47 protein-coding genes and 1 pseudogene (1 of these 48 only partly in view) are annotated in these 53,476 nt (G+C 65.9%); 21 read left to right on the top strand and 27 right to left on the bottom strand.

Going from position 1 to position 53,476, the window contains the following annotated elements:
• The 11 genes and pseudogenes from U4Y88_RS08805 to U4Y88_RS08755 form a co-directional block, all read right to left on the bottom strand.
• Nucleotides 1-667 (bottom strand): annotated as a pseudogene (locus tag U4Y88_RS08805) (hypothetical protein); the annotation flags it as partial.
• A gap of 617 nt (nucleotides 668-1,284) precedes the next feature.
• Complete coding sequence (locus U4Y88_RS08800; RefSeq protein WP_321783394.1) at nucleotides 1,285-3,609, bottom strand: ABC transporter ATP-binding protein; 2,325 nt, start codon at nucleotides 3,607-3,609, stop codon at nucleotides 1,285-1,287.
• On the bottom strand, nucleotides 3,606-4,496 hold the full coding sequence (locus U4Y88_RS08795; protein WP_321783392.1) for an ABC transporter permease: 891 nt from the start codon (nucleotides 4,494-4,496) through the stop codon (nucleotides 3,606-3,608). Before U4Y88_RS08795 ends, U4Y88_RS08800 begins: the two co-directional genes overlap by 4 nt.
• The gene (locus tag U4Y88_RS08790) at nucleotides 4,493-5,521 is read right to left on the bottom strand and encodes an ABC transporter permease (protein ID WP_321783390.1); all 1,029 of its coding nucleotides are present in this window, start codon (nucleotides 5,519-5,521) and stop codon (nucleotides 4,493-4,495) included. The genes U4Y88_RS08795 and U4Y88_RS08790 overlap by 4 nt, the downstream gene beginning before the upstream one ends.
• Nucleotides 5,522-5,613: 92 nt before the next feature.
• Nucleotides 5,614-7,350, bottom strand: coding sequence for an ABC transporter substrate-binding protein (locus U4Y88_RS08785; protein ID WP_224004634.1), 1,737 nt, complete (start codon nucleotides 7,348-7,350; stop codon nucleotides 5,614-5,616).
• A 251-nt stretch (nucleotides 7,351-7,601) separates the two neighbouring features.
• Nucleotides 7,602-8,636, bottom strand: coding sequence for a HoxN/HupN/NixA family nickel/cobalt transporter (locus U4Y88_RS08780; protein WP_321783388.1), 1,035 nt, complete (start codon nucleotides 8,634-8,636; stop codon nucleotides 7,602-7,604).
• 31 nt (nucleotides 8,637-8,667) lie between these two features.
• Complete coding sequence (locus U4Y88_RS08775; RefSeq protein ID WP_321783386.1) at nucleotides 8,668-9,198, bottom strand: cupin domain-containing protein; 531 nt, start codon at nucleotides 9,196-9,198, stop codon at nucleotides 8,668-8,670.
• A gap of 197 nt (nucleotides 9,199-9,395) precedes the next feature.
• On the bottom strand, nucleotides 9,396-11,504 hold the full coding sequence (fusA, locus tag U4Y88_RS08770; protein WP_321783384.1) for an elongation factor G: 2,109 nt from the start codon (nucleotides 11,502-11,504) through the stop codon (nucleotides 9,396-9,398).
• A gap of 362 nt (nucleotides 11,505-11,866) precedes the next feature.
• Nucleotides 11,867-12,382, bottom strand: coding sequence for a DUF192 domain-containing protein (locus tag U4Y88_RS08765; protein WP_224004584.1), 516 nt, complete (start codon nucleotides 12,380-12,382; stop codon nucleotides 11,867-11,869).
• A 194-nt stretch (nucleotides 12,383-12,576) separates the two neighbouring features.
• Nucleotides 12,577-12,777: a hypothetical protein gene (locus U4Y88_RS08760; RefSeq protein WP_158951189.1), complete on the bottom strand. Its 201-nt coding sequence runs from the start codon at nucleotides 12,775-12,777 to the stop codon at nucleotides 12,577-12,579.
• A 383-nt stretch (nucleotides 12,778-13,160) separates the two neighbouring features.
• Nucleotides 13,161-13,748 carry a pseudouridine synthase gene (locus tag U4Y88_RS08755; RefSeq protein WP_321783382.1) on the bottom strand — a complete coding sequence of 196 codons (588 nt, stop codon included), beginning with the start codon at nucleotides 13,746-13,748 and terminating at the stop codon, nucleotides 13,161-13,163.
• 433 nt (nucleotides 13,749-14,181) lie between these two features.
• Between U4Y88_RS08755 and icd the strand changes: the two genes are divergently transcribed.
• The 3 genes from icd to U4Y88_RS08740 all read left to right on the top strand — a co-directional run bounded on the left by icd (nucleotide 14,182) and on the right by U4Y88_RS08740 (nucleotide 17,693).
• Nucleotides 14,182-15,438, top strand: coding sequence for an NADP-dependent isocitrate dehydrogenase (icd, locus tag U4Y88_RS08750; RefSeq protein WP_321783431.1), 1,257 nt, complete (start codon nucleotides 14,182-14,184; stop codon nucleotides 15,436-15,438).
• Between the two features lie 142 nt (nucleotides 15,439-15,580).
• A complete protein-coding gene (locus tag U4Y88_RS08745) occupies nucleotides 15,581-15,949 on the top strand; it encodes a hypothetical protein (protein WP_321783380.1) in 369 nt (122 codons plus the stop codon).
• A gap of 121 nt (nucleotides 15,950-16,070) precedes the next feature.
• Entirely contained in the window at nucleotides 16,071-17,693 is a 1,623-nt protein-coding gene (locus tag U4Y88_RS08740; RefSeq protein WP_321783378.1) for a multicopper oxidase family protein, read from the top strand.
• A 190-nt stretch (nucleotides 17,694-17,883) separates the two neighbouring features.
• Here the strand turns inward: U4Y88_RS08740 and cspD are convergent, their stop codons facing one another.
• Complete coding sequence (gene cspD / locus U4Y88_RS08735) at nucleotides 17,884-18,090, bottom strand: cold shock domain-containing protein CspD (RefSeq protein ID WP_017776809.1); 207 nt, start codon at nucleotides 18,088-18,090, stop codon at nucleotides 17,884-17,886.
• Nucleotides 18,091-18,153: 63 nt separating this feature from the next.
• On the opposite strand from cspD, the gene U4Y88_RS08730 reads away from it, so the two are divergent.
• The 4 genes from U4Y88_RS08730 (at nucleotide 18,154) to U4Y88_RS08715 (ending at nucleotide 23,027) form a co-directional block, all read left to right on the top strand.
• Complete coding sequence (locus U4Y88_RS08730) at nucleotides 18,154-18,456, top strand: hypothetical protein (RefSeq protein ID WP_321783376.1); 303 nt, start codon at nucleotides 18,154-18,156, stop codon at nucleotides 18,454-18,456.
• A gap of 422 nt (nucleotides 18,457-18,878) precedes the next feature.
• The gene (gene clpS / locus U4Y88_RS08725; RefSeq protein ID WP_027817520.1) at nucleotides 18,879-19,193 is read left to right on the top strand and encodes an ATP-dependent Clp protease adapter ClpS; all 315 of its coding nucleotides are present in this window, start codon (nucleotides 18,879-18,881) and stop codon (nucleotides 19,191-19,193) included.
• Complete coding sequence (clpA, locus tag U4Y88_RS08720) at nucleotides 19,190-21,481, top strand: ATP-dependent Clp protease ATP-binding subunit ClpA (RefSeq protein WP_224004534.1); 2,292 nt, start codon at nucleotides 19,190-19,192, stop codon at nucleotides 21,479-21,481. The genes clpS and clpA overlap by 4 nt, the downstream gene beginning before the upstream one ends.
• Before the next feature lie 139 nt (nucleotides 21,482-21,620).
• Nucleotides 21,621-23,027 carry an amino acid permease gene (locus U4Y88_RS08715; protein WP_321783374.1) on the top strand — a complete coding sequence of 469 codons (1,407 nt, stop codon included), beginning with the start codon at nucleotides 21,621-21,623 and terminating at the stop codon, nucleotides 23,025-23,027.
• 62 nt (nucleotides 23,028-23,089) lie between these two features.
• Here U4Y88_RS08715 and dut read toward each other — a convergent pair whose 3' ends face one another.
• From dut to U4Y88_RS08685, 6 genes are all read right to left on the bottom strand, one after another.
• Complete coding sequence (dut, locus tag U4Y88_RS08710; RefSeq protein ID WP_224004528.1) at nucleotides 23,090-23,536, bottom strand: dUTP diphosphatase; 447 nt, start codon at nucleotides 23,534-23,536, stop codon at nucleotides 23,090-23,092.
• Between the two features lie 16 nt (nucleotides 23,537-23,552).
• Entirely contained in the window at nucleotides 23,553-24,560 is a 1,008-nt protein-coding gene (locus U4Y88_RS08705) for an LLM class flavin-dependent oxidoreductase (protein ID WP_321783372.1), read from the bottom strand.
• Nucleotides 24,561-24,621: 61 nt separating this feature from the next.
• Nucleotides 24,622-25,851 (bottom strand): bifunctional phosphopantothenoylcysteine decarboxylase/phosphopantothenate--cysteine ligase CoaBC, encoded by a 1,230-nt coding sequence (gene coaBC, locus U4Y88_RS08700; protein ID WP_415774410.1) that lies wholly within the window; start codon nucleotides 25,849-25,851, stop codon nucleotides 24,622-24,624.
• Between the two features lie 69 nt (nucleotides 25,852-25,920).
• Entirely contained in the window at nucleotides 25,921-26,436 is a 516-nt protein-coding gene (lspA, locus tag U4Y88_RS08695; protein ID WP_321783370.1) for a signal peptidase II, read from the bottom strand.
• Nucleotides 26,436-29,285, bottom strand: a complete 2,850-nt coding sequence (gene ileS / locus U4Y88_RS08690) for an isoleucine--tRNA ligase (protein ID WP_224004516.1) — start codon at nucleotides 29,283-29,285, stop codon at nucleotides 26,436-26,438. Before ileS ends, lspA begins: the two co-directional genes overlap by 1 nt.
• A 158-nt stretch (nucleotides 29,286-29,443) precedes the next feature.
• The gene (locus U4Y88_RS08685) at nucleotides 29,444-30,478 is read right to left on the bottom strand and encodes a bifunctional riboflavin kinase/FAD synthetase (protein WP_224004513.1); all 1,035 of its coding nucleotides are present in this window, start codon (nucleotides 30,476-30,478) and stop codon (nucleotides 29,444-29,446) included.
• Nucleotides 30,479-30,600: 122 nt separating this feature from the next.
• On the opposite strand from U4Y88_RS08685, the gene purN reads away from it, so the two are divergent.
• The 6 genes from purN (at nucleotide 30,601) to nadC (ending at nucleotide 37,842) form a co-directional block, all read left to right on the top strand.
• Complete coding sequence (purN, locus tag U4Y88_RS08680) at nucleotides 30,601-31,275, top strand: phosphoribosylglycinamide formyltransferase (protein ID WP_224004510.1); 675 nt, start codon at nucleotides 30,601-30,603, stop codon at nucleotides 31,273-31,275.
• Nucleotides 31,272-32,663 (top strand): RsmB/NOP family class I SAM-dependent RNA methyltransferase, encoded by a 1,392-nt coding sequence (locus U4Y88_RS08675; RefSeq protein ID WP_224004507.1) that lies wholly within the window; start codon nucleotides 31,272-31,274, stop codon nucleotides 32,661-32,663. The genes purN and U4Y88_RS08675 overlap by 4 nt, the downstream gene beginning before the upstream one ends.
• A gap of 123 nt (nucleotides 32,664-32,786) precedes the next feature.
• Nucleotides 32,787-34,145 (top strand): mechanosensitive ion channel family protein, encoded by a 1,359-nt coding sequence (locus U4Y88_RS08670; RefSeq protein WP_321783368.1) that lies wholly within the window; start codon nucleotides 32,787-32,789, stop codon nucleotides 34,143-34,145.
• 217 nt (nucleotides 34,146-34,362) lie between these two features.
• Complete coding sequence (locus U4Y88_RS08665; RefSeq protein WP_224004504.1) at nucleotides 34,363-35,559, top strand: acyl-CoA desaturase; 1,197 nt, start codon at nucleotides 34,363-34,365, stop codon at nucleotides 35,557-35,559.
• A 253-nt stretch (nucleotides 35,560-35,812) separates the two neighbouring features.
• Nucleotides 35,813-36,943, top strand: a complete 1,131-nt coding sequence (gene nadA / locus U4Y88_RS08660) for a quinolinate synthase NadA (RefSeq protein WP_224004501.1) — start codon at nucleotides 35,813-35,815, stop codon at nucleotides 36,941-36,943.
• The gene (gene nadC / locus U4Y88_RS08655) at nucleotides 36,943-37,842 is read left to right on the top strand and encodes a carboxylating nicotinate-nucleotide diphosphorylase (protein ID WP_321783366.1); all 900 of its coding nucleotides are present in this window, start codon (nucleotides 36,943-36,945) and stop codon (nucleotides 37,840-37,842) included. The genes nadA and nadC overlap by 1 nt, the downstream gene beginning before the upstream one ends.
• Nucleotides 37,843-37,931: 89 nt before the next feature.
• On the opposite strand, the gene nadB is transcribed toward nadC, so the two are convergent.
• The 4 genes from nadB to radC all read right to left on the bottom strand — a co-directional run bounded on the left by nadB (nucleotide 37,932) and on the right by radC (nucleotide 41,127).
• Nucleotides 37,932-39,533 carry an L-aspartate oxidase gene (nadB, locus tag U4Y88_RS08650; RefSeq protein WP_321783364.1) on the bottom strand — a complete coding sequence of 534 codons (1,602 nt, stop codon included), beginning with the start codon at nucleotides 39,531-39,533 and terminating at the stop codon, nucleotides 37,932-37,934.
• Nucleotides 39,534-39,799: 266 nt separating this feature from the next.
• Complete coding sequence (rpmG, locus tag U4Y88_RS08645; RefSeq protein WP_027817504.1) at nucleotides 39,800-39,967, bottom strand: 50S ribosomal protein L33; 168 nt, start codon at nucleotides 39,965-39,967, stop codon at nucleotides 39,800-39,802.
• 10 nt (nucleotides 39,968-39,977) lie between these two features.
• The gene (gene rpmB / locus U4Y88_RS08640; protein ID WP_027794135.1) at nucleotides 39,978-40,211 is read right to left on the bottom strand and encodes a 50S ribosomal protein L28; all 234 of its coding nucleotides are present in this window, start codon (nucleotides 40,209-40,211) and stop codon (nucleotides 39,978-39,980) included.
• A gap of 271 nt (nucleotides 40,212-40,482) precedes the next feature.
• Complete coding sequence (gene radC, locus U4Y88_RS08635; protein ID WP_310630008.1) at nucleotides 40,483-41,127, bottom strand: RadC family protein; 645 nt, start codon at nucleotides 41,125-41,127, stop codon at nucleotides 40,483-40,485.
• 206 nt (nucleotides 41,128-41,333) lie between these two features.
• Between radC and U4Y88_RS08630 the strand changes: the two genes are divergently transcribed.
• From U4Y88_RS08630 to U4Y88_RS08605, 6 genes are all read left to right on the top strand, one after another.
• On the top strand, nucleotides 41,334-41,789 hold the full coding sequence (locus U4Y88_RS08630) for an FKBP-type peptidyl-prolyl cis-trans isomerase (protein WP_224004493.1): 456 nt from the start codon (nucleotides 41,334-41,336) through the stop codon (nucleotides 41,787-41,789).
• A gap of 5 nt (nucleotides 41,790-41,794) precedes the next feature.
• Nucleotides 41,795-42,775 carry a 4-hydroxy-3-methylbut-2-enyl diphosphate reductase gene (gene ispH / locus U4Y88_RS08625; protein WP_224004490.1) on the top strand — a complete coding sequence of 327 codons (981 nt, stop codon included), beginning with the start codon at nucleotides 41,795-41,797 and terminating at the stop codon, nucleotides 42,773-42,775.
• Nucleotides 42,776-43,930: 1,155 nt separating this feature from the next.
• A complete protein-coding gene (locus U4Y88_RS08620; RefSeq protein WP_224004487.1) occupies nucleotides 43,931-44,881 on the top strand; it encodes a branched-chain amino acid ABC transporter permease in 951 nt (316 codons plus the stop codon).
• A gap of 16 nt (nucleotides 44,882-44,897) precedes the next feature.
• Nucleotides 44,898-46,067 carry an ABC transporter permease subunit gene (locus U4Y88_RS08615; protein WP_224004484.1) on the top strand — a complete coding sequence of 390 codons (1,170 nt, stop codon included), beginning with the start codon at nucleotides 44,898-44,900 and terminating at the stop codon, nucleotides 46,065-46,067.
• 24 nt (nucleotides 46,068-46,091) lie between these two features.
• Nucleotides 46,092-46,868 carry an ABC transporter ATP-binding protein gene (locus U4Y88_RS08610; RefSeq protein ID WP_224004482.1) on the top strand — a complete coding sequence of 259 codons (777 nt, stop codon included), beginning with the start codon at nucleotides 46,092-46,094 and terminating at the stop codon, nucleotides 46,866-46,868.
• Nucleotides 46,868-47,584, top strand: a complete 717-nt coding sequence (locus U4Y88_RS08605) for an ABC transporter ATP-binding protein (RefSeq protein WP_321783362.1) — start codon at nucleotides 46,868-46,870, stop codon at nucleotides 47,582-47,584. The genes U4Y88_RS08610 and U4Y88_RS08605 overlap by 1 nt, the downstream gene beginning before the upstream one ends.
• A 116-nt stretch (nucleotides 47,585-47,700) precedes the next feature.
• Here U4Y88_RS08605 and U4Y88_RS08600 read toward each other — a convergent pair whose 3' ends face one another.
• From U4Y88_RS08600 to U4Y88_RS08590, 3 genes are all read right to left on the bottom strand, one after another.
• The gene (locus U4Y88_RS08600; protein WP_415774409.1) at nucleotides 47,701-48,171 is read right to left on the bottom strand and encodes a GNAT family acetyltransferase; all 471 of its coding nucleotides are present in this window, start codon (nucleotides 48,169-48,171) and stop codon (nucleotides 47,701-47,703) included.
• 29 nt (nucleotides 48,172-48,200) lie between these two features.
• Nucleotides 48,201-49,385: an acetylornithine transaminase gene (locus U4Y88_RS08595; RefSeq protein WP_224004475.1), complete on the bottom strand. Its 1,185-nt coding sequence runs from the start codon at nucleotides 49,383-49,385 to the stop codon at nucleotides 48,201-48,203.
• A 389-nt stretch (nucleotides 49,386-49,774) separates the two neighbouring features.
• Nucleotides 49,775-50,806, bottom strand: coding sequence for a CDP-6-deoxy-delta-3,4-glucoseen reductase (locus tag U4Y88_RS08590; RefSeq protein WP_310630002.1), 1,032 nt, complete (start codon nucleotides 50,804-50,806; stop codon nucleotides 49,775-49,777).
• Between the two features lie 91 nt (nucleotides 50,807-50,897).
• Between U4Y88_RS08590 and U4Y88_RS08585 the strand changes: the two genes are divergently transcribed.
• A complete protein-coding gene (locus U4Y88_RS08585) occupies nucleotides 50,898-51,887 on the top strand; it encodes an NAD-dependent epimerase/dehydratase family protein (protein ID WP_321783360.1) in 990 nt (329 codons plus the stop codon).
• 31 nt (nucleotides 51,888-51,918) lie between these two features.
• On the opposite strand, the gene U4Y88_RS08580 is transcribed toward U4Y88_RS08585, so the two are convergent.
• On the bottom strand, nucleotides 51,919-52,107 hold the full coding sequence (locus tag U4Y88_RS08580; protein WP_224004465.1) for a hypothetical protein: 189 nt from the start codon (nucleotides 52,105-52,107) through the stop codon (nucleotides 51,919-51,921).
• A gap of 155 nt (nucleotides 52,108-52,262) precedes the next feature.
• The gene (locus tag U4Y88_RS08575; protein WP_321783358.1) at nucleotides 52,263-52,970 is read right to left on the bottom strand and encodes a 16S rRNA pseudouridine(516) synthase; all 708 of its coding nucleotides are present in this window, start codon (nucleotides 52,968-52,970) and stop codon (nucleotides 52,263-52,265) included.
• A gap of 297 nt (nucleotides 52,971-53,267) precedes the next feature.
• Here U4Y88_RS08575 and poxB point away from each other — a divergent pair, with 297 nt between their 5' ends.
• On the top strand, nucleotides 53,268-53,476 hold the 5' end (the start) of the coding sequence (gene poxB / locus U4Y88_RS08570; protein ID WP_321783356.1) for a ubiquinone-dependent pyruvate dehydrogenase. It continues 1,510 nt past the right edge of the window; only the first 209 of its 1,719 coding nucleotides appear in the window; the start codon lies at nucleotides 53,268-53,270; its stop codon lies beyond the right edge, outside the window.

Here is a 53,476-nt window from a genome sequence, read left to right as displayed (position 1 = left end):
CACCGCCACCGCCACCGCCACCGCCGCCGCCACCGCCACCGCCACCGCCACCGCCGCCGCCACCGCCGCCGCCGCCGCCGCTATTGCCGCTGCCACCTTTGCCGCCGCCGGCGTTGCTCGATCCGCTGGTCGCGCCGCCGACGCCCGAGGTGCCGCCGCGCCCGGTCCCCGAGTTGCCGGAGCTCGTGCCGCCCGACACGCCCGCGCTCGCCGAAGCCGACGCGCTATTGCCGCCCCCGCGCCCGCCTTGCGAGCAGTTGCCGTTGTTGCCGTAGCAGTTCTTCGACGTGAAGACCGTCGCGGCGTCGTCGGCTGCGACGATCGCCTCGGCGCTCTGGCTCGCGCCGGGCGAGGGCGCGGCGCTGGTGCTGCTGGTACTGGTACTGGTGCTGCCGGTGTTGCCGCCGCTGCTTGCGCTCGTCGCGGCCGGCCCGCTGCCGAACGGGGCGACGCCGTCGGCGGGCATCCCCGAGTCGGTCACCGCGCCGCCGCTGGCGGGCAACGCGGCATCGGCGACGAGGATCCACGTCGGCGCGGTCACATTGCTGTCCTGCGCGTGCGCGCCGATCGCCGGCAGCAGTACGCCGATCCCCACCGCGCCGATCGCCAACACCGCGAGCCCACGACTTAACCCATCGCAGTACTGATGAATATTTCTGCTTCTCATGATGTCCTCCCGGAAGTGATAGCGCATTCGCGCCTCGCTTCTCACATAGCTTGTGTTCGACGTCGCGCCGCTTTTTTTGCTGCGTTAAAGACTGCGGCGCGCGCCATCCCCCGTCATGCCCACTCCGCTTCGCGCCGGTGTGCGTATCGTGCGGGTTGCCGATGTCGTCTCGCCGGTGCGTGCGGTACACGCGACGTCCAGATCGCTTCGTGCGAATGTCACGCGGATAGCCGATTTATGCAGGACTGCTTGTCGATCGCCGTAGCCCGCGAGCGGGACGGCGGATAACAGGCGCATCGTGCGTGCGGCCATCCGTTCGCCCGGTGCGGCGCGCCGCGATTCGCAGCGTGTCGCGCAGGTTGGAAGCGACCGGATGTCTGGTTCCGATATAGCGAGTTCTGTGCCATCGCGCGCAGAGGTCCGCGCCGCATGGACCTGCGGTTTTCCCTGCTGTGCGGACGGGGGCGAAATCGATGAAAACGTTTCGGCGATGAAACGCAGCGGCGCGGTCTGCGATCAGGGCATCGGCATCGCGACGGCGGCGCGTGGACGCGGATCAGGCCGTAGGCAGCGCAACGAATCGCACGCGCGACGCGTGGTGGCCGACGGCGTGCGCGTCAGGTCTCGCCGTTCGCCGGGGCGGCGTCGCGTTGCAGCGCGCGAAGTTCGTCGGCGGGAATGTGGCAGCGGATGCGATGGCCGTCACCGATATCGTCGAAGGGCGGGGCGGCTTCGTCGCAGATCGGGCCGATCCGGCGCGGGCAGCGTGCGCTGAAAATGCAGCCGTGGCCTGTGCCGCCGCCGACGTTGTGCGCGGCGGTCGATTCGCGCGCAACGTCGACCGCGCCGTCATCGGGCGTCGTGCGGGGCGAGCGGGTTGAGTGTGTCGAGCGCGCCGCGTCGAGCAGCGTCTCGGTGTACGGATGGCGCGGGCCGTCGAAGACCGAGGCGGCCGGGCCGCTTTCGAGCACGCGGCCCGCGTAGAGCACCATCAGGCGGTCGGCGAGATAGCGCACCACGCCGAGGTCATGCGAGATGAACAGATAGCTCACGCCGCGCTCGCGTTGCAGGCGCGCGAGCAGGTTGAGGATCGCGGCCTGCACGGACACGTCGAGCGCCGAGGTGGGCTCGTCGCAGATCACCACGCGCGGCTCGCCCGCGAAAGCCTGCGCGATCGCCACGCGCTGCTTGAGGCCGCCCGAGAGCTGACGCGCGCGGGCCGAGAGGTAGCGCAGCGGCACGCGCACGGCGTCGAGCAGGGTGTCGATGCGGGCGTCGGTGGCGTCCTGCGTGTCCTGCGTATCCTGTGCGGTGGCTTGAGGTTCGTGAGATTCGGCGCGCGCGAGTGCTCGACCGACCAGCGTGCGCACCGGCAGCGCGCGGTTCAGCGAGGCATCGGGATGCTGGAACACGATCCGCAGCGCGCGCCGCTGACGCGCATCGCGCCGCGCGACGTGGGCCGCGAGCGGCGCGCCGTCGAGTTCGATCGTGCCGCCCGGATCGGGCGCGTGCAGGCCGAGCAGCAGTTTCGCGAGCGTCGACTTGCCGCTGCCCGATTCGCCGACGAGCCCGAGCGTTTCCCCCGCGCGCAGGTCGAGCGAGACGTCGTCGAGCACGCGCAGCGCGCCCGCGCCGTGGCCGAAGGTGCGCGAGACGCCGCGTGCGCGCAGCACGACTTCGGCTTCGTGACCGCGCGTTTGCGCGCTTTCATCCGACGGTTCGTTCGTCTGCGCATTGGCCTGCGGAGGTTGCGCGGGCATCGGTGCGGCTTCATCCGCGACGATTGCGATGTTCGCCGCGTTCGCCGCGTTGGCCGGATCGCCCTCGGGCAGCTCGCTCGCGCGTTCGTGATAGTGGCAGCGCGACATCTGTTCGCCGTGCGCGGCCTGCACGCGATGCGGCGGCGGAGCCTGGTCGTGGCAACGGGCGTCGGCGAGTCCGCAGCGCGGCGCGTACACGCAGCCGCGCGCGAGCGTGCCGGGCGCGGGCAACTCGCCCGCGATGGTATCGAGCGCGCCATGGCGCTTGGTGCGCCCCGGCGCGGGCAGGCAGCGCAGCAGCCCGACCGTGTACGGATGGCGCGCGCGCTCGAACACGTCGCGCGTCGCGCCTTCCTCGACGAGACGGCCCGCGTAGAGCACGCCCACGCGCTCGCACATGCGGCCGATCACGCCCAGATCGTGGCTGATCAGCAGCACGGCCATGCCGAGCTCCGCGCGCAGTTGCGCGACCAGCGCGAGCACTTCGGCTTCGACGGTGGCGTCGAGGCCCGTGGTGGGTTCGTCGAGGATCAGTAGTGACGGATTCGAGGCGAGCGCCATCGCGATCACCACGCGCTGCTGCATGCCGCCCGAGAGCTGATGCGGCCAGCTTGCCATCACGCGCGCCGGGTCGGCGATGCGCACGCGTTCGAGCATGGCGTGCGAGCGCGCAAGCGCCTCGCCGCGATCGAGGGTGTCGTCGCCCGCCGCTTCGAAGGCCTCGCTCAACTGGCGCGCGATGGTCAGCGACGGATTGAGCGCGCTCGCCGGATCCTGATAGACCATCGAGACCTTGTGCGCACGCAACGCGCGCAGCCCTTCGCGGTCGAGCGCGAGCACGTCCTCGCCCGCGATGGCGATGCGGCCCGCCTTCACGCGGCCGTTCTGCGCGAGATAGCGCAGCGCCGCGAGCGCGACCGTCGACTTGCCGCAGCCCGATTCGCCGACGAGTCCATAGGCTTCGCCGCGCTTGATGCGCAGCGAGACGTCGGTGAGCACGTCGCGGTCCTTGCCGCGCACGCGGTACGCGACCGTGAGGCCGACGAGCGCGAGCGCGTCGTCGGCGCGTGGCGCGGAGAACGTGGCGAGCGCGGGGCCGCGCGCGGCGCCGGCCGGGCGCGCCGGAGCGGTTGGCGCAGTAGTGGACGATGTGGTGGACGTGGGCGTGCCGGGGCGGTTCACGATTCGAGCACCTCGCGCAGGCTGTCGGCGATCAGGTTCACGGCGACCACGAGCGATCCGATCGCGGCGGCGTCGAACGCCACGGTCCACCACGCGCCGCCCGCGAGCAGCGCGTAGGATTCCGCGAGCGCGAGCCCCCAGTCGGCGGACGGCGGCTGAATGCCGAAGCCGAGAAACGAGAGCGTCGCCACCGCGAAGATCGCGTAACCGAGCCGCACGGTCGCTTCCACGACGATCGGCGGCCAGACGTTCGGCAGGATTTCCGCGAACATCACGAAGGGCGCACGCTCGCCGCGCAGACGCGCGGCCGCCACGTAGTCGAGATGGCGTTCGGCGAGCACGGCGGCGCGCACGGTGCGCGCGATGAGCGGCGCGAAGGTCACGCCGATCACCAGCACGACCGCGAGATTGGACGCGCCCACGGCCGCGAGCACGAGCAGCGCGACGATCACGAGCGGCAGCGCGAGCACGGCGTCGAGCGCGCGCGCGACGAGCGTGCCGACCGCGCCTTCGAAGTAACCGGTCACGAGCCCGAGCGCCGCGCCCGCGAGCGTGCCCGTGAGCGTGGCCAGCGGCGCGATGGTGAGGATGTCGCGCGCGCCCACGATCACGCGCGAGCAGATGTCGCGGCCCAGCTGATCGGTGCCGCACCAGTGCGCGTGATCGGGCGGCATCAGCGAACTGAGCGGGTCGGACGCGTAGGCGTCGTAGGGCGCGAACCACTGGCCCGCGAGCGCGCAGACAATCCACGTGAGCAGGATCAGCGCGCCGATGACGAACGCGGGCGAACGCAGCAGCAGACGCAGGAGGGCGGCGGCGCGCGAAGGCGGCGCGGGCACGGGCGCGCGTGCATTTTCATCAAGTGATTCGGATGCCGAACGATTCATGCGCCTCCCTTCGTGCGCAGGCGCGGATCGAGCAGCACATGCAGGCTGTCGGCGAGCAGATTCGCGAGCGTATAGACGAGACCCACGGCGAGCACGCCCGCTTCGAGCAGCGGAAAATCCTTCGCCTTCGCGGCGTTGTAGATCAGCGAGCCGATGCCCGGATAGCGGAACAGCGACTCGACCACCACGAGCCCGCCGATCAGATAGCCGAGCTGCGTGGCGGCGACCGTCACGCTCGGCAGCAGCGCGTTGCGCAGCACGTGGCGCACGATCACGGTGTGACGCGGCAAGCCCTTGAGGATCGCGGTGCGCGTGTAATCGGCGTCGAGCGCGTCGAGCATGCCCGCGCGCGCGATGCGCGCGAGATAGCCGAAGAACACGAGCACGAGCGGCAGCACCGGCAGCACGAGATGGCGCAGCGTCTGCCACGCGCCCGCGTCGGGCGGTGCGACGGCCTCGATCGGCAGCCAGCGCAGCCACACGCCGAAGATGAGGATGAGCACGATCGACGAGACGAATTCGGGCACCGCGCTCGCGCACAGGCCGAGCGTGCTGATCAGGCGGTCGAGCCAGCGTCCGCCGTTGAGCGCCGCCCACACGCCGCCGCCGATGCCGAGCGGCACCACCACGAAGAACGCGAGCAGGCCGAGTTTCGCCGATTGCAGCAGCGCGTCGCCGACGAAGGGCGCGACCGCCTGCTTGTAGGTCCACGAGGTGCCGAAGTCGCCGCGCAGCGCGTGGCCGATCCACGTGCCGTATTGCTGGAGCAGCGGACGGTCGGCGCCGAGTTCGTGGTTGAGCGCGGCCACGGCGCGCGCGTCGGCGAGCGGGCCGAGCACGGCGCGGCCGATGTCGCCGGGCAGTAGCTGGCCGCCCGCGAACACCAGCACGGACAGCAGCCAGAGCGTGAACAGCGCCCACGCCGCGCGCGTCGCGAGAAAACGCAGCGCGCCTGCGGGCAGCGTTGCGTGCGTGCGCGGCGCGTGCGGATCGATGCGGGGCGGTCTCGTCAGCGGTGTGGCCATCGGACTCCTGAGGGACGCCTGAGGGGACGCCTGATTGCGATGCAGGCGCGGCGCGCGGCGTAAAAGGCGTCAGCCCGCGGCGCGCGCCGCCGTCATGCCGCGAGCACCGCGCGGTCGAAGTACAGCTGCGCGAGCGCCGTGAAATGCACGCCCGAGAGCGTGGCGCGCTGCGCGATCAGCTGGTCGTAGAAGTACGGAATGATCACCGGCGTTTCGTCGAGCAGCAGCGTCTGGATCTGCGCGGCGACCTGCTTTTGCGCGGCCACGTCGAGCGTCGCGGCGAATTGCGCGACCAGCTTGTCGTACTGCGCGTTGCGAAAGTGCGCTGCATTCCACGTGCCGCCGCTCGTGAGCGGCGCGTTCAGGAACACGTTCGGCACGCCGCGATGACCGTAGTCGGTGATGCCCATCGGTGCGTCGAGCCAGTCCGATTTGCCGTAGGTGCCCGCGCCGTAATACTGCGACTGGCTCTCCACCTTGAGCGCGATGCGCACGCCGATCGCCTTCGCGGCGTTCTGCACGACCACGGCGAGATCGGGAATCTCCATGTACTTCTCGGTCGTGAGCGTGATGTCGAAACCGTTGCCCACGCCCGCCTGGGCGAGCAACTGGCGTGCCTTCGCGAGATCGGGCTTGCGCTGCGGCACGCTGTTGCCCGTCGACGGAAAGACCGGCGCGAAGGGGCTGTCGTTGCCCACGACCGCGCGGCCCTTGAAGAGACCGCGCACCATCACGTCGCGGTCGAGCGCGAGGGCGAGCGCCTGGCGAACGCGCTTGTCCTTGAACGCGGGCACGTCGTTGCGCATGTGGATCTGGCGATGTGCGCTCGAACGCACGCCGATCACCTTGAAGTCGGGATTGTTGAGGATGCCGATGCCGCCCTGCACGGTGAAGGTGCCCATCACGTCGGCCTGACGGCCTTGCAGCGCGAGGATCTGCGCCTGCTCGTCGGCGTAGAAGGCGAACTGCACGCGCGCGGGCAGCGCCTTGTCGCCCCAGTAGTCGGGGTTGCGCACGAAGCTCGCGCCGCGCCGTGTTTCGTATTTTTCGAGCTTGAACGGGCCGGTGCCGATAAAGCTCTTTTCGTAATTGCCCGCATAGTTCGCGGGCAGCATCACCGCGTTGTAGTTGTCCGACGAAACGTAGTAGGGGAAGTTGCCGTTGGGCGCGTCGAGGTGGAACGCCACCGTGTGTTCGTCGACGACTTTCGTGCCGCCTTTCGAGAGCACGCCCTTGAGCACCGAGAGCGCCGCCGAGCCGCTCGCGGGGTCGGCGAGGCGATCGAAGGTGGCGACCACGTCCTTTGCGCCGAATGGCTGGCCGTCGTGGAATTTCACGTTCGGGCGCAGCTTGAAGGTCCAGACGTCGGCCTTCTCGTTGGCCTGCCACGAGAGCGCGAGGGCGGGTTGCAGGCGGCCGTCGGCGTCGTCGTTGGCGAGGAATTCGCCGGTCTGGTTCAGCAGACACAGCGCGCCCGCATCGGTCACGGTGAGCGGATCGACCGCGCCCGCGGGCATCAGATGCGCGACGCGGATCGTCTGGCTGGTCGGCGTGGCCGGTTTGGCGTTTTGTGCACGGACGTCGCGCGGCGCGAGCAGACCGCCCGCCGTCACCGCGAGCCCCGAAAGACCGAGCAGGCTCAGATGGCGCAGCAGTTCGCGGCGCGTGAGGCGTCCGGCCTGGAACTCGTCGATGGCGTGATTGCCGGGGGCGTCGGCGTGACGGCGCAGCGCGTCGAAGGCGGACGCGATGGACGAACCAGATGACGCGGACGAAGTGAACAGGCGGGACGGCGAAGCGCGCAGCAGGGACGGCGGACGACGTTTCATCGGTGCGGATTTCCGTGCGATTCCGTGAATGGGCGCGTTAGCGGAAGCGGCCAACGCGACGACGGCATGCGGTACGGCAGACGACGAAGCAGAATCGGTCCAGTTTACGCGTTTTCGGGCCTTTGATGGCGATGCGGACGATGCCAGGGTTCAGCGGGGTTGCGCGAGATCGCGGCGTCGTGCGGGGCGGCGCCGCGCGGCTTGAGGTGGATGCGCGTGGACGGGCGTCGATGAAGGCGGGCGTGACCCGCCTAACGCGCCGCGAGGGGCCGTCTCCAGCGATGAAACAGCACCGAGCCGATCCAGCACGCGATGAACAGCGCGACGATCGCATAGCCGAGTTCGCCGAAGCGCTCGTTCACGCTCGCGACCGCGTTCCACAGCCCGCCCGTCGCGCCGAGCTTATCGGCGATCAGGCCGAGCGCTTCCACGCCGCCGATCACGATCGCCACCAGCGCGGAGACGAAGGTGATGCTCGCGTTGTAGTAGAGCTTGCGCTTGGGGTCGTCCATGGCCCAGCCGTAGGCGTGGACCATCAGCACGTTGTCGGTGGAGTCGACGAGCGTCATGCCTGCCGTGAACAGCGCGGGGAAGACGAGGATCGAGTACATCGGCAGGCCCTTGCCCGCTTCGGCGGCGGCGATCGCGAGCAGGCCGATTTCGGTGGCCGTGTCGAAGCCGAGGCCGAACAGCACGCCCACCGGATACATGTGCCAGCTTTTCGTGACCAGCGCGAACAGCGGCCGCAGCGCGCGCGAGAACAGACCGGCGGGCGCGGGCGCTTGAGCCGCGAGCGCGGCGGCGTCCTCGCCTTGCTGCGCGCGGCGGTAACGGCGCCACACGTCGCGCAGGATCACGAGATTCACGCACGCGAGCACAAGCAGAAAGCCCGACGACACCAGCGTGCCGATGGTCGAACCGATTTCGTGAAAGCGCTCGAAGCGGCCGTGCAGCGTGAGCGCCGTGAGCGCGATGCCGACCGTCGCCGCGATCACGATGGTCGAGTGCCCGAGCGAGAAGGCGAGACCCACGCCGATGGGCCGCTGGCCGCGCTGCATGAGCTTGCGCGTGACGGCGTCGATGGCGGCGATGTGGTCCGCGTCCACCGCGTGGCGCAGGCCGAAACCGTAGGCGAGCAGCGCCGTGCCGAGCAGCAGCGGATAGTGGCGGAACGCGATCAGCGCCCACGCCCAGGCGGCGAGATTCGCGCCGATCAGCGCGGCGTAGAGGACGATCAGGCGCGGGCGCAGCGGTTTCGCGTGGGCGGGCGTGGCGGTGGCGGTCATGCGTGAATGATTCGGGTTGAGCGGTGGGGTATCAATGATCGTGAGGATTCCGATGGATCGGATCGACCCAATACACGGCTTCCGGTTGTTCGACCGCGTCGATGTCGAGATTCACGACGACGGCTTCGTTATCGCTACGCACGAGCACGCATTCGAGCGGATCGTCGGTGCTCGCGTTGATTTCCTGATGCGGCACGTAGGGCGGCACGAAGATGAAGTCGCCGGGACCGGCCTCGGCGGTGAACTCCAGATGTTCGCCCCAGCGCATGCGCGCGTGGCCGCGCACCACGTAAATCACGCTTTCGAGCGCGCCGTGATGATGCGCGCCCGTCTTTGCATTCGGATGGATCGTCACGGTGCCGGCCCAGATTTTCTGCGCGCCCACGCGGGCCGCGTTGATGGCGGCGGCGCGGTTCATGCCGGGCGTCTGCGCGGTGTTGGCGTCGAGCTGATCGCCGCGGATCACCTTGACGCCGTGTTCGCGCCAGTCGATCGGGGCGTCGTGATGGTCGTGCTCGTGTTCGTGGTCATGCGGGTGGTCATGATCGTGATCGTGGCTCATCGTCGTGTCTCCTCGTTCGTGCGTGGCGCTGACGTGCGTGGACGCGCATGGCTCGCGCCGTCCCATTGTGGCACGGACAAAAATGCGCCGGGCGCGTATCGGTCGCGTATCCGGCACAAGCGGTTTTCACTGCGTGTACGCGCATGAAAAAAGCCCGCCCCTTGCGGGACGGGCTTTTGTTTTACGCGGCTACGCGCTTACGACTTCTTCGCGTTGATCACCGCTTCGGCCACGTTCTGCGGCGTTTCCGAATAGTGCTTGAACTCCATCGTGTAGGTGGCGCGGCCCTGCGTGAGCGAGCGCAGCGACGTCGAGTAGCCGAACATTTCGGAGAGCGGCACTTCGGCGCGCACGATCTTGCCGCCGCCGCCCGCGATGTCCTCCATGCCCTGCACGATGCCGCGACGGCTCGACAGATCGCCCATCACGTTGCCCATGAAGTCCTCGGGCGTTTCCACTTCCACGGCCATCATCGGTTCGAGCAGGATCGGCTTCGCCTTGCGCATCGCTTCCTTGAAGGCCATCGAACCGGCCATGCGGAAGGCGTTTTCGTTCGAGTCCACGTCATGGTACGAACCGAACGTGAGCGTGACCTTCGTGTCGACGACCGGATAGCCCGCGAGCACGCCCGCCTTGAGCGTTTCCTGAATGCCCTTGTCGACGGCCGGAATGAATTCGCGCGGAATCACGCCGCCCTTGATCGCATCGACGAATTCGTAGCCCTTGCCCGGCGCCTGCGGTTCGAGCGTGATGACCGCGTGGCCGTACTGGCCGCGCCCGCCCGACTGCTTGACGAACTTGCCTTCGACATCCTCGACCTTGTTCTTCACGGTCTCGCGATACGCGACCTGCGGCTTGCCGACGGTCGCTTCCACGCCGAACTCGCGGCGCATGCGGTCGACCAGAATTTCGAGGTGCAGCTCGCCCATGCCCGAGATGATGGTCTGGCCGGATTCCTCGTCGGTCTGCACGCGGAACGACGGATCTTCCTGCGCGAGACGGTTGAGCGCGATGCCCATCTTTTCCTGGTCGGCCTTGGTCTTCGGCTCGACAGCCTGCGAGATCACCGGCTCGGGGAAGATCATGCGTTCGAGCACGATCGGGTTCGCCGGATCGCAGAGCGTGTCGCCGGTCGTCGCTTCCTTCAGGCCCACGGCGGCGGCGATGTCGCCCGCGCGCACTTCCTTGATTTCCTTGCGCTCGTTCGCGTGCATCTGCAGGATACGGCCGAGACGCTCGCGCTTTTCCTTGATCGCGTTGAGCACCGTGTCGCCCGATTCCACCACGCCCGAATAGACGCGGAAGAAGATCAGCTGGCCGACGAACGGGTCGGTCATGATCTTGAAGGCGAGCGCGGAGAACGGCTCCTCATCGCTCGGATGACGCTCGATTTCCTTGTCGTGCAAGTCGTGGCCGAGAATCGCGGGCACGTCGACGGGCGAGGGCAGATAGTCGATCACGGCGTCGAGCATCGCCTGCACGCCCTTGTTCTTGAACGCGCTGCCGCACAGCATCGGCACGATCTCGTTGGCGATCGTGCGCTTGCGCAGCGCGCCCTTGATTTCCTCTTCGGTCAGGCTCTCGTGATCGTCGAGGTATTTTTCGAGCAGCGCTTCGTCGGCTTCGGCGGCGGCCTCGACCATCTTCTCGCGCCACGCCTTCGCGGTTTCGAGCAGATTCGCGGGAATCTCGGCGTATTCGAACTTCACGCCCTGGCTCTCGTCGTCCCAGACGATCGCCTTCATCTTCACGAGATCGACCACGCCCTGGAAGTGATCTTCGGCGCCGACGGGAATCTGGATCGGCACCGCCACGCCCTTCAGGCGCTCGCCGATCTGCCGCTGCACGCGGAAAAAGTCCGCACCGACGCGGTCCATCTTGTTGACGAACGCAATGCGCGGCACCTTGTACTTGTTCGCCTGGCGCCACACGGTTTCGGACTGCGGCTGCACGCCGCCGACCGAGTCGTACACCATGCACGCGCCGTCGAGCACGCGCATCGAGCGCTCGACTTCGATCGTGAAGTCCACGTGTCCCGGCGTGTCGATGATGTTGATGCGATGCTCGGGATAATTGCCGGCCATGCCTTTCCAGAACGCAGTGGTCGCGGCGGAAGTGATCGTGATGCCGCGCTCCTGTTCCTGCTCCATCCAGTCCATGGTCGCCGCGCCGTCGTGCACTTCACCGAGCTTGTGATTCACCCCGGTGTAGAAAAGGATGCGTTCGGTCGTGGTGGTTTTGCCGGCATCGATGTGAGCGCTAATGCCGATATTGCGATAGCGCTCGATGGGAGTCTTGCGAGGCACGGTGATCTCCTAGGAATGACGCGCCATGGAAAGTGCCGGACGGCGCGCGGCGCGGGCAGCGCGCAATCCGGCGATTCGCGGGCAGGGCGGGCGATCCGGCGGGCCGGACGCCGGCAGCCGTGCCGCGCGGTGGATTAATAGGATAGCGCTTGCTCGCGGCTTTTGCAGAAACAGCGCCGGAGCACGGCGGCGCGGCCTGCGGGCGGGCTGGGGAGGGTGGGGCACGCCGCGGGCGGTCGTCGTCGAAGCAAAAAAAGCGGGCGCAAAAAAACCGGCTGCGCGCGAGGCGGGGCCGGTTCGGGGTGTCGCAGGCGGGCGCAGAGTGGGCGGGGCGCAAAGCGCCGCCGCTCACACGCCGCGCATCACGGCTGCGGCAGACCCTGGATCTTCATGCCGGGCTTGATGCCCTTCGACGAGAAGAAGCCCTTGCTCATTTCGAGCGCATACACGCCGTTGTTGCGCGGGCAGTGGTTGTTGGTGGTTTCTGCGTCCATCTCGTCGATGTCGGTGATCGTGCCGTCGGCGCGGATGAAGGCGATCGACAACGGGATCAGCGTGTTCTTCATCCAGAAGCAATGCACGGCGTTTTCGCCGAACACGAACAGCATGCCTTCGTTGGGCGCGAGCGTCGTGCGATACATGAGGCCCTGCTCGCGGTCGGCATCATTCGCGGCGACAGCGGCGTCGATGACGAACATGCCCGCGGTGAGCTTCACGCGCGGAAAATCGCCGGGTTGCTTCGCGCCGGGCGGCATTTGCTGGGCATGCGCGACGGTGCTGGTGACGGCCGTCGAGAACGTGAAGGCCGCGGCGGCGGCGAGCGGCAATGCAGCGGCGAGCGCGCAACGCGCGATCAGCGGGCGCAGGGAAAATCGCACGAGTCAGCTCCTTGCTTGAGAATAGTTCGCGCATGTTACGCGAGTACGTCAGCGTGGGTCAAAACCCCTCGCTGCGATGTCATGCGTAAAGCGAGCGCGCAAAGAAAAAGGCAGAGCGCCTTGCGACACTCTGCCCTTCAAACGCGGTGAAGATCGGCACGTTGGGCCGTTCTCCGATGCGTCTTACAGCTAGCTTACTCCGAAGCTGCCGAAGCGGCTTCTGCCTTAGCTGCCTTCTTGTGCGACGACTTCTTGTGCGACTTCTTGTGCGAAGCCTTGTGTGCCGACGAAGCAGCAGCTGCCGGAGCAGCCGAAGCAGCTTCCGGAGCCGAAGCTTGTGCGAATGCAGCCGATGCGAAGAGGCCAGCGACCAGAGCAGCGATCAGTTTGTTCATTTTGTGAATCCTCAGCTTGAGTTAATTAACCAAGTGACCCGGTAATGGGATCAGGTCGGTAAACGTGCCATCCACCTTTCGGTTGACAGTCTCGATCGGCAATTTGCGAACAAATTCGCGATTCGCGTCTGCCAGCGGTCAGGACCATGCATTGCTACAGGACCCTTGAAGGCTGAATGCCGGATAGCTTCGGCGGCATCTGCGTGGTTTAACGCATGGTCTCGCGAGGCGGTTGACGCGAAGTTTTCATTTCCTTCGCGTTTTCTTGCCGTCGTGCTGCAAATGAAAGAAGCGGCGCGTCGGCTCAGCGGGCTGAAAACGAAAAAGTGCTGGCGCAACAGTGACTTGTGCGCGATGTGCTGTTGATTGAGCCTTGATTCAGGTCACTTGCGCTGATGAGCGGCGCGCTGCCACGGCGCATCGGTGGCCACGTCGACGCTCTCGCCAGGCGCGATGCCGAGCGAAAAAATATCGAGCGAGCCGATCGCGACGCGCACGAGACGCAGCGTCGGAAAGCCCACTTTCGCGGTCATGCGCCGCACCTGGCGATTCTTGCCCTCGCTGATCGCGAGTTCGATCCATGCCGTGGGAATCGCCGCGCGATAGCGGATCGGCGGTGTGCGCGCCCACAACAGATCGGCGTCGCTGTCTGCGATTTTTTTCGCGCGACACGGCTGTGTCACGAAGTCGCCGAGATCGACGCCGCGTTCGAGCGCGGCCAGCGCGTCGTCGCCGGGCGCGCCTTCCACCTGGGCCCAATAGCGTTTCACGAGCTTGCGTCGCGGCTCCGCGATGCGTGCCTGCAGCGCGCCATCGTCGGTGAGGAGCAGCAGGCCTTCGCTGTCGGCGTCGAGACGGCCTGCCGGATACACATTCGGGGTCTTGACCCAGTCGCCCAGCGACTCGCGTGTTTCGTGCGGCGAGAACTGGCAAATCGTGCCGAACGGTTTATTGAGGGCGATCAAACGCATGGTCGATGGTGGTCAAAAGAGTGAAGCGCCAAATGCAGCAATGAAGCGCAGCGATGAAGCGCCGAGATATTAAAGCAAAACGTCCCGCCGCAATGTTCTTAGTCTTATATAAGACATAAGACGTGAGGGTCAGGTCGGTGCAAGCCGCTCGCGCGCCGCGACGCGAGCGTCGGTGCATCGCAACAGCACCGCACCGGCAAAACGCCCGTGACGCACGGACGAAGCGGCTGTGAAGCGGCTATGAAGCGGCTGTGAAGCGCGCGGCACGGGCGTTCGGAGCGTGGGCTAGAATAACGGCCAGACCCCTGCGCCGCGAGCCTGAGCAGTCTTCATGCCGCATCGAACGCGCGAAGCCGCCGGTCGCGACGTAGTCGATCCTGCGCTTTCGATCCTGTTCGCGGTCGCCAGACCGATCCCCCTACTGGAGTTGATCATGCCGTATCAGCACATCAAGGTCCCGGCGGAAGGTGACAAGATCACCGTCAATCCGGATTTCTCGCTCAACGTTTCTAACCAGCCGATCATCCCGTATATCGAGGGCGACGGTACGGGCGTCGATATCACGCCGGTCATGCTGAAGGTGGTCGACGCGGCGGTGCAGAAGGCCTACGGCGGCCAGCGCAAGATTCACTGGATGGAAATCTACGCGGGCGAGAAGGCCACGCGCGTGTACGGCCCTGACGTGTGGTTGCCCGAGGAAACGCTCGACGTGGTGAAGGACTACGTCGTGTCGATCAAGGGTCCGCTGACGACGCCGGTGGGCGGCGGCATCCGCTCGCTGAACGTGGCGCTGCGTCAGCAGCTCGACCTCTATGTGTGTCTGCGTCCGGTGCAGTACTTCAAGGGCGTGCCCTCGCCGGTGCGCGCGCCGGAGAAGGTCAACATGGTGATCTTCCGCGAGAACTCGGAAGACATCTACGCGGGCATCGAATGGCCCGCCGAATCGGAAGGCGCGAAGAAGCTGATCCAGTTCCTGCGCGACGAGATGGGCGTCTCGAAAATCCGCTTCCCCGATAGCTCGGGCCTGGGCGTGAAGCCGGTGTCGCGCGAGGGCACGGAGCGTCTCGTGCGCAAGGCCATCCAGTACGCGATCGACAACGACCGCCGCTCGGTGACGCTCGTGCACAAGGGCAACATCATGAAGTTCACCGAAGGCGCGTTCCGCGACTACGGCTATGCGCTCGCGCAGAAGGAATTCGCGGCGGAACTGATCGACGGCGGCCCGTGGATGAAGATCAAGAATCCGAAGACGGGTGGCGACATCGTCGTCAAGGATGTGATCGCCGACGCCTTCCTGCAGCAGATCCTGCTGCGTCCCGCCGAATACGACGTGATCGCCACGCTGAACCTCAACGGCGACTATATTTCGGACGCGCTCGCGGCGCAGGTCGGTGGCATCGGCATCGCGCCGGGTGCGAATCTGTCCGATTCGGTGGCGATGTTCGAAGCCACGCACGGCACCGCGCCGAAGTACGCGGGCAAGGACTATGTGAATCCGGGCTCGGAAATTCTCTCGGCGGAAATGATGTTGCGTCACCTTGGCTGGTTCGAGGCGGCGGATCTGATCCTCGCGTCGATGGAAAAGTCGATCCAGCAAAAGCGCGTGACGTACGACTTCGCGCGTCTGATGGAAGGCGCGACGCAGGTGTCGTGCTCGGGCTTCGGGCAGGTGATGATCGACAATATGTGAGCGGCGTGCTGAACGCCTCGCGGCGTTCCTGAGCGTTCGCGCCGATCGAAACCCCGCCGGACCGATGGTTCGCCGGGGTTTTTTATTGCCTTGCGCTATGATGTATCGATTCCCGCACGCTCATTTGCCGCGCCTTTTTTCGATGCCGTTTCTGCGCCGTCTCCTTCTCGTGTTCACCTTCGCGCTCCTCTCGGTGCGCGGCGCGGGCGCGTGCGAGCACGAAGCGGTCATGCCGATGACGCATGCCTCGCGGTATGTCTCACAGCATGCCTCGCAACACGTCGCGCAGCCTGTCGCGCAAGCGGGTTGCATGTCGGCGCCGGCGCATCAGGGTTCATCGCATTGTCACGCCAGTTGCTGCGTGGTCGGCTGCGGCGTTCACTGCGGCGCGCCGCCGCTCGCCGCGCGCTTCGAGGTGTGGGGCGCAGGCGCGCATGCGCCGCCCATCGTTGCCGTCCGTCTGCGCGCGGGTATCACGCACGCGCCGCTTCTGCCTCCTCCGATCGTCTGAACGCGATCCATCACACGCTTTGCACCCCGCGCGCGACCCACGCCGCGCAGGGTGCGCACGATCCTATGCGCGCGGCTCGCCCATGCGACGCGCCGCGCCATCGAGCACGAGGAATGCAGCAATGAAACGAAGAGATTTTCTGTCGGGCGCGGCCAGCGCCATCGCCACCGCCTGGTTCGCGCGCGGTGCGTTCGCCGCAGGCGACGACACCATGCCGATGCACGATATGGGCACGATGAACGGCATGTCGTCGATGTCCGGCATGCAGGGTGGCATGCATAACGAGATGCACGGCGGCGCGCTCGCGCCCGTCGATGCGCTGCCGTCCGGCGCGCCGCTCGCGCGTCTGCGCACGCTCGTCAACGAGAGCCGCACGCCGGGCGAGTTTCGCGCAACGTTGCTCGCGCAACCGGTTTCGCGCGCGCTCGTGCACGGCCAGGCCGATACCGTGTTCTGGCAGTTCGACGGCGGGCTCGCGTCGGCGGGGAAGGGCGATACGTCGGGGCCGGTGGTGGGGCCGCTGATCGAATTGCGTGAAGGCGATCGCGTCGAGATCCGCGTCGTCAACCGTCTTGAGCAGCCGACCACGATGCATTGGCACGGCCTGCCCGTGCCGCCCGATCAGGACGGCAATCCGTCGAATCCGATCGCGCCGGGCGGCGAGCACGTCTATCGCTTCACCTTGCCGAAGGGCAGCGCGGGCACCTACTGGTATCACCCGCATCCGCATATGCAGACCGCCGAGCAGGTGTTTCGCGGCCTCGCGGGCCCGATCGTCGTGCGTGCGGGCGACGATCCGCTCGCTGCGTGGCCCGAGCGTCATCTGTTCGTCTCCGACCTCAAGCTCGCCGCGGACGCCAGCATCGCGCCCAGCAGCATGATGGACTGGATGAACGGCCGCGAAGGCCAGTTCGCGCTCGTCAACGGCGCGCGCGAGCCGATGATCGACGTCGTGCGCGACGAGCGCTGGCGCGTCTGGAACGCGTGCAGCGCGCGCTATCTGCAACTCGCTTTCGACGATGGCCGCAGGTTCGCGCAAGTGGGCACCGATGGCGGTTTGCTCGCCGCGCCGCGCGACGGACTCACCGCGCTCGTGCTCGCGCCGGGCGAGCGCGCCGAGCTGATCGTGCGCGCGGGGCAGGGCGCGTCGCAGGCGCGTTTGCTCGCGGCGCAATACGATCGTCACAAGATGGCGATGTCGCACGGCAGTCTGCCGCCGGGTCCGAGCGTCGTGCTCGCCGATGTGCGATTCACTCCCGATGCCGCTGCGCCGACTGCGCTTCCGTCGTCATTGCGCGCGATCGCACCGCTCGGGCCTGCGCGCGCGCAGAAGTCGGTGGGGTTCAGCGAAGCGATGGATATGCACGCGATGCACCAGCCGGGTGCGTCGAATCTCGCGATGCCGCGCGGCATGAAATTCATGATCAACGGCGAGACTTACGTGCCGGGGCGCGCGACGCTCACGAGCCGGCGCGGCGACGTCGAAAACTGGACGATCGCGAACGGCACGGACATGGATCATCCGTTCCATCTGCACGGTACGCAGTTCCAGGTGTTGTCGCGCGAATTCGACGGCAAGCGCATCGACGAGCCGTATCTTGCATGGCGCGACACGATCAACGTGAAGCCCGGCGAAATCGTGCATATCGCGACCGTGCAGCACGAAGCCGGCGACCGCATGTTCCATTGCCATATCCTCGAGCACGAGGACCTCGGCATGATGGGCACGTTACGCGTGACGTGAGCCGCGACGAAGCACGGGACCGCGTTCAGCGAGCGCGGTTTATACCATGCGCATCGTTAAGAAACGATGACATGCGGAGTGCGAATGAATGCGGCATTAAACGCGACTGTTAAAAATGCATAAAAGCAGCCGCTGAAAAAAGGAAACCCGGCCGAAGCCGGGTTTCCACAAGGTACGGGTACCGAACGTATCAGGCTGCTGCCTGAATGTTCGATGCCTGTTTGCCCTTCGGGCCTTGCACGACCTCGAAGCTCACTTTCTGCCCTTCTTTGAGGGTCTTGAAGCCATTCATCTGGATGGCCGAAAAATGAGCAAACAGATCCTCGCCGCCTTCATCCGGCGTGATGAATCCGAAACCCTTCGCGTCGTTGAACCACTTGACCGTACCGGTTGCCATACCAACTTCCCCTGTAACTCATGTCACTACCACGAGCAGTTCGAAAAGCTTAACGATCGCGGTATGCGATCGCCCCCTCCTCACAAGCTCACCAACGGCATTTTTTCGAAATTAAAGGCGGTTGAAAAAAGTGCCAGCTTGATTGTTGAGGCTCTTTATTCTGCTGTCAAGAATATTTTGAGACCGTGCCAGACGCGTTGTAAAGAGCACATTTCCAGGGTTTTTCCGGCTTTTCTTGAATGCTGCGCCGCGATGTTGCGCGCCATGCTCATGAAGTGCTCGTGCCCGCTTTTCATGGTGCATCGGTTGCACCGCCAACAGACAGCGGTGAATGTCCGGTCGCTTGTCGGTATCGATGACGCATGAAGTCGGACACGCGGCGGGGTCATGTGAGCGGGGCATCTTGAAAAGTCGCATAATCGACTCACATGGGACGCAGGGCGTAGGACTGGATTGACGTCGACGAGCGTGGAATCTGACAGCAAGCGTGCGGGCGCCGACAGTAGGCGACCACCTGACGCCGCAGGTTGTGCGATACTCGATTCGACGGTGGCCCGAAAGCTGCTGGAGAGATTCAAACCGCGGTTTCGACGTTGAAACGAAGCGCGGATCGAACCGGCCCCGCAGCCGGGCGCCCATGCAGTCGCCTGGGCGTAGTTGATCGAGCCCGGAACGGGGAAGGCGCAGGGATTGCTCGCATGATGCGGGGCGCCGGAGCCAGCTTCACCGGACGGCCGGTCGGGTTTCGGCAGGATTGCGGGCCTGTCCGAGTTGTTTAGAATGGGTGTATGGCAATTATCCCGGACAAGCAGGATTCAACCGTACTGGAGCGGCAGGAGCACAAGGTCAAACCGCCCTCCATGTACAAGGTCGTGCTGATGAACGACGACTACACGCCGATGGAATTCGTCGTGATGGTCGTGCAGGAATATTTCAATAAGGACCGCGAGACCGCAACGCAGATCATGTTGAAGGTTCATCGCGAGGGCAGGGGCGTTTGTGGGGTCTATACGCGGGACATCGCGTCGACCAAGGTTGAGCAAGTCGTTACCCACGCACGGCAGGCCGGGCATCCGCTGCAGTGTGTGATGGAGGAAGCATGATTGCCCAGGAACTGGAAGTCAGCCTGCACATGGCGTTCATGGAAGCACGTCAGGCGCGGCACGAGTTCATCACGGTCGAGCATCTCTTGCTGGCGCTGTTGGATAATCCGACAGCGGCAGAAGTGTTGCGCGCGTGCGCCGCGAATATTGAAGACCTGCGACAGAACCTGCGCAACTTCATTCATGACAATACCCCTACGGTTCCCGGCACGGATGACGTCGATACGCAGCCGACGCTCGGGTTCCAGCGCGTGATCCAGCGCGCGATCATGCACGTTCAGTCCACTTCCAACGGCAAGAAGGAAGTGACGGGCGCGAACGTGCTGGTGGCGATCTTCGGCGAGAAGGACTCGCACGCGGTGTACTACCTGCAACAGCAGGGCGTCACGCGTCTGGACGTCGTGAATTTCATTTCGCACGGTATCGCGAAGACCGGCAGCGGCGAAGCCGCCAAGGCCAGCGACGCGAACGCCGAAGCCGAAGACGCGGCAGGCCAGAAGGAAACTCCGCTCGCCCAGTTCACGCAGAACCTGAACCAGATGGCGAAGGACGGCCGCATCGATCCGCTGATCGGCCGCGAGTCGGAAGTCGAGCGCGTGGTGCAGGTGCTGTGCCGCCGCCGCAAGAACAATCCGCTGCTCGTGGGCGAAGCCGGCGTCGGCAAGACTGCGATCGCGGAAGGCCTCGCCTGGCGCATCACGCGCGGCGAAGTGCCGGACATTCTCGCCGACGCGCAGGTCTACTCGCTCGACATGGGCGCGCTGCTCGCGGGCACGAAGTACCGCGGCGACTTCGAGCAACGTCTGAAGACGGTGCTCAAGGAGCTGAAGGAGCGTCCGCACGCGATCCTGTTCATCGACGAGATTCATACGCTGATCGGCGCGGGCGCCGCATCGGGCGGTACGCTCGACGCGTCGAACCTGCTGAAGCCGGCGCTCTCGTCGGGCACGCTCAAGTGCATCGGCGCGACCACGTTCACGGAATATCGCGGCATCTTCGAGAAGGACGCGGCGCTGTCGCGTCGCTTCCAGAAGGTCGACGTGATCGAGCCGACCGTCGAGCAGACGGTGGCCATTCTGCGCGGTCTGAAGTCGCGTTTCGAGGAGCACCACGGCGTGAAGTATTCGTCGGGCGCGCTCAATGCGGCGGCTGAGTTGTCCGCACGCTTCATCACGGATCGGCACTTGCCCGACAAGGCGATCGACGTGATCGACGAAGCGGGCGCGGCGCAACGCATCCTGCCGAAGTCGAAGCAGAAGAAGACCATCGGCAAGAGCGAGATCGAAGAGATCATCTCGAAGATCGCGCGCGTGCCGGCGCAAAGCGTGTCGCAGGACGATCGCAGCAAGCTGCAGACGCTCGACCGCGATCTGAAGGCCGTGGTGTTCGGCCAGGATCCGGCCATCGACGCCCTGGCGGCGTCGATCAAGATGGCCCGCGCGGGTCTCGGCAAGACGGACAAGCCGATCGGCTCGTTCCTGTTCTCGGGTCCGACCGGCGTCGGCAAGACCGAAGTGGCGCGCCAGCTCGCGTTCACGCTCGGCATCGAGCTGATCCGCTTCGACATGTCCGAGTACATGGAGCGTCACGCGGTGAGCCGTCTGATCGGCGCGCCGCCGGGCTATGTCGGCTTCGACCAGGGCGGTCTGCTCACCGAAGCCGTCACGAAGAAGCCGCACTGCGTGCTGCTGCTCGACGAAATCGAGAAGGCGCACCCGGACATCTTCAACGTGCTGCTGCAGGTGATGGACCACGGCACGCTGACGGACAACAACGGCCGCAAGGCGGATTTCCGCAACGTCATCATCATCATGACGACGAACGCGGGCGCCGACACGATGAACAAGTCGACGATCGGTTTCACGACGCGCCGCGAACAAGGCGACGAAATGGCCGACATCAAGCGCCTGTTCACGCCGGAGTTCCGCAACCGTCTGGATGCGACGATCAGCTTCCGTGCGCTCGATGAGGAAATCATCATGCGCGTGGTCGACAAGTTCCTCATGCAGCTCGAAGACCAGCTGCACGAGAAGAAGGTCGATGCGCTGTTCACCGACGCGCTGCGCCAGCATCTGGCCAAGCACGGCTTCGACCCGCTGATGGGCGCGCGGCCGATGCAACGCCTGATCCAGGACACGATCCGCCGTGCGCTCGCCGACGAACTGCTGTTCGGCAAGCTCATGAGCGGCGGCCGCGTGACCGTGGATGTGGATGCCGACGACAAGGTGTTGCTCACGTTCGACGAGCAGCCCGCGCCGCGTCCGCCGGAGGCGGTCGAAGTAGAATAAGCGGTTTCCGCTTCAGGTCAGCCGGAACGGCGCGGACTTCACGGTCCGCGCCGTTTTGTTTTGTGCGCGTAAATTCGGCGAATGTCGTCGAACGAGTGCGCATCGCCGGTGAAATGGCCGCATGCCGTTGAGGGTGAAGGTGAGTTCAGATAAAAAGGGTGCGTTCGATTCGATCGTCGAGCGCGAGCGCGGTTTGCGCCGCGGGCTGTCCGCCGGCCAGATGACGATGATCGCCATCGGCGGCGCGGTCGGCACCGGCTTGTTTCTCGGCAGCGGCTTCGCGATCGGCTTCGCCGGTCCGGGCGTGCTGATCTCCTACGCGATCGGCGCGCTGATCGCCTTGCTGCTGATGGGCGCGCTCGCCGAGATGACGGTCGCGCATCCCACTTCGGGCTCGTTCGGTGCTTACGCCGAGCACTACATCGGGCCGCTCGCGGGCTTCGTCGTGCGCTACGCGTACTGGTCGGCGTATGTGCTGGCGGTCGGCACCGAGGTCGCGGCCATCGCCGTCTACATGAAGTTCTGGTTTCCGCACGTGCCGGGGCTGTACTGGATCGTCGGCTTTTCGGCAGCGCTGATCGTCGTGAACGCCATGAGCGTGCGCGCTTACGGCACGATCGAATATCTGTTTTCGAGCCTGAAAATCGCGGCCATCGTGGCGTTCATCGTGCTCGGCGCGTGGTTCGTCTGGCACGCGCCTGCGGGCTCGGGCGTGGGCTTCGCGAACTACACGTCGCACGGCGGGCTGTTGCCGAAGGGCTGGTGGGGCGTGTGGGTCGGCACCATCGTCTCGCTGTTCAGCTATCTCGGCGTGGAGACCATCGCGGTCGCGGCGGCCGAAGCGCAGGACCCGGCGCGCGCCGTCACGCGCGCGTTCCGCGCCACGGTGCTGCGCCTCGTGCTGTTCTATCTGCTCACGCTCGCGCTGATGCTCGCGATCGTGCCGTGGACCGAAGCGGGCGGCAACGAAAGCCCGTTCGTCAAGGTGATGGCCGAAACCGGCGTACCGTACGCGGCGGGCGCGATCAACTTCATCGTGCTGGTGGCCGCGCTGTCGGCCATGAACAGCCAGCTCTACATCACCACGCGCATGATGTTCAGCCTTTCGCGCGCGGGCTACGCGCCCGCCGTGTTCGGCCGCCTCACGCGTCAGGGCGTGCCGACGGCGGCGCTCTCGCTGTCGACCATCGGCATCGCGGTGTCGGCGGTGCTCAATGCGCTGTGGCCGCAGACGGCCTTCACGCTGATGATGTCGATCGCCATGTTCGGTGCGATGTTCACGTGGCTGATGATCTTCGTCACGCAGATTTTCTTCCGCGTGAAGCAGGGCGGCGCGCCGCTGAAATTCCGCATGTGGGGCTTTCCGCTGACGAGCGTGCTGGGCGCGATCCTGATGCTCGGCATTCTGGTGGGCACGGCGTTCACGCGCGAATTCCGCATGACGCTCGCGTACGGCATTGCGTTTCTCGTCGCGCTGGTCGTGATCTACGCGCTCTGGTATCGACGCCGTCCGCCGCTTGCGGCTTCTGCGGAAGCCCAGCGCTAAACAACAAAAAAGCACGCTCGAAAGCGTGCTTTTTTTATGGCCGTGCGCGGCGGGCGGGGCGCTTAGTGCTTGCCCGTGCTGCCGAAGCCGCCTTCGCCGCGCTGGCTCTCTTCGAAGCTCTCGACGAGGTTGAACTGCGCCTGCACGACCGGCACGATCACGAGCTGCGCGAGGCGCTCCAGCGGGTTCAGCGTGAAGGTCGTGTGGCCGCGATTCCAGGTGGAGATCATCAGCTCGCCCTGGTAGTCCGAGTCGATCAGGCCGACGAGGTTGCCGAGCACGATGCCGTGCTTGTGGCCGAGACCCGAGCGCGGCAGGATCAGCGCCGCGTAGCCCGGATCGGCGAGGTGGATCGCGAGGCCGGTCGGGATCAGCTTCGTTTCACCCGGTTCGAGCGTGACGGGCGCGTCGAGGCACGCGCGCAGGTCGAGGCCCGCGCTGCCCGGCGTGGCGTAATGGGGCAGCTGGTCGCGCATGCGTTCGTTGAGGATCTTGACGTCGATTTTCATGGGGTGAGCAGTTAGGTCAGTTTGAGCGAGGCAGTTCGAAGGCCTCGGCGAGAAGTTCGTAGGAGCGCTGACGCGCCTTGTAGCTGCCGGCGACGGTCAGCACGATCAGTTCGTCGGCGCGGAAGCGGTCCTTGAGCGCCAGCAGGCGCTCCGTGACGCTGTCCGGCGTGCCGATGATGCTGCGCGGCTTCTCGCGGTCGATCACGAGTTGCTCGCGCTCGCCGTATTCCTGCGCGCGGCCTTGTTCGAGGCTCGGGATCGGCGCGTTCAGGCCGTAGGCCATCTGCACGCGGCGCAGGTCGACGGCTTTTTCGAGGTCGGCGGCCTCGGCTTCGGTATCGGCGCAGATCACGAACACGGCGCAGGCCAGATACGGCTTCGCTTCGTGGCCCGCCTTGAAGCGGTCGTGATACGCCTCGGACACCAGATGCCCGAAGTGCGCGTTGATGAAATGCGCGAACGAGAAGCGCAGCCCCAGTTGCGCCGCGAGCAGCCCGCCGAAGTCGCTCGATCCGAGCACCCAGAGCTGCGGGCGCGTCCCGATCTGCGGCTGCAGCACGACGCCATGCGCGAGGTGATCGGCGGGCAGCGTGCCGTCCATCAGCCCGACGAGATCCTGCACCTGCTGCGCGAACTGATCGCCGCGATTGTAGGTGCCCGCCGCGACCGCCTGCGCCGTGCGCATGTCGCCGCCGGGCGCGCGTCCGACGCCCAGATCGACGCGGCCGGGGAACAGCGCCTCCAGCATCATGAATTGCTCGGCGACCTTGAACGGGCTGTAGTAGGGCAGCATGACGCCGCCCGAGCCGATGCGGATGCGCTTCGTGAGACTGCCGAGGCGCGCGAGCAGGACTTCGGGGCAGGGATTGCACACGCCGAGCAGGCCGTGGTGCTCGGCGCACCAGTAGCGCGTGTAGCCAAGCTCGTCGGCGAGTTGCGCGAGGTCGAGCGTGGCGGCGAGTGCATCCGCCGCGGTGTGCCCGGCGATCACGGGCGATTGATCCAGTACGGAAAGCAGCGTCATGGCGTACTGCTCCTCGATGACGTTCGCGAGGCGGCGCGCGGGTAGCGCCCGCGCGCACGCATCACGAGATGATGCTCGGGTCCGGCAGACGCTTCGCGATTTCGGTGACGAGCGTCTGCGCGAGCGCCAGCTTGGCCGCGCGCGGCAGCGGCGTGCGGCCGGCGGCTTCGAACAGCACGACTTCGTTGTCGTCCTGACCGAAGGTGAGCGGGCCGAGATTGCCGATCAGCAGCGGCACCTTCTTGCGCGCGCGCTTCTCTTCGCCGTGCACGTCGAGGTCGCCGCTTTCGGCGGCGAAACCGACGCAGTACGGCGCATTCGGCATGGCCGCGACCGAGGCGAGGATGTCCGGGTTCTCGACGAACGTGAACGTCGGCATGCGGTGCCCGGCCGTCTTCTTGATCTTGTGTTCGGCGACGTGATCGACGCGCCAGTCGGCCACCGCCGCCACGCCGATGAACACGTCGGCGTCGGGCGCGGCGCGCATCACCGCGTCGTACATCTGCTGCGCGGTCTGCACGTCCTCGCGGTAGACGCCCCACGGCGTCTCCAGCGCGACCGGGCCGGCCACCAGATGCACGTCGGCGCCCGCCTGCTGCGCGGCGCGCGCGAGCGCGAAGCCCATCTTGCCGCTCGAACGGTTGGTGATGCCGCGCACCGGATCGAGCGGCTCGAACGTCGGTCCCGCCGTGATCAGCAGCTTGCGGCCCGCGAGCACCTTGGGCGAGAAGAAGGCGACGATCGCCTCGTACACGGCCTCAGGCTCCAGCATGCGCCCGTCACCGACCTCGCCGCAAGCCTGCGGACCCGAATCGGGGCCGAGCGTTTCGATGCCGTCGGCGCGGATCTGCGCGACGTTGCGCTGCGTGGCCGGGTTCTGCCACATCTGCCGGTTCATCGCCGGGACGACCAGCAGCGGACAGTCGCGCGCGACGCACAGCGTGGAGAGCAGGTCGTCGGCGAAACCGTGCGCGAGCTTCGCGATGAAGTCGGTGGACGCAGGCGCGATGACGATGGCGTCCGCCTCGCGCGACAGGTCGATGTGCGCCATGTTGTTGGCCACGCGAGCGTCCCACTGGCTCGTGTAGACCGGGCGGCCCGAGAGCGCCTGCATGGTCACCGGCGTGATGAACTGCGTGGCCGCTTCGGTCATCACGATCTGCACGGTCGCGCCCGCCTTGACGAGCAGGCGCGTGAGCTCGGCGATCTTGTAGCAGGCGATGCCGCCCGTCATGCCGAGCACGAGATGGCGCCCGGCCAGTTCGCCCGGATGGGCTGCGGAGGTGTTCAAGTCGGTTCTCTCCAGTGACGCAGCGTGACGCGATGCGGCGCGACGTGGCGCACCGCGTCGCGCCGTGACTTAACGCGAGCCGCGCACGCGCCGCAGTTCGTCGAACACCAGCAAGGCCGCGCCGACGCAGATCGCGCTGTCCGCGACGTTGAACGCCGGCCAGTGCGAGTGGCCCAGATGGAAGTCCAGGAAGTCGATCACGTGGCCGTACATCAGGCGGTCGATCACGTTGCCGAGCGCGCCGCCCAGGATGAGCGAGAGCGCCGTGCAGAACATGCGCTGGCCCGCGTGACGCTTGAGCAGATAGCAGATCACCAGCGCGGCCACGACGCCCAGCGCCGTGAACGCCCAGCGCTGCCAGCCGCCCGCCGCCGCGAGGAAGCTGAACGCCGCGCCCTTGTTGTAGACCAGCACGAGGTTGAAGAACGGCGTGATCACGCGGCCTTCGCCGTAAGCGAACACTTTGGCGATGGCGATCTTGGTGAGCTGATCCGCGAGGATCACGATCACCGCGATGCCGAGCCACGGCGCGAGCGTACCGCTCGCGCCATTCGGCTTCATTTGCTTCGTCATGGTCTTGGCCATTATGCGGCGCTCCGGGATTCGCCGTTGCCGAACAGATTGACGACGCAGCGGCCGCACAGGCCCGGATGCTCGGCGTTCGCGCCCACGTCGTCGCGATAGTGCCAGCAGCGTTCGCACTTGAGGTACTTCGAGGTCACGACTTCGACGCCTTCGTCCGCTTCGCTTTCGACCTTCACGACTTCCGCCGCCGAGGTGATCAGCACGAACTTCAGGTCGTCGCCGAGCGAGGTGAGGGCGTCGTAACGCGCGCCGCTCGCGAGAATGCGCACTTCGGCCTGCAGCGACGAGCCGATCTGGTTCGCGCCGCGCGCCTCTTCGAGCGCCTTCGTGACGTTGCCGCGCACTTCGCGCAGCAGCGTCCACTTGACGATCAGATCCTGCGCGCTCGCGATGTCCGGGAACGCATGGAAGGTCTCGGTGAAGATGGTTTCGCTTTGCGGCTGGAACACCTTCCACGCTTCTTCGGCCGTGAACGAGAGGAACGGCGCGAGGATGCGCAGCAGGCTGTGCGTGATGTGATGCAGCGCCGTCTGCGCACCGCGACGGGCGGCCGAATCCGGCGCGCTCGTGTAGAGGCGGTCCTTCAGCACGTCGAGATAGAAGCCGCCGAGATCTTCCGAGCAGAACGTCTGCAGCTTCGCCACGACCGGGTGGAACTCGTAGCGGTCGTAGTGCGAGAGCACGTCGTTTTGCAGCGTGTGCGTGAGCGCCACGGCATAACGGTCGATTTCGAGCCATTGATCGGCGGGCAGCGCGTGCTTCTCGAAGTCGAAGTCCGACAGGTTCGAGAGCAGGAAGCGCAGCGTGTTGCGGATACGGCGATAGCCTTCCGTCACGCGCTTCAGGATTTCTTCCGAGATCGCCAGTTCGCCCGAATAGTCGGTCGACGCGATCCACAGGCGGATGATTTCCGCGCCCAGACGGTTCGCCACTTCATGCGGATCGACGCCGTTGCCGAGCGACTTCGACATCTTGCGGCCTTCGCCGTCGACGGTGAAGCCGTGCGTGAGCAGCGCGTTGTAGGGCGGGCGGCCGTCGAGCATCGAAGCGGTCAGCAGCGACGAATGGAACCAGCCGCGATGCTGGTCCGAGCCTTCCAGATAGAGGTCGGCCGGGAACTGCAGTTCTTCCGCGTGCGAGCCGCGCAGCACGTGCCAGTGCGTCGTGCCCGAGTCGAACCACACGTCGAGCGTGTCGCGGTTCTTCTCGTACATATTCGCGTCGTCGCCGATCAATTCGCGCGGATCGAGCGTCTGCCAGGCTTCGATGCCGGCCTTCTCGACGCGCTTCGCGACTTCTTCGAGCAGTTCCGGCGTGCGCGGATGCAGCTCGCCGGTTTCCTTGTGCACGAAGAACGCCATCGGCACACCCCATTGGCGCTGGCGCGAGAGCGTCCAGTCCGGGCGGTTGGCGATCATCGAGAACAGGCGCTGCTTGCCCCACGACGGATAGAACGCCGTGGCTTCGATGCCTTCGAGCGCGGTTTCGCGCAGCGTCTTGCCGCCGTCGTTCGGCGTGACGTCCATGCCCGCGAACCATTGCGAGGTCGCGCGGTAGATGATGGGCGTCTTGTGGCGCCAGCAGTGCATGTAGCTGTGCAGGTACTTTTCGCTGCGCAGCAGGGTGCCGGCGGCGTCGAGCGCGTCCACGACCTTCGGGTTCGCGTCCCAGATCGACAGGCCGCCGAACAGCGGCAGCGATTCGACGTAACGGCCATCGCCCATCACCGGGCTGATGATGTCGGAGTCGACCATGCCGTGCGACTTGCACGACACGAAGTCTTCCACGCCGTAGGCGGGCGCCGAGTGCACGATGCCCGTGCCGGTGTCGGTCGTCACGTAGTCGCCCAGGTAGATGGGCGAGGTGCGCTTGTAGCCCGGATGCGCCGACGCGAGCGGGTGATTGAAGCGCAGGTTCGCGAGCTTTTCGCCCTGCGTGGTGGCGACGACCGTGCCTTCGAGGCCGAAGTCCTTCATGCAGGCTTCGACGCGTTCGCTCGCGAGAATCAGCAGGCCGCGCTGCGTGTCGACGAGCGCGTACTCGATTTCCGGGTGCACGTTGAGCGCCTGGTTCGACGGGATCGTCCAGGGCGTCGTGGTCCAGATGACGATGCCGCCTTCCTCGCGCGGCAGCGCGGCGAGGCCGAACGCGGCCGCCGTTTCGGCGGGCTGCGCGAACGTGAACAGCACGTCGATGGTCGGATCGGTCTTGTCCTTGTACTCGACTTCGGCTTCAGCGAGCGCCGAGCCGCAGTCGAAGCACCAGTTCACCGGCTTCAGGCCGCGGAACACATAACCCTTCTCCATGATCTTCGCGAGGGCGCGGATTTCGCCTGCCTCGTTCGCGAAGTTCATGGTCTTGTACGGGTTGTCCCAGTCGCCGAGCACGCCCAGGCGCTTGAAGCCCTTCTTCTGCGTTTCGATCTGGCCGGCTGCGTATTCGCGCGCCTTCTTCATCACTTCCTGCGCGGGCAGCGACTTGCCGAACTGCTTTTCGATCTGGATTTCGATCGGCATGCCGTGGCAGTCCCAGCCCGGCACGTAGACCGCGTCGTAGCCCGCGAGATTGCGCGCCTTGACGATCATGTCCTTGAGGATCTTGTTCACCGCGTGGCCGAGGTGGATGTCGCCGTTCGCATACGGCGGGCCGTCGTGCAGGATGAACTTCTTGCGGCCCTTCGAGGCTGCGCGGATCTTCTTGTAGATACCTTGTTCTTCCCACTCCTTGACCCATTGCGGCTCGCGCTTGGGCAGGTCGCCGCGCATGGGGAACGGCGTGTCGAGCAGGTTGACGGGGTACTTCGATTCGGACTTTTGCGGCTTGCCGGAGGATGCTTTTTTGTCGCTCATGGTGAGATCACGTGGAATTCGGGGGATGCATGGCGTCAGCATTGCGGGCGATGCCGCGCAACCGTCGCCTCGGACGCCGCACGCGTTTCGCGGCGGCGCCTGGGGGCGGGCGGCCCGGAACGCGTGCTTTGCGAAGCAAGACGCGCGCGGGCCGCGGGTCAAATTCGGTCGGTCGCCGAGGTGGCGAAACCGGTGGACGCGCCGCCGGCCGCGCCCGTGCCCGCCGCGGCGAACCACGCGCGGGCGTTGGCCACGTCGCGTGCGATCGCGGCGGTGAGCGTTTCGAGGTCGGCGAACTTCTCCTCGTCGCGCAGCTTCTTCAGGAACTCGACGCGCACGAGCTTGCCGTACGCGCTGCCGTGCCAGTCGAGCAGATGCACTTCGAGCAGCACGCGGCCCGAGTCGTCGACCGTGGGCCGCAGACCGAGGCTCGCGACGCCCGGCAGCGGGTGGTCGGCGATACCGTGAACCTGCACGACGAAAATGCCCTTGAGCGCGGGGCGCTTGTGGCCGATCGGCAGATTCAGCGTGGGGAAGCCGAGGTCGCGGCCGAGCTTCAGGCCGTGCACGACGTGCCCGCTGATTTCATAACCGCGGCCGAGCGAGGCGCGCGCCGCGTCCAGATCGCCGGCCGCGAGCTGCGTGCGCACGGCGGAGCTGGAAATGCGCACGCCCGACGGGTCGGCGACGGTCGCCATCTGTTCGACTTCGAAGCCGTGTTCGCGGCCCGCGAGCTGCAGCGAGGCGAAATCGCCCGCACGCTTCGCGCCGTAGCGGAAGTCGTCGCCGATCATCATCCAGCGCGCGTGCAGGCCGCCCACGATGATGCGTTCGACGAACGCGTCCGGCGACTGGCTCGCGAACGTGTGGTTGAAATGCTCGACCACCACGCGGTCCACGCCGTTCTCGCGCAGCGCTTCGAGCTTGTCGCGCAGCATGGCGATGCGCGGCGGGGCGCTGGCAGGATTGAAGAACTCGCGGGGATGCGGTTCGAAGGTCATCACGCAGACCGGCAGGCCGCGCGCGTTCGCGGCTTCGCGCACGCGCGCGAGCAGCGCCTGATGTCCGCGGTGGACACCGTCGAAATTGCCGATGGTGAGCGCGCAGGGCGCGCGGCTTTCGGCGTTGGGAAGACCGCGGAAGACTCTCACGATAGCGGAACCTGGAGGAACCTCGAAAAGCGCGCGGGCCATGCGCGCTCGATATGACCGGTGGTGCGGCCTGGGCCGCGACTAAACAGGAGATTATAAACGCACGCGGAGGCGATCGCTCCCGCCCGAGCGTCGGCGACCCTCCCCGATGATAAAATCCGCGGATGAAAAATCTCGTCATCCTGATTTCGGGGCGGGGCAGCAACATGGAAGCCATCGTGCGCGCGTGCGCGCACGAAGCCTGGCCGGCGCGCATCGCCGCCGTGATTGCCAACCGTCCTGACGCTGCGGGCCTTGCGTTCGCGGCGTCGCACGGCATTGCCACGGCGGTGGTCGATCATCGCCAGTATCCGGATCGCGCCGCCTTCGACGCGGCGCTCGCGCAAACCATCGACGGTTTTGCGCCCGATCTCGTCGTGCTCGCGGGCTTCATGCGCGTGCTGACCGAAGGTTTCGTCACGCATTATTCGGGTCGGATGCTCAATATCCATCCGTCGCTGCTGCCGAGCTTTCCGGGCCTCAAAACGCACCAGCAGGCGCTCGACGCGGGTTGCCGCGTGCACGGCGCCACGGTGCATTTCGTCACGCCCACGCTGGATCATGGTCCCATCGTCGCGCAGTCGGGCATTCCGGTGCGCGCCGGCGACGACGCCGCGGCGCTGGCCGCGCGCGTGCTCAAGACCGAACATGTGATTTACCCGCGCGCAGTGCGCTGGTTCGTCGAAGGGCGCCTCGCGCTCGACGGCGAGCGCGTGACACTGACGCCACCCGAGCCGCAATGGCTCTTCCTTGACGACGCAAACGAAGCACAAGCACACACCGCCGGGGAGGGCGTATGAGGCTGCATGGATTTTTGATTGGACAAACCGAGACGCTGCTCGCCGAAGTGCTCAAGTTCGCCGGCCCCGCCGACGCGATCACGAGCCGCTTTTTCCGCGAGCATCCGAAGCTCGGTCACGCCGAGCGCGGCGTGATCGCCGAAGCCGTGTTTGCGGTCCTGCGCCGCCGCACGGAGTTCGCGCACCTCGCCGAAAGCGGTGCGGGCAGCCCGACGCGCCGCCTCACGCTGCTCGGCCTGATGGCCACGGCGGGCCGCTCGGCGATCCGTCCGTTCCTCTCGGACGCCGAGGCGAACTGGCTCGAACACGTTGCGAAGATCGACCCGGCGAGCCTGCCGCAGCGCGTGCAGCTGAACCTGCCCGACTGGATCGTGAAGTCGCTCGAAACGCGCTTCGACACCGCCGAAATCGTGCAGCTGGCCGCCGCGCTGAACTATCCGGCGCCGCTGGACCTGCGCTCGAACCCGATCAAGGCTAGCCGCGAAGAGTTGCTGCGCGCGCTGTCGACCGCCGGTATCGAAGGCGGCGAGACGCCGTTCGCGCCGAACGGCGTGCGCGTGACGGGCAAGCCCGCGCTCTCGAAGCTCGACGCCTTCAAGGACGGCTGGTTCGAAGTGCAGGATGAGGGCAGCCAGCTGCTGTGCTCGCTGGTCGCGCCGCGCCGTGGCGAGATGGTGGTGGACTTCTGCGCGGGCGCGGGCGGCAAGACGCTGGCGCTCGGCGCGATGATGCGCTCGTCGGGCCGACTCTACGCGTTCGACATTTCCGATCGCCGTCTCGCGAAGCTCAAGCCGCGCCTCGCGCGCAGCGGCCTCTCGAACGTCAATCCGGTGCTGATCGACAGCGAACACGACGCCAAGATCAAGCGCCTGATCGGCAAGATCGACCGCGTGCTGGTCGATGCGCCGTGCTCGGGTCTGGGCACGCTGCGCCGCAATCCCGACCTCAAGTGGCGCCAGTCGCCCGAGTCGGTCGCCGAACTCGCGCCCAAGCAGTTGTCGATTCTCACGAGCGCCGCGCGCCTGCTCAAGCGCGGCGGCCGTCTGGTCTACGCGACCTGCAGCATTCTCGAAGCCGAGAACGAAGCGGTCGTGAAGCAGTTCCTCGACGCGCATCCCGATTTCGCATTGGTGAGCGCGCGCGACGTGCTGGCGGACCAGCGCGTGGGCCTCGATACCGGCGATTACCTCTCGCTGTGGCCGCACCGCCACGCCACGGACGGCTTCTTCGCCGCCGTGCTGGAGCGTCGTAGCGAGCCGAAGTTGAAGACGAAGAAGGCGGCTGCCGAGACCACGCCCGAGGAATCCGCCGCCGCGACCGAAGCCGCCGACGCCATCGCCAAGGCGCAGCAGCCCGAGGCCGCCGAGCCGGACGCGACGCAGGAATAAGCGGCTCGGGAGGTAGCAAGCCGTATCACGCGGGGCCGTCCGATTCAGATCGGGCGGCCCCGCGCCGTTTGAATTCGCGCTGTTCGCAGTCCGTTTGCATTCCGTTTGCATTCTTGACCCATGATGGAAAACCGCATTTTTTCGCACATGCTGGGCGGCGTGATCCGCGACTTCGGCCAGCCGGTCATGCTCTGGCAGGTCGCCGTGCTGATCGGCGCGCTCGTGCTGGCCTGGCTGCTCGCGCGGCTGCTGCGCCGCGTGCTCGAAACGCGCCGCCAGCAACGCTACGAAGGCCTGCCCTTCGGCGCCGAAAGCCTGTCGCGCGCCTTCTTCCCGCTGATCGGCGCGGGCAGCGTCTGGATCGCGCGCGAGATCGCCAGCAATTTCATCCACACTTCGCTGCTCAATCTCGCGCTGGTGCCGCTGTTCGGCATCGGGCTCATCTACATCGCGTTCTTCTTCGCGCGGCGCGTGTTCGGCCGCAACGGCCAGACGCACGCGTGGCTCGGCATCGTCGAAAAGCTCGTTTCGCTGATCGTCTGGCTCGGCATGCTGTTCACCGTGCTCGGCATCCAGGACGACGTGCTCGCGTGGATGGAGAGCGTGCGCTTTCGCATCGGCACCTCGCACGTGAGCCTGCTGTCGCTGTCCAACGGCCTGCTGTGGGTCTGCGTGACGATGATCATGGCGGTCTGGGCGGGCGCGGCGCTCGAAGACCGGCTGATGCGCGCGACCACCATCGACGCCAATCTGCGCGTCGTGCTCGCGCGCGTGGGCCGCGCGCTGCTGGTGTTCGCGGCCATCCTGTTCAGCCTCTCGATCGTCGGCATCGACATCACGGTGCTGGGCGTGTTCGGCGGCGCGCTCGGCGTGGGGCTGGGCTTCGGCTTGCAGAAGATCGCGAGCAACTACGTGTCGGGCTTCATCATCCTGATCGACCGCTCGCTGCGCCTCGGCGACACCATCAACGTGAGCGGACTCGCGGGCAAGGTCACGCAGATCCGCACGCGCTACACGGTCGTGCGCGGCCTCGACGGCGTCGAAACGCTGATCCCGAACGAAAAGCTGATCACCGATGTGGTGCAGAACCAGTCCTCGTACCTGACGCGCGGCTATGCCAAGGCCGCCGTGCAGGTCGCCTACGACACCGATCTCGACCAGGCGATGGCGCTGCTCGCGCGCGCGGCCGAGGGCATCGAGCGCGTGCTGACCGATCCGGCCCCCACGCCGTATCTGGCGAGTTTCGGCGGCGACGGCATCAATCTCGAACTCGGTTTCTGGATCGCCGACGCGGCCAACGGCACGTCGAGCGTGCGCTCGGCGGTGAACATGAACATCTGGCGCCTGTATAACGAAGCGGGGATTTCGATCCCGTTCGCGCAGCGCGAGGTGCGCATCATTGGCGGGGCGATGCCGGTGGCGGGGCCGCCGACGCAGGCGCGGAGCGAAGCTCAGCCTCAAACGGCCGCCGACGAAAGGTAAGAAGGGCCGGAAGGGCGTCTCGAATGTGCGGCAAACCGCCCCTGGCGCCCTAAAGACGGTTGACTCCGCGGCCGTTAAAGAAAAAAATCTTCATTTGTTACAAACACTTGGAACGGTTCTAGTAGAATGCCGTCCAACCTCCTGCTGTACGCTTTCACTTTCTTGACAGCGGTTTCGGGCTGAAAGGCCGCCGCGCTACGTTTCACGGGTACGAACCTTGTTGAATTCCCTGCTTGATTTCCTCGCTCACGGCGTGCTGCACTTCTCGTGGTGGCAGATCCTGCTGTTCGTGGCGGTGGTCACCCACATCACGATCGTCGGCGTCACGGTGTATCTGCACCGCTGCCAGGCGCACCGCGCGCTCGAGCTGCATCCGATCATGAGCCACTTCTTCCGCTTCTGGCTGTGGATGACCACGGGCATGCTGACGGGTCAGTGGGCCGCGATCCACCGCAAGCACCACGCCAAGTGCGAGACCGAAGAAGATCCGCACAGCCCGCAAACGCGCGGCATCTGGAAGGTGCTGCTCGAAGGCGCCGAACTCTATCGCGCCGAAGCGAAGAACGAAGAAACGCTGCGCCGCTTCAGCCACGGCACGCCCAACGACTGGATGGAGCGCAACGTCTACACGCGCTTCCCGATCCTCGGCGTGAGCATCATGATGGTGATCGACGTGGCGCTGTTCGGTCTGGTCGGTCTCTCCGTCTGGGCCGTGCAGATGGCGTGGATCCCGTTCTGGGCCGCCGGCGTCGTGAACGGTCTCGGCCACTTCTGGGGCTATCGCAACTTCAATTCGTCGGACGCCAGCACGAACCTGTTCCCGCTCGGCATCATCATCGGCGGCGAAGAACTGCACAACAATCACCACACCTTCGCCACCTCGGCGAAGCTGTCGAGCAAGTGGTACGAGTTCGACATCGGCTGGATGTACATCCGCATCATGCAGGCCGTTGGTCTCGCCAAGGTCAAGAAGGTCGCGCCCACGCCGCGCCTCTCCAAGACCAAGCTCGTGCCCGACCACGAAACGCTGCAAGCCGTGCTGTCGAACCGCTATGAAGTCATGGCGCGTTACGCCACGGTCGTGAAGCAGGCGTATCGCCAGGAGCTCGCGCATCTGAAGGAAGTGGGCGAGCGCGAGAAGTACAAGGTCATGCGCGGCGCGCGCAAGTGGTTCGACAAGGAAGAAGCCAGCCTGAACGAGCCGCAAAAGCGCCAGCTGCCGCAGATCTTCGCGGACAGCCAGAAGCTGCGCACCTTCATCGAACTGCGCAATGAACTCGCGGCCATCTGGGAACGTTCGAGCGCCTCGCGCGAACAACTGCTCACGCAGCTCCAGGATTGGTGCCATCGCGCTGAACAAAGCGGCATCAAGGCGCTCCAGGAATTCGCGACGCGTCTGCGCCGCTACGCCTGATCCGGTGGATTTCCGCGCGTTCGCGGCCTCGCAGTCGTCCATGCGGGCTGCGTGAGCGGCGGAAAAATCCATTAGAATTCAGGTACGTCACAAAACCCCGCGCTGGCGGGGTTTTTCTTTTTGGGCCGCGGAAAAATCGGCGCAGCGCGCGGATTTCGCACCGTGGCGATCGGCAGGGCTGCGGTCAGGCTGTGCAACTGGCATGGGGCCGGAACAAGGGCGCAAACGCTCGTTTTGGCCGGTAGAGGAGATCATGAGTCAGGCAATCAGAGCGGTCGAGTACGACCGGCCGCAAGGCGCGGTGTGCAGCGTCGGACAGGCGTGGGCGACGGTGCCCGACGCGCCGTCGGCGGCGGAGCGCGTTGCATTGAAGGAGCGCATCCGCGCGTTGCTCAAGCGCGAGAAGGCGGTGCTCGTCGCGCACTATTATGTCGATCCCGAATTGCAGGAGCTGGCGGACGAAACCGGCGGCTGCGTGGCCGATTCGCTCGAAATGGCGCGCTTCGGCCGCGATCACGAGGCGCAGACGCTGGTCGTCGCGGGCGTGCGCTTCATGGGCGAAACCGCGAAGATCCTGAGCCCGAACAAGCGCATCCTGATGCCCGACCTCGACGCGACCTGCTCGCTCGACCTCGGCTGCCCCGTCGACGAATTCTCGGCGTTCTGCGACCAGCATCCCGACCGCACCGTGGTCGTCTACGCGAACACCAGTGCGGCCGTGAAGGCGCGCGCGGACTGGATGGTCACCTCGTCGATCGGCCTCGAAATCGTCGCCGATCTGCACGCGAAGGGCGAAAAGATCCTCTGGGCGCCGGACCGCCATCTGGGCAGCTACATCCAGAAGAAGACCGGCGCCGACATGCTGCTGTGGCAGGGCTCGTGCCTCGTGCACGACGAGTTCAAGGGCATCGAGCTCGACTTGCTGCGCGCCGAATATCCCGACGCGAAGATTCTGGTCCACCCGGAATCGCCGGAAGCCGTGGTCGCGCTCGCGGACGTGGTCGGCTCGACCACGCAGCTGATCGACGCCGCCGTGAAGCTCGACGCGCAGCGTTTCATCGTCGCGACCGATCTGGGCATCCTGCACAAGATGCGCCTCGCGGCGCCGGGCAAGACCTTTATCGAAGCGCCCACGGCCGGCAACAGCGCGACCTGCAAGAGCTGCGCGCATTGCCCGTGGATGGCGATGAACGGCCTCGCGAATCTCGCGGACGTGCTCGAACGCGGCCATAACGAAATTTTCGTCGATGCGGCCATCGGCGAGCGCGCGCGTCTGCCGATCGATCGCATGCTCGCGTTCGCGGCGGAACACAAGCGCCGCGTGCAGGCGAGCGGCGATCTCGCGCGCGACGGCGCGCTGTTCTCGAACGTGGGGGCAGCGTAATGGGCGCACTGGAATTGCTGGCCGTGGACGCCGTCTCGTCCGTGCTGCCCGAGGTGCGCGCGCAATACGGCGCGGCGTTCGACGCCGCGATCGCGCGCAATGTGGCGGATGCGCTGAGCGAAGACGTCGGCACCGGCGACCAGACCGGCCGCCTCGTGCCCGCCGACGAGATGCGCGACGCGCGCATCATCGTGCGCGAAGACGCGGTGCTCTGCGGCGTGCTGTGGTTCGACGCCGTGGTGAAGCAGGTCGATGCGCGCATCGAGGTGCGCTGGCACTATCGCGAAGGCGACCGCATGACGGCCGACTCCGTGGTGTGCTCGCTGCGCGGGCCGGCGCGCGCGCTGCTCACGGCCGAGCGCAATGCGATGAACTTCCTGCAACTGCTGTCGGGCGTGGCGAGCGCGACGCGCCGCTACGTGGACGCGATCGCGCACACGACCACGCGCATCCTCGACACGCGCAAGACGCTGCCGGGCCTGCGCCTCGCGCAGAAGTACGCGGTGCGTGTGGGCGGCGGCGCGAATCAGCGCCTCGCGCTCTACGACGGCATCCTGATCAAGGAAAACCACATCGCGGCGGCGGGCGGCGTGGGCGCGGCGATGGACGCGGCGCTGGCACTGAACGCGGGCGTGCCCATCCAGATCGAGGTCGAAACGCTCGATCAGCTCGACACGGCGCTCGCGCACGGCGCGACCTCGGTGCTGCTCGACAACTTCTCGTTCGAGATGATGCGCGAGGCCGTCAAGCGCACGGCGGGGCGCGCGCTGCTCGAAGTATCGGGCGGCGTGAACTTCGACACGGTGCGCACGATTGCCGAAACCGGCGTCGATCGCGTCTCGATCGGCGCGCTCACGAAGGACGTGCGCGCGACCGACTACTCGATGCGGATCGTCTGAGCGTCGGCGCTCACTGCGCTTCGAATGAAAAAAGCCGCCTCGTTTGAGGCGGCTTTTTCTTTTGCCGCTGTTGTGGCGCGGCGTTCGGCTTACGCGAGGTTGCGGTTACGCACGCGCTCGGGCGCGAGCACGGTCGGCAGTGCCTTCGGCAGCGAGTTCGGCCAGTCGCGGCTGTAGTGCAAGCCGCGGCTTTCGCGGCGCGAGCGCGCGCTTTCGACGATCAGCGAGGCCACTTCCACGAGGTTGCGCAGTTCCAGCAGATCGCGCGTCACGCGGAAGTTCGCGTAGTACTCCTGGATTTCGTCGCGCAGCAGCGAAATGCGGTGTTGCGCGCGCTCCAGACGCTTGTCGGTGCGCACGATGCCGACGTAATTCCACATCAGGCGGCGCAATTCGTCCCAGTTGTGCGCGACCACGACTTCCTCGTCGGAGTCGGAGACGCGGCTTTCGTCCCAGTCGGGCAGCGGGGCGTGCGCGGCCGCTTCGAAGCCTTCGGCCTCGATCGCTTCCGCCGCCGAGCGGCCGATCACGAGGCATTCGAGCAGCGAGTTCGAGGCGAGGCGGTTCGCGCCGTGCAGGCCCGTGTACGAGGTTTCGCCGACCGCGTAGAGGCCCGCGAGATCGGTGCGGCCCGCGAGGTCGGTGACCACGCCGCCGCAGGTGTAGTGCGCGGCGGGCACGACCGGAATCGGCTCTTTCGTGATGTCGATGCCGAACTCGCGGCAGCGCGCGAGGATGGTCGGGAAGTGTTCTTCGAGAAACGCGGGCGGCTGATGGCTGATGTCCAGATGCACGCAATCGATGCCGTGTTTCTTGATTTCGAAGTCGATCGCGCGCGCCACGATATCGCGCGGCGCGAGTTCGGCGCGCGCGTCGTGCTCGGGCATGAAGCGCGTGCCGTCGGGCAGGCGCAGCACGCCGCCTTCGCCGCGCACGGCTTCGGAAATCAGGAACGACTTCGCGTGCGGATGGAACAGGCAGGTCGGATGGAACTGGATGAACTCCATGTTCGCCACGCGGCAGCCCGCGCGCCAGGCCATCGCGATGCCGTCGCCGGTCGCGGTGTCGGGGTTCGTCGTGTAGAGATAGACCTTGCCCGCGCCGCCCGTCGCCAGCACCGTGTGCGGCGCCTGGATCGTCACCGTGCGGTCGTTCTTGAGATCGAGCGCATAGAGACCGTGGCAGCGGCGGCCCGGCAGGCCGAGCCGGTCGGACGTGATGACGTCGATCGCCTGATGATCTTCGAGGATCGTGATATTCGGATGCTGGCGCGCGCGTTCGAGCAGCGTCTGCACCACGGCGTGGCCGGTGGCGTCGGCGGCGTGGATGATGCGGCGATGGCTGTGGCCGCCTTCGCGCGTGAGATGGAAGCCCATTTCGGCGGCGGCGTCCTTCGTGAAGGGCACGTCCTGGCCGATCAGCCATTCGATCGCCTCGCGGCCATGCTCGACGATGTAGCGCGTGGCCGCTTCGTCGCACAGGCCGCCGCCCGCGACCAGCGTGTCGTCGACGTGGTTTTCGACGCTGTCCGCCGAGTCGAGCACCGCGGCGATGCCGCCCTGCGCGCGGTCGCTCGCGCCTTCGGTCATCGCGCGCTTGGCGATCACCACCACGCGGCGCGTTTCGGCCAGATTCAGGGCCACGCTCAATCCCGCCAGCCCGCTGCCGACGATCGCTACATCGAAATTCATGGTGCTGCTTCTCCGTCTCTCTTGTTCTGCGCTTTCTGCCGCCGGACCTGCGCTGGGCGCGCCCGCGGCGAGTGAAGCGGGAAGCATACTCCGAGAGGGGAGCAGACGAAAAGCCACGCAGCGGTCGTGGAGAACAAAAGATCGTTACGCGGCTGTGAAAAGCGCGCGCATGAAAAGCAGACGCCTCGCGATGAAAGCGGGGCGCAAAAACAAAACCCCGCTCGAGAGCGGGGTTTTGAATGTCTTCGTCAGGCTCGGATCAAGATTTACTTGATCTTCGTTTCCTTGTACTCGACGTGCTTGCGAACAACCGGGTCGAACTTCTTGATCGACATTTTTTCCGGCATGTTGCGCTTGTTCTTCGTGGTCGTGTAGAAGTGACCCGTGCCTGCGGTCGACTCGAGCTTGATCTTGTCGCGGATACCCTTGGCCATGACTTACTCCTTACAGTTCGCCGCGTGCGCGCAGGTCTGCGAGCACGGAGTCGATGCCGTTCTTGTCGATCAGGCGCAGGCCTGCGTTCGAGATGCGCAGACGCACCCAACGGTTTTCGCTTTCAACCCAGAAACGGCGATTTTGCAGATTCGGGAGGAAACGGCGCTTGGTTTTGTTGTTAGCGTGGGAAACGTTGTTGCCGCTCATCGGCGCTTTCCCAGTGACTTGGCATACACGTGCCATGAGTGCACTCCTACGGAAATTCTGAGTTCGAGAGCCGCTTAAAGTTTCCCAGGCGAGAAATGGCCGGAATCAGAGCGCGCTCACGTATGGATGAGAGACAACCTCGAACCCAGGCCGTATTTCCCCTGGAACGCCTTGACGGGCCTTCGGAACAGGGTTGGAAATAGGCAAACCGAGAGTTTAGCAGAAAAAGCCCAGGAAAATCAAACACGATTTGCAGATCGTGTTGTTGGCTGCGCTGTTTTCGGGGCGGGGCTCGCCGGCGCGTCTATTAGTCTAGTCCGTGGCGGGCAAAAGAGAACGTCTCCCGCGCGCCGATGATCATGTGATCGACGAGCCGCACCTCCACGAGCGCCAGCGTGTCGCGCAGCACCCGCGTGAGACGGCGGTCGCTCGCGCTCGGCTGCACCGCGCCGGAAGGGTGGTTGTGGGCGACGATCAGGCTCGCGGCGTTGAGCATCAGCGCGCGCCGCACGATTTCGCGCGGATAGACCGCCATGTGCGTGAGCGAGCCGCGCGCGATTTCCTCGTAGCGGATCAGCCGGTGGCGCACGTCGAGAAAGAGGCAGACGAACACTTCCTGCGAGCGGCTGCCGATCATCAGCCGCAGATAGTCTTCGACGGCGCCGGGCGAGTCGATCAGCGGCTTTTCTTCGAGTTGCTCGGCCAGCGCGCGCCGCGCCAGCTCGACCACGGCCATCAGCATGGCCGCCTTGGCCGGGCCGATGCCGCGCACGGCCTCGAATTCCTCGGGCGGCGCGTCGAGCATCGCGCGTAAGGATTTGAAGTGATCGAGCAGGGCGCGCGCCACGTCGAAGACGTTATGGCCCGGCAAACCCGATCCCAACAGCAGCGCAACCAGTTCCAGATCGGAGAGCGCTGCCGGGCCGGCTTCGCGTAGCCGCTCGCGCGGCATGGCGCGGCGGCTGGGCGCCGGCTCGTCGTTCCAGAGGGGCGTATCGCAGGCGATTTTCACCAATTGAATCTCCTTGTTGCGGACGTGGATGCCGCTCGCATGTGGCGTCCGTCCAGGAACTATGTGGCTTACAATGAGGCTTTTCCGCTCGCGACCGCCGCGACGGACCGGCGCCCGAGGGCGCGACCAGACGAAACGAGTACCGCATGAGCATCATCGATATTTCCGAGGTGAAACCGGGTTCCCACGTCACGCTGAATTACCGGCTTTGCCTCGCCGACGGCACCGAAATCGTCAACACGTTTGCCGACCGGCCCGCCACGCTGCTGCTGGGCGCCGGGCAGCTCGCGCCGCCGCTGGAAAACATTCTGCAAGGTCTGAAGGTCGGTCACCACTCCACCTTTCAGCTAGAACCCGGCGTCGCGTTCGGTCAGCGCAATCCCGATTTGATCCAGCGCATCTCGCTCAAGACGCTGCGCGACAACGCCATGATCGGTGAGTCGTTCAATCCGGGCGATCTCATCGAGTTCAACGCACCCGACGGCAACCGCTACGCGGGCGTGCTCAAGGAAGTGAACGAAACCTCCGCGCTGTTCGATTTCAACCATCCGCTCGCTGGCCAGGCGGTTGCGTTCGAAGTGCAAATCATCGGAATCCTGTAAAGCCCATGACCTCCACGGACACGTCTACTGTCGTCGACCGCGCTCAACTCGCCGAAGCTGAAATCCTGCTCGCGCAGCCGCGCGGCTTCTGCGCCGGCGTCGACCGCGCCATTGAGATCGTCGAGCGCGCCATCCAGATCCACGGTGCGCCCATCTACGTGCGCCACGAGATCGTCCACAACGCGTACGTGGTCGAGGACCTGCGCCAGAAAGGGGCGATCTTCATCGAGCAGCTCGATGAAGTGCCGTCCGGCAATACCGTCATCTTCAGCGCGCATGGCGTGTCGAAGGCCGTTCGCTCCGACGCCGAGGCGCGCGGGCTGCGCGTCTACGACGCGACCTGTCCGCTCGTGACCAAGGTGCACGTCGAAGTCGCGAAGATGCGCGACGAAGGCCTCGACATCGTGATGATCGGCCACAAGGGCCACCCGGAAGTCGAGGGCACGATGGGCCAGGCGCAGGAAGGCATGTATCTCGTCGAGGACATCGCCGACGTCGAGTCGCTGTCGCTGCGCGATCCGGCGCGCGTGGCCTTCGTCACGCAGACCACGCTGTCCGTCGACGACGCCGCCGAGATCATCGAGGCGCTCAAGGCGCGCTTCCCCGGCATTCGCGAGCCGAAGAAGCAGGACATCTGCTACGCCACGCAGAACCGTCAGGACGCGGTGAAGTTCATGGCGCCGCAGTGCGACGTCGTGATCGTGGTCGGCAGCCCGAACAGCTCGAATTCGAATCGCCTGCGTGAAGTGGCCGAAAAGCGCGGCATCCCCGCCTATATGGTGGACGCGCCCGACCAGATCGATCCGGCCTGGCTCGAAGGCAAGCGCCGCATCGGTCTGACGGCCGGCGCGTCGGCGCCCGAGGCGCTCGCGCAGAAGATCATCCAGCGTCTGAACGAGCTGGGCGTGCGCAACGTGCGCGCGCTCGAAGGCATCGAGGAAAACATCGCGTTTCCGCTGCCGCGCGGGCTCGGCCAGGTGGCCTGATCGCCGCGATCCGGCATTCGCCGACGAAGAAGCGCGCCCTCGGGCGCGCTTTTTTTATGCCTCGCCGCTGCAATCCGCTGCTCAAACAAATGGGGTCATATTAATAAAAGTGTGCGGTGAACCGCGTCGCTACGCGGCTTCCGACTAGGTGTTTTCGCTAGAGGGCAGGGTCCGCGACGGTTATCTGACCCCGTTAAATCGATGTCTCGATAAGTGTTTTCAGCGTCCGCACCAAATCCGGGCGCGAATTCCATCACCATTTAATTGTTCAACGTGGTGCAGCCGACGCCCGCCCGATAAGGCCCCGCGCCCGGCCTTCACAACACTTGATGTTAGGTCTGCCGATTTTTGGTGCAACTGATGCACGAAAATACGGCGCAACCTACGGTGCAACCGTGCTTGGGGTGCTTTCTCGAAAAAGGTTGCAATGCAGGAAAACCCTGCCGATTCAACAATATTGCCGCCTGCATAATAGGAGTTACAATGCGCGCGTTCTGAGGGCCGGACGTCAGCGCGAGGCCCGTCAGGCAAGCATTTCGGAAGGCGCAGGAGACCTGTTTAATGCAAATCGAGTTTGCTGTTGCCGCAACTGCTGCGGCTGCGGTTGCGCCGCGCCAAGCGCGGCACATTCGCGGTGCACGGCAGGGCAGGAGCGCGACATCGATGACCGTTGCACTCCCGGAGAAAGCTTGTCCGCGCGTTGCTGAGCCGTGCGGATCGACGGGCGCTCGCGTGGCCGTTCGAACTGGCACACATGTTGCATGTGCTAGCCGCGGCGCGAGAGCGGTTTTTGTCGCGGTCCGAAAGATCCTGGCCGATGCTGCCGTAAACGGTAGCGAGGCGGGGATTCCCGGCCCGATCCAGGGAGTCATGGCGTTGGGCGTTTGCGCTGTTGGCCGCGAGGCCGGCCGCGCACGCGTCGCAGCGAATGTGACAGGTAGTTGAACCCGACGGCACCGAACCATCCGACGGTGCCGTTTTTGCATCCGCTTCCGGCGAGCCTGCCGCTGCAACACAGCGTCAACGCGAACCGGGGGTGGCCAACCGTTACCGGTCTTTTACTTCAGTACCCGAAAGTGTCGTTGCGGTTCCGTAAAACATCGCCCACCGGCCGATGACAGCGCGAATCCGGTCGCACGGGCTAAGGAGCATTAAATGGATATTTTCGTCCAGCAGATCCTGAATGGGCTGGTGCTTGGCAGCATCTACGCCATCATTGCACTGGGCTACACGATGGTGTACGGGATTTTGGGCATCATCAACTTCGCGCACGGCGACGTGCTGATGGTCGGCGCGATGGTGGCGCTCTCCGCGATCACGGTGCTGCAGAATCACTTCCCCGGCCTCGGGAACATCCCCACGCTGTGCATCGCGCTCGTGATCGCCGCCGTGGTTTGCGCGTTCGTCGGGTACACCATCGAACGGATCGCCTACCGGCCGCTGCGCCGCGCGCCGCGTCTCGCGCCGCTGATCACCGCGATCGGCGTCTCGATCCTGCTGCAAACGCTCGCGATGATCATCTGGGGCCGCAATCCGCTGGCCTTCCCGCAGCTCATCTCGACCGACCCGATCAACGTGATCAAGCCGACTGAAACCGGCGTGGGCGCGGTGATCTCGCCGACCGAAATCGTGATCATCGTGGTCGCGTTCCTCGTGATGGCGGGTCTGCTGATCCTCGTTCACCGCACCAAGCTCGGCCGCGCCATGCGTGCGATCGCCGAAAATCCGGCCAACGCGAGCCTGATGGGCGTGAACCCGAACTTCGTGATTTCCGCGACCTTCATGATCGGCTCGGCGCTCGCTGCGCTGGCCGGCGTGATGATCGCCTCGGAATACGGCAACGCGCACTTCTACATGGGCTTCATCCCCGGTATGAAGGCCTTCACGGCGGCGGTGCTGGGCGGTATCGGCAATCTCGGCGGCGCGATGGTCGGCGGCGTGGTGCTCGGTCTGATCGAGCAGCTCGGCGCGGGTTACATCGGCAATCTGACCGGCGGGGTGTTCGGCAGTAACTATCAGGACGTGTTCGCATTCGTCGTGCTGATCGTGGTGCTCGTGTTCCGTCCGTCGGGGCTGTTGGGCGAACGTGTCGCGGATCGCGCATAAGAGGGAGTAGATCAACATGACTTCAATTCAACCGATCGAGCCGTCGACGACGCTCATCCCCGAGAAGAACACGACGCGCACGTTCGCGATCGGCATCGTGACCGCGATCGTCGTGGCCTCGCTGCCGTTCGTGGTGGGTGCCGCGGGCGGCAACTACTGGGTGCGCGTGCTCGACTTCGCGATGCTCTACGTGATGCTCGCGTTGGGCCTGAACGTGGTGGTGGGCTTCGCCGGTCTGCTGGACCTGGGCTATATCGCGTTCTACGCGGTGGGCGCCTACACGGCCGCGCTGCTGACGTCGCCGCATCTGAGCACGCAGTTCGCATGGATCGCGAGCATGTTCCCGGGCGGCCTGCATACGCCGTACTGGATCGTGATTCCGTGCGCGATGGCGTTCGCGGCGATCGCGGGCATTCTGCTCGGCGCACCGACGCTGCGTCTGCGCGGCGACTACCTCGCGATCGTGACGCTGGGCTTCGGGGAAATCGTTCGTATCTTCATGAACAACCTCGACCGTCCGGTGAACATCACCAACGGGCCGCAAGGCATTACGGGCGTGGCGCCGCTGCACGTGTTCGGTTTCAACCTGGCGCAGCCGCACGAGATCCTCGGCTTCACGTTCACGTCGGTCTACATGTATTACTACGCGTTCGTGATCTGCGCGCTGCTCGTGATCTGGGTGTGTACGCGTTTGCAGCACTCGCGTATCGGCCGCGCATGGGCCGCGATCCGCGAAGACGAAATCGCCGCGAAGGCCATGGGCATCAACACGCGTAACGTGAAGCTGCTGGCGTTCGCGATGGGCGCGTCGTTCGGCGGCCTGTCGGGCGCGATGTTCGGCGCGTTCCAGGGCTTCGTGTCGCCGGAATCGTTCACGTTCTGGGAGTCGGTCGTGGTGCTCGCCTGCGTGGTGCTCGGCGGTATGGGCCACATCCCCGGCGTGATTCTGGGCGCCGTGCTGCTCGCCATCTTCCCCGAGTTCCTGCGCTCGACGATGGGCCCGCTCCAGCACATGCTGTTCGGCCATGAAATCGTCGATACGGAAGTGATTCGCCAGCTGCTCTACGGCCTCGCCATGGTCGTGATCATGCTGTATCGCTCGGAAGGCCTGTGGCCCTCGCCGAAGCACGAAGACAAGATCGCGAAGATCGCCAAGCGCGGCAGCAAGAAGCCGGTGCGCGCCTGATCGCGAACAGGAGAGGAACAGAACATGAGCAATAAATCCATCCGCCTGTCCGTGAAGGGCGTGAACAAGCGCTTCGGCGGTCTGCAAGCGCTCTCCGACGTGGGCCTGCAAATCGAGGAAGGCACGATTTACGGCCTGATCGGCCCGAACGGCGCCGGCAAGACCACGTTCTTCAACGTGATCACCGGTCTCTACACGCCCGATTCGGGCGAGTTCAAGCTCGACGGCGAAGCCTATACGCCGACGGCGGTCTACCAGGTGGCGAAGGCGGGCATTGCGCGCACCTTCCAGAACATTCGTCTGTTCGGCGGCATGACGGCGCTCGAAAACGTGATGGTCGGCCGTCACGTGCGTACGAAGCATGGCCTGCTGGGCGCGGTGTTCCAGACGCCCTCGGAGCGCAAGGAAGAACGCGAGATCAAGGAACGCGCGCTCGAACTGCTCGAATACGTGGGTATCGCGCAGTACGCGGACTACACGTCGCGCAATCTCTCGTACGGCCACCAGCGCCGTCTGGAAATCGCGCGCGCGCTCGCAACCGATCCGAAGCTGCTCGCGCTCGACGAGCCGGCGGCCGGCATGAACGCGACCGAGAAGGTCGAACTCACGCGCCTGCTCGACAAGATCCGCGCCGATGGCAAGACCATCCTGCTGATCGAGCACGACGTGAAACTGGTGATGGGCCTGTGCAACCGGATGACAGTGCTCGACTATGGCAAGGTGATCGCCGAGGGTCTGCCGCACGACGTGCAGAAGGACCCGAAGGTGATCGAGGCGTATCTGGGTGCGGGGGTTCACTGATGTCTACACCGGTTCTGAAAATCAAGGGCCTGCAGGTCAACTACGGCGGCATTCAGGCGGTCAAGGGCGTCGACATGGAAGTTCGCGCGGGCGAACTGGTCACGCTGATCGGCGCGAACGGCGCGGGCAAGACCACGACGATGAAGGCCATCACCGGTCTGAAGCCGTACGCGGCGGGCGACATCGAGTACATGGGCCAGTCGATCAAGGGCGTGCCCGCGTATGAACTGCTCAAGCGCGGCCTCGCGATGGTGCCGGAAGGCCGGGGCATCTTCGCGCGCATGTCGATCCTCGAAAACATGCAGATGGGCGCGTACCTGCGCAACGACAAGGACGGCATCCAGAAGGACGTCGAGCGCATGTTCGGCTTCTTCCCGCGCCTGAAGGAACGCGCCACGCAGCTCGCGGGCACGCTCTCGGGCGGCGAGCAGCAGATGCTGGCGATGGCGCGCGCGATCATCAGCCGTCCGAAGCTGCTGTTGCTCGACGAGCCGTCGATGGGTCTCTCGCCGATCATGGTCGAGAAGATCTTCGAAGTGGTGCGTACGATCTCGTCGGAAGGCATCACGGTGCTGCTGGTCGAGCAGAACGCGCGTCTCGCGCTGCAGGCGGCGAATCGCGGCTACGTGATGGACTCGGGTCTCGTGACGATGGAAGGCGAGGCCAAGCAGATGCTCGACGATCCGAAGGTGCGCGCGGCGTATCTGGGCGAGTGATCGGGCGCGCTCCACGCGGGCGCCAATAAGACAAAAGCCGCATGGGTTGCGAAACCCATGCGGCTTTTTCTTTGCATCTCTATGTCGCTGCGTCTTTGCGTTGGCCGTGGCCGCGCTCAGGCGAGTGCTTCGGACTCCTGTGCGGAAAGACGCTTGCCGAGACTGATTACGGCGTCGGTGCAATAGCCGAGGCGGTTGTAGAACGCGAGCACCTCGGGCTTGTCGGTGAGCACCTGAAGGTTGAGCTTCAGGCAGCCCATCGCGGCCAGCGCGTTTTCGGCGTGGCGCACGAGCCGCGTGCCCAGGCCAAGCCGACGCGCCTCGGGCGCAACGGCGACCGAATACAGCCAGCCGCGATGCCCGTCGTAACCCGCCATCGCCGTGCCGACGAGCGTGCCGGTTTCATCGCCTTCATGGCGAATCGCCACGAAAAACAGCTCCGGCTGCGTGCCGAGCTTGTTCGCGATCGACAGGCGCGGATCGCGATGCGGACGGCTCGCGTCGTTGTACTCGGGAAACGCCTGACGCCAGAGCGCGAGCACCGCTTCGGTGTCGGCTTCGGCGAAGGCGCGGATCGTGACGGTCATCGCTTTGCTCCGCGTTGTATTCCGTGCGATTACAGCGAGTCGAGGATGGTGCGCAGCATCGCCATCATCTGGTCGATTTCCTCGGTCGTCACGTTCAGCGCGGGCATGAAGCGCAGCAGGTTCGGGCGCGCCGCGTTCAGCAGCAGGCCGTCGGGCTGCATGTCGCGCGCCTTGTCGACGATCGCCGGGCCGATGTCCTTGCCGAGCATCAGCGCGCGCAGCAGACCTTCGCCGCGCTCGCCCTCGAAGCCGCGTTCCGCCGACAGTTCGAGCAGCTTTTCGCGCAGGTATTCGCCGCGCGCGCGCACGCCTTCGAGGAAGCCCGGCGCGAGCAGTTGCGAGATCACCGAGTAACCGGCGGCGGTCATCACCGGGTTGCCGTTGTAGGTGCCGCCCTGATCGCCGGCTTCGAACACGCTCACTTCCTTCTTCGCGAGCAGGGCCGCGAGCGGCACGCCGCCGCCGATGCCCTTGCCGAGCGTCATGATGTCCGGCTCGATACCCGACAGTTCATAGGCGAACAGCGTGCCTGCGCGGCCGCAGCCGGTCTGCACTTCGTCGGCGATCAGCAGGATGCCGTGCTTCTGCGTGAGCGCGCGCAGCTGCTGCATGAATTCGCGCGTGGCGGGGATCACGCCGCCTTCGCCCTGGATCGGCTCGAGCATCACGGCGACGGTCTTCGCGCTGATGAGCTTCTCGACCGAGGCGATGTCGTTCAGGTCGGCCTTCGGGAAGCCCGGCACTTGCGGCGCGTAGATCGTGTCCCAGCCCGGCTTGCCGCTCGCCGACATCGTCGCGATCGTGCGGCCGTGGAAGCTGTGGTCGAACGTGATGATTTCGAACGCGCCGTCGCGATACTTCTTGCCCCATTTGCGCGCGAGCTTGATCGCGCCTTCGTTGGCTTCGGCGCCGCTGTTGGCGAAGAACACCTTGTCGAAGCAGCTATTGGCCGTGAGCAGGCCCGCGAGCTTCGCCATCGGCTCGTTGTAGAAGGCCGGCGACGGGTTGATGAGCAGGCGCGACTGCTTGTCCATCGCCTCGATCATGCCGTCGTTGCAGTGGCCGAGGCTGTTGACCGCCCAGCCCTGGATGAAGTCGAGATAGCGCTTGCCTTCGTTGTCGTAGAGCCACGACCCCTTGCCATGCGTGAAAACGATTTCGGGCCGGTTGGTGATGTACATCAGCGACTCGATCGGGTACTCGGAAAAATTCATGGCAACAGGCTCCGCGCTGGGGCAGCAAAAAAGGTTGAGAACAGGGTGAACGGATACGGCGGAAAAACAAAAAGCCACGGACTGGCCGTGGCTTTCGTGATTCGAACTTTCCTGTGCGTTGAACGATGCAACGCGCGTCCGCGACTAAGCCAGGCCCTGATGGTGGGGCGAGCGGCGACGTCGGAGAGCGGACAGGAGGCGGTTCATGGGCGCAAGAATACGACAAGCCGAACGGCCATGTAAACCATCAATGTGCCGAATTTCTCCAATCGGCCGAAGAATTTTTCGTGACGGCGGGCGCGGCGGCGCGCCGCGGAACGCCGTCGACGGCGCGCGATTGTGCCGGATTGCGCGCGCGACGAGCCGCGGCGCGCGCAATCCAGGCGGCTTCAGACCGGATTGGCGAGGTCGGCGGCGCTCGTGAACGAGTCCGCGTAGAACTCGTCTTCGGGCAGGCCGTGATGCTGCGAGAAGTCGCGCTGGGCCGACTCGACCATCACCGGCGCGCCGCACGCGTAGACCTGGTGGCCGGACAGATCGGGCAGGTCCTCGACCACGGCGCGGTGCACGAAGCCCGTGCGGCCGGTCCAGGCGTCGCCGGCGGCGGGCTCGGAGAGCACCGGCACGAAGCGGAAGTTCGGGATGTCCTTCGCCCATTGCTCGGCGAGTTCGAGCAGATACAGGTCCTTCTTCTGGCGCGCGCCCCAGTAGAGCGTCATCGGGCGGTTCAGGTTCTTGTGAACCGCGTGCTCGACGATCGCCTTGAGCGGCGCGAAGCCGGTGCCCGAAGCGAGCAGCACGATGGGCTTGTCCGAATCCTCGCGCAGGAAGAAGGTGCCGAGCGGCGCCTCGAAGCGCAGGATGTCGCGCTCCTTCATCTGCGTGAAGACGTGGTCGGTGAACTTGCCGCCGGGCATATGGCGGATGTGCAGCTCGATCGGGCCTTCTTCGTGCGGGGCGCTCGCCATCGAGTAGCAGCGGCGCGTGCCGTCCTTGAGGATGAATTCGAGGTACTGGCCGGCCAGATATTGCAGGCGCTCGTTGGCGGGCAGTTGCAGCTTGAGGACGATGACGTCGTCGGCCTTGCGCTCGATCCCGGCGATGCGCGTGGGCAGCTTGCGCACCTGCACGTCGCCGACGCCCGCCACTTCGCGGATGTCGATTTCGAGGTCGGTCTGCGCGGTCGCGCAGCAGAACAGCGCCATGCCGCGCGTGCGCTCGTCGTTCGAGAGCGCCGATGCCGCGTGCGCGCGCTGCTCGACTTCGCCGCTGCAGACCGTGCCCTTGCACGAGCCGCAGGCGCCGTTCTTGCAGCCATAGGGCAAGCCGACGCCTTGACGCAGCGCCGCGTTGAGGATGGGTTCGTCGGGTTCGACCTGGAAAGTCCGGCCGCTTTGCTTGAGCGTTACGTTGAATGCCATGTTCGAGAAAGCCAGTCTGTGATCGGTAATCCGTGGCGCGGAGCGGGGCGGACCCTCGCATCCGGGCCTCGGCGGCTAAAATGGTTCCACCATGATTGCCACACGAAATCTGCGCCGTACGCGCATTCTCATCGTCGGCAGCGGCGACGTCGGTCTGCGCTGCGTCGACCAGTTGCGCGCGCGGCCTGCACGTCCGCGCGTGTTCGCGCTCGCGCGCCGCGCCGAACGCGCCGACATCGTGCGCGCTGCGGGCGCCACGCCGGTCGCGGGCGACCTGGACGCGCGCGCGAGTCTGACGCGCCTTGCCGGGCTGGCGGACGTCGTGCTGCACCTCGCGCCGCCCCAGAAAGATGGCGACGACGACCTGCGCACGCGCCGCCTGATCGCGGCGCTCAAGGCGCGGCGGCGTTCCGCGGCGCGGCCCGCAACGGCCGGACAAGCGACCTCCATTGTACCCGAGCCCACCTGGCGGCCCGCGCGCGCCTACCCGGCGCGGCCGCGGCTCGTCTATGCGAGCACGACCGGCGTCTACGGCGACTGCGGCGGCGCGCGCATCGACGAAACCCGCACGCCGCGCCCCGCGAACGGCCGCGCCAAGCGCCGCGTGGCCGCCGAGCGGCAACTGCGGCGTGCGACGGCGCGCGGCGCGCTGAACGCCACCATCGCGCGCATTCCGGGCATCTACGCGGCCACGCGCCTGCCGCTCGCGCGGCTGGAGAAACGCACGCCGGCGCTGCTCGAAGCCGACGACGTCTACACGAGCCACATCCACGCCGACGACCTGGCCGCCATCATGCTGCGGCTTGCCGCGCACGGGCGCCCGGCGCGCGTGATCCACGCGTCGGACGACAGCGAAATGAAGATGGGGACGTATTTCGACCGGGTCGCCGATGCGTTCGGACTCGCGCGCGCGCCGCGCGTGAGCCGCGCACAGGCCGAGCGCGAGCTCGATCCGGTCTTGCTTTCGTTCATGCGGGAGTCGCGGCGGCTCGACAACGCGCGCCTGAAGCGCGAATTGCGCGTGCGCCTGCGTTATCCCGACGTAGATGCCTTCCTGCGCACGCTGCCGCCGCGTCCGTAATCGGGCGGGCGGCATGGCGCAAGCGTGCCGTTCACGTGATTGCCGGCAGCGCCTCGAGCAGGAGGAAGCAGAAAAGGGCGCCAATCAGGGCGCCGATCAGGTTCGGATGATAACGATGCCGTACATGCATCCACGTTATCAGGCCGCCGATCAGAATCGCCCCCAAAGCCACGAATGCCATCAACACGATCGAAATGTCGTATGTGCCGTTGATGATCATGATGCCCCCTCCTTGCAACTTGTAATCGTTGTTTTATCGAGTATAGGGCGCTTCATTGGGAAGGGCATGCTGCGGCGCGGCAAAAATGGGGCCGTTTCGCTCGCCCAGGCGGGGCAACGCGCCGACTGGCGGGGCCGGGCGGCCGCGCCTGTGGTTTACCCCTTGTTGCGCAGTGCGTCGAGCGCGGCGGCGTCGAGCCAGCGCCAGGCGCCCGGCGCCAGATCGTCGGGCAGCGCGTAGCCGCCGATGCGCTCGCGATGCAGCGCTTCCACGCGGTTGCCGGCCGCCGCCACCATGCGCTTGACCTGGTGATATTTGCCTTCGAGCACGCTCAGTTCGAGCGCGTGCTCGCCGCGCGCCTGCGCCGAAACCGCCGCGCAGGGTTCGCGCTCGCCATGCAGCAGCACGCCTTCGCGCAGCGCGCTCAACTGCGTCTCGTCGAGCGGATGCTTCGTGGTCGCGAGATAGATCTTCGGCACCTTGCGCTTGGGCGAGGTGAACGCGTGCACGAACTGGCCGTCGTCGGAGAGCAGCAGGAGGCCGGTCGTGTCCTGATCGAGCCGGCCCACGCACTGCACGTTGCGCGCGGCGAATTGCGGCGGCAGCAGATGAAATACGCTCAGATGATGCTGCGGATCGCGCGAGCATTCGTAGCCCGCAGGCTTGTTCAGCACCACGTAGGCGCGCTCGTGGAACGGCCAGTCGGTGCCGTCGACGCTGAACACGAGGCCTTCGGTGTCGAAGTCGGCGCCCGGGTCGTCGCAAGGCGCGCCCGCGACGGCGACGCGTCCTTCCGCGACGAGCGAGCGGCACTGGCGGCGCGAGCCGAAGCCCTGGGTAAAGAGAATGCTTTCGAGATTCATGACGTGACGCTGGCGGCTGCAAACCGCAGCATTTTAGCGACTGCGGCCCGGCGCGCCGCTTTCTCGCGCGGCCACGAAGATAACGGCCGCCTTGCGGCCACTGTCGAATTCGCTTGCGATGCTGTCCGCTTAGCGACGCGTTTTACGCCGATGGCGTAACGTACCGCGATGAACCGGCACGCGCCGCGTCTCGCGCGGCGGCCTCCGAGGCCCGTTCCATTCCCCCTTTTTTTCGAGCGTAGCGCGCCCGGCACCGCGCGCTGGCCGCTGCGCGCGGCAACCGTTACGGAGGACAGCATGGCGAAGACGATCGCGGATCATCTGGCGAAGACACTCGAAGCCGTCGGCGTCGAGCGCATCTGGGGCGTCACCGGCGACAGCCTGAACGGGCTGTCGGCCAGCTTGCGCAAGCTCGGCACGATCCGCTGGATGCACACGCGTCACGAGGAAGTGGCCGCCTTCGCGGCCGGCGCCGAAGCCGCCGCGACCGGACGGCTCGCGGTCTG

The organism is Paraburkholderia sp. J94 (assembly GCF_905220285.1).
GTDB lineage: Bacteria > Pseudomonadota > Gammaproteobacteria > Burkholderiales > Burkholderiaceae > Paraburkholderia > Paraburkholderia tropica_A.
The sequence above is the reverse complement of the archived record's forward strand: the minus strand, read 5'-3'. Positions and strand labels throughout refer to the sequence as shown.

What these genes read in the sequence shown, in the direction of transcription:
- U4Y88_RS08605 (WP_321783362.1), top strand. Translation starts at nt 46,868, where the DNA reads ATGTCTACACCGGTTCTGAAAATCAAGGGCCTGCAGGTCAACTACGGC.
- U4Y88_RS08600 (WP_415774409.1), bottom strand. Translation starts at nt 48,171, where the DNA reads ATGACCGTCACGATCCGCGCCTTCGCCGAAGCCGACACCGAAGCGGTG.
- U4Y88_RS08580 (WP_224004465.1), bottom strand. Translation starts at nt 52,107, where the DNA reads ATGATCATCAACGGCACATACGACATTTCGATCGTGTTGATGGCATTC.
- U4Y88_RS08785 (WP_224004634.1), bottom strand. Translation starts at nt 7,350, where the DNA reads ATGAAACGTCGTCCGCCGTCCCTGCTGCGCGCTTCGCCGTCCCGCCTG.
- U4Y88_RS08745 (WP_321783380.1), top strand. Translation starts at nt 15,581, where the DNA reads ATGCCGTTTCTGCGCCGTCTCCTTCTCGTGTTCACCTTCGCGCTCCTC.
- U4Y88_RS08795 (WP_321783392.1), bottom strand. Translation starts at nt 4,496, where the DNA reads ATGAATCGTTCGGCATCCGAATCACTTGATGAAAATGCACGCGCGCCC.
- lspA (WP_321783370.1), bottom strand. Translation starts at nt 26,436, where the DNA reads ATGGCCAAGACCATGACGAAGCAAATGAAGCCGAATGGCGCGAGCGGT.
- rpmB (WP_027794135.1), bottom strand. Translation starts at nt 40,211, where the DNA reads ATGGCACGTGTATGCCAAGTCACTGGGAAAGCGCCGATGAGCGGCAAC.
- U4Y88_RS08740 (WP_321783378.1), top strand. Translation starts at nt 16,071, where the DNA reads ATGAAACGAAGAGATTTTCTGTCGGGCGCGGCCAGCGCCATCGCCACC.
- nadB (WP_321783364.1), bottom strand. Translation starts at nt 39,533, where the DNA reads ATGAATTTCGATGTAGCGATCGTCGGCAGCGGGCTGGCGGGATTGAGC.
- U4Y88_RS08760 (WP_158951189.1), bottom strand. Translation starts at nt 12,777, where the DNA reads ATGAACAAACTGATCGCTGCTCTGGTCGCTGGCCTCTTCGCATCGGCT.
- U4Y88_RS08620 (WP_224004487.1), top strand. Translation starts at nt 43,931, where the DNA reads ATGGATATTTTCGTCCAGCAGATCCTGAATGGGCTGGTGCTTGGCAGC.
- U4Y88_RS08590 (WP_310630002.1), bottom strand. Translation starts at nt 50,806, where the DNA reads ATGGCATTCAACGTAACGCTCAAGCAAAGCGGCCGGACTTTCCAGGTC.
- U4Y88_RS08755 (WP_321783382.1), bottom strand. Translation starts at nt 13,748, where the DNA reads ATGCGTTTGATCGCCCTCAATAAACCGTTCGGCACGATTTGCCAGTTC.
- U4Y88_RS08610 (WP_224004482.1), top strand. Translation starts at nt 46,092, where the DNA reads ATGAGCAATAAATCCATCCGCCTGTCCGTGAAGGGCGTGAACAAGCGC.
- U4Y88_RS08615 (WP_224004484.1), top strand. Translation starts at nt 44,898, where the DNA reads ATGACTTCAATTCAACCGATCGAGCCGTCGACGACGCTCATCCCCGAG.
- dut (WP_224004528.1), bottom strand. Translation starts at nt 23,536, where the DNA reads ATGAAAATCGACGTCAAGATCCTCAACGAACGCATGCGCGACCAGCTG.
- cspD (WP_017776809.1), bottom strand. Translation starts at nt 18,090, where the DNA reads ATGGCAACCGGTACGGTCAAGTGGTTCAACGACGCGAAGGGTTTCGGA.
- U4Y88_RS08780 (WP_321783388.1), bottom strand. Translation starts at nt 8,636, where the DNA reads ATGACCGCCACCGCCACGCCCGCCCACGCGAAACCGCTGCGCCCGCGC.
- ispH (WP_224004490.1), top strand. Translation starts at nt 41,795, where the DNA reads ATGACCTCCACGGACACGTCTACTGTCGTCGACCGCGCTCAACTCGCC.
- clpS (WP_027817520.1), top strand. Translation starts at nt 18,879, where the DNA reads ATGGCAATTATCCCGGACAAGCAGGATTCAACCGTACTGGAGCGGCAG.
- clpA (WP_224004534.1), top strand. Translation starts at nt 19,190, where the DNA reads ATGATTGCCCAGGAACTGGAAGTCAGCCTGCACATGGCGTTCATGGAA.
- nadA (WP_224004501.1), top strand. Translation starts at nt 35,813, where the DNA reads ATGAGTCAGGCAATCAGAGCGGTCGAGTACGACCGGCCGCAAGGCGCG.
- U4Y88_RS08670 (WP_321783368.1), top strand. Translation starts at nt 32,787, where the DNA reads ATGGAAAACCGCATTTTTTCGCACATGCTGGGCGGCGTGATCCGCGAC.
- U4Y88_RS08575 (WP_321783358.1), bottom strand. Translation starts at nt 52,970, where the DNA reads ATGAATCTCGAAAGCATTCTCTTTACCCAGGGCTTCGGCTCGCGCCGC.
- U4Y88_RS08595 (WP_224004475.1), bottom strand. Translation starts at nt 49,385, where the DNA reads ATGAATTTTTCCGAGTACCCGATCGAGTCGCTGATGTACATCACCAAC.
- ileS (WP_224004516.1), bottom strand. Translation starts at nt 29,285, where the DNA reads ATGAGCGACAAAAAAGCATCCTCCGGCAAGCCGCAAAAGTCCGAATCG.
- rpmG (WP_027817504.1), bottom strand. Translation starts at nt 39,967, where the DNA reads ATGGCCAAGGGTATCCGCGACAAGATCAAGCTCGAGTCGACCGCAGGC.
- U4Y88_RS08705 (WP_321783372.1), bottom strand. Translation starts at nt 24,560, where the DNA reads ATGACGCTGCTTTCCGTACTGGATCAATCGCCCGTGATCGCCGGGCAC.
- U4Y88_RS08730 (WP_321783376.1), top strand. Translation starts at nt 18,154, where the DNA reads ATGCGATCGCCCCCTCCTCACAAGCTCACCAACGGCATTTTTTCGAAA.
- U4Y88_RS08630 (WP_224004493.1), top strand. Translation starts at nt 41,334, where the DNA reads ATGAGCATCATCGATATTTCCGAGGTGAAACCGGGTTCCCACGTCACG.
- U4Y88_RS08790 (WP_321783390.1), bottom strand. Translation starts at nt 5,521, where the DNA reads ATGGCCACACCGCTGACGAGACCGCCCCGCATCGATCCGCACGCGCCG.
- U4Y88_RS08675 (WP_224004507.1), top strand. Translation starts at nt 31,272, where the DNA reads ATGAGGCTGCATGGATTTTTGATTGGACAAACCGAGACGCTGCTCGCC.
- U4Y88_RS08685 (WP_224004513.1), bottom strand. Translation starts at nt 30,478, where the DNA reads ATGGCCCGCGCGCTTTTCGAGGTTCCTCCAGGTTCCGCTATCGTGAGA.
- radC (WP_310630008.1), bottom strand. Translation starts at nt 41,127, where the DNA reads ATGCCGCGCGAGCGGCTACGCGAAGCCGGCCCGGCAGCGCTCTCCGAT.
- icd (WP_321783431.1), top strand. Translation starts at nt 14,182, where the DNA reads ATGCCGTATCAGCACATCAAGGTCCCGGCGGAAGGTGACAAGATCACC.
- nadC (WP_321783366.1), top strand. Translation starts at nt 36,943, where the DNA reads ATGGGCGCACTGGAATTGCTGGCCGTGGACGCCGTCTCGTCCGTGCTG.
- U4Y88_RS08775 (WP_321783386.1), bottom strand. Translation starts at nt 9,198, where the DNA reads ATGAGCCACGATCACGATCATGACCACCCGCATGACCACGAACACGAG.
- purN (WP_224004510.1), top strand. Translation starts at nt 30,601, where the DNA reads ATGAAAAATCTCGTCATCCTGATTTCGGGGCGGGGCAGCAACATGGAA.
- U4Y88_RS08585 (WP_321783360.1), top strand. Translation starts at nt 50,898, where the DNA reads ATGATTGCCACACGAAATCTGCGCCGTACGCGCATTCTCATCGTCGGC.